Genomic DNA, 56258 nt, shown 5'->3' with positions numbered 1-56258 from the left:
TGCCCCAGGGCGCCTTCATCCCAATGGGCTTGTAGCTGGAAAAGACAATATTGCGCCGAAAGACATCCTGGCTGTTGCCGTACCACACATGCGGATGGAACGAGTTGTTCACCATCACATTGTTCTCGCAGACCCGGTAGAAGCCCTCGCGCAGCTTGATTCCCCCGTGGAGACAGAGGTTGTTGCGGAGCTCGTAGTGGGACGAGCCATCATCGAGGTCGATGTCCCAGCCGTGGTCGCAGCGCCAGCGGTTGTTGCGCAGGATATTGGGCTCGACCACATCGAGCAGGGGCAGGTTTCGGTTCTCGCCCAGGGTGACGGTATTGAGGTCGACATCCTTGAGGCCCCAGTAGCGGTCCCGCCCCCAGGAGTTGAACGAGCCGTGGTCGCCGGTCTCCAGGACGGTGTTGAAGATATCGCAGTGCTCGACCACGTGGCCGCCAAAGCAGCCATCGCCGATATTGAGCCCGGCGCGCGGCACATCGTAGAGGGAGCAGTGACGAACCGTGATCCGGCGGGCGATCTCGATCTGTACAGGCGCGGTCTGCTTCTCCACCCGGCCCGTCTCGTGGATCAGGCAGTCCTCCACCAAGCAGTCGGTGGGGAAATCGTCGGTCTTGGGGCCGGGGGTGCGGTCGAGCGCCGCGAGGGTCTGGCGCTCGCCGTACTCAAAGAGCGGGCTGCGGACAGCCGCCGCCTCGCCGATAAACGCGACCCCGTTGGCACCTGCCTTGACAATATGGCAACCACGGACCGTGACCCTGCGGTTCTTCCCACTGACAAAGATCGCATTGCCCCCGAGCTGGTCGAGCAGGCAGTCCTCGATCGTGCAGCTCTCGGTGCCGGTGAGATAGAGCGCGCCGCCGCGGTAGCAGGTCCAGTCGCTCCGCTGGAGCGGCTCCTTGTTGTCCATAAAGGTCCGCGCCGCATGACGAAAGGTCAGGCCACGAAGCGCAACGCGGGAGGTTCCCCGCAGCTCCACCAAGTGGCGCAGGCGCACGGCCTCCACCACTGCGGTTTTCAGCGCCAGCCCCTCAGGCGGGTAGAAGTAGAGCAGATTTGCTTTTTCGTCGTGGAACCACTCGCCGGGCGCGTCCAGCTCCTCGAAGACATTCTCCACCATCCGAAAGGTCTCGTGCATCCCAAGGCGACGGTTGTTCTGCCAGCCGCCCTCGTAGGCTAGGGTGCCATCGGCGTTCTTCCCCGTGACCCGGTAGTGAAAATCGCCCCACTCATGGCGGTGCATGGCATGGAGAAATGCGCCGGTCGGGTTGGCCCAGCGGCTGGCGCGCTCTTTGGAGAAGGCATCGGCGGCGTAGCCGTTGAAGTGGCGCACACTGGGGTCAAAGTTCGGGTAGCGGGCCATGTGCTGGCGCTCGCCATTGACAAAGAGCTGGTCGAGCGTCAGCCCCGCGGGGGTTGCCGCCTTCCAGATCCCTCCCCGAGACGGCTCCCAGGCGAGGTCTAGCTTCGTCCCGCCGCTCACCACCGCCTCCTCGCCCCTCGCCGCCCGCCAGGTCGTCCCCGAGTCCCGCTCCGTAAGCACAAGGGTCTCGGGCAGGTAGTACGTTCCCGCACGCAACGTCACTGTCCCGCCGCCCGCCTTGCGCGCCGCCTCCTGCGCCCGTGCGAGGGTTGCAAACGGGCGCGCCTTGGTCCCTGCATTACTATCGACGCCACCCGGTGCCACAAAAAACTCCGCCATGCCTAGCTCTCCTTCTGCAGATTGCGCCGCCGCGCGGTGTAGAGCCCCTGGTGCCGGTCGGATGCCTCCGCCCAGGTGCGCGGAAAGTGCCCCTCCCCGAGCAGCACCTCCCCAAGCGCCTGGCGCATTTGGTGGGCACAGGTCGCCGCGCCCACCCGCCCGACTCCCGTCCCCAGCCCCGGAAACGCCACACTCTCCAGCCCCGCCTCAAGCGCCACTCTTAACGCCGCCCGCGCCGCCAGAAACGGGTTCACGGAGTCGGTGAGGATCATGGGGACACGCATGGTCGGGGCGGCGATCAGCCAGGGAATCTGCGCGTGCTCGGTCGCCACCAGCTCTGCCTGCCCCACCAGGAGCTCGCCGTGGTGCTTCTCCCGAATCGCCTTTTGCAGCCGCGCCTCCACCTCCCAGCCAAAGAACTGCGAGTAGAGAAAGTCGATGCCACCGTCCATGAACCCGTAGCTATTGGCCGGCGAGACCACGGCGTCCACGGCGAGGTCCAGGATAGAGCCAAACTTTACGGAAACGAACTCTAGATCCCCACAGTGGGACAGAAACGCCTCGTACAGCGGTGCTTCCACCGCCACCAGATAGATTTTCATACTGCCTCTTCTCGCGAAAACATCCAGAGATCGCTACTTGTCGCGATAATAAAGCTCTTGCCCGTCTCAGAGAAGCCTGTCGCTCGGAAATCAAAAGACTGGTAGAGCAGGCAGGTTTTCAGATGGCGTCCTTCGCGGCCAACCCAGGAGCGCCCGTCAATCAGCCGAATCTGCCAGCAGGCCTTTCCGCGATACGGCGCATAGTCCCCAGAATAGATCGCGGGTTCCAGCTCTAGATGCCAGATTCCATCGCCCGCCCCGAGTGGAAGACCGCCACCATGAAGCCCGGCCGTTCGAATCCTCTGTCCCGCCAGCAGCCCAATTCCCTCCAGAAGTAAAGTGCTCTCGTCCGGATAGCCCTCTGCCTCACGCTCCCGAGCGATTCGCTCACCTTTGAGGACGTCAAAAACCCCAAGCCCATCGTGAGAGCCTACCAAAAGTAAGTCCGTTCCCGGCGCGTAGCCCACCCCGAGTAGCCCACCGACGCCCCAAGTTTGGACAAGTTTCCACGGCGGGAGCAAAGATTCAATGAGAATGGGCATAAAATATCTCATACAGTGGCACCTCCACTGCTACCAGATAGATTTTCATCCTGTCGACCTCAGTACGCAGCTCACGGTTGAAATCCCCAAACGGAATAGGCAATGAGGAAATTGTAGAGTACAGGAAAGGCAAGCAATGCGACCAGGTTGGCTTTACGGTTCTCGGCGAGAAACCAGTTCGCCACTGAGAGAATGATCAAGGGCGCGAAGTTCGTACCGAGGGCTTGCCAATAAAGAGGGCGCATCAGACCGGGTGCTCCCCCCGTTCCCATTCCCACGGGAAACCAGGCAATCCAGGTACAGACCACTCCGATGCAAAAGAGAAGCATCAGTCGTAGTACTGCTGGAATTGCCTTTTTCAAGCGCCCTTACATTCCCTTGGTGAAGGTTTCCGCCTCTTTTAGGTAGGTATCGAAGGGGTTCTTGAGGTCGAGGTGGCGGTTTTTCGCCAGGTAGACGAGGTCCCAGTCGATGACGTAGTCCTTGGACTTTTTATCGAGGAGCTTCTTGATGATATCGGCGCGGGCGGCGGCGCGGGTGTTCTGTGGCGCGGCGACCGTCGCTTCGGCGATCTCGGCATCGGTGACCAGGCGCTCCATCTCCCCGAGCTCCTCTAGGCCGTAGAAGAGGCTCTGGCTGCGGTTGGCGTTGTGGTACTCGATATCCAGGCTCTGCATCACATCGTCGTGCCAGCCGACCCCCTCTTCCTTCATGAACTCGGTGTAGATCTTGTGCTTGGCGACCCAGTCCAGCTTGTTGGCAAGGGTGAGCGGGTTGGTCTCCAGGGCATCGAGGGTGGCCTCCCACTCGCGGAGCACCCAGTCGGTCTGGGTATCGACACCGGCGAGGCGCTTCTTGGCCGCCTCCAGATAGATGCGCTGCAGGTCGACCGCCTTGATCGTCCCGCCGCTCTTGCGCTTGACCAGCCACTTCCAGCTCGGGTCCCGGCTCACCGAGCGCAGGGTCTCCAGCGGGTCGCGGATCTCGACCTCGGTGCCCAGTAGGCCGTCCTCGACCAGCGAGAGCACGACACACGTGGTGCCCACTTTCAGCGCCGTGGCGTAGTCGGACATATTGCCCTCGCCGTAGAGAATGTGCAGGCGGTGGAGGTTGGAGAAGTTGTAGTAGCTGTCCCACTTGGGGTTGATGATCGCGCGGTTGAAGCGCACGCGGCTGGAGATGGTCTTGACAATGTGGTCGGCGCGCTGGGAGAGCTGGAAGTCGACTGTCGGGTCGATCTCGACTCCGTAGAAGTTGCTCACCCACTGGTAGTCCACATCGTAGTCCGAGATGGTCATCACGGAGTTTTTCATCGACGAAAAATTCAGCCGGTGGCCGCCCACGCGCCCGACTCCCGCGAAGATCTGGCGGGTCACCAGAAACGGCAGGAGGTAGTTGAAGCTCGCACGGAAGAAGTCTTCATCGTGCATCTCCACCAGGTAGTTCTCGTGGCAACCAAACGTATGGCCGCCGAAGTGATCCACGGAGTTGTTGTGAAACGAGGCGATCTCCGAGAGGCCGAGGTCGTTGAGCAGGCTCTGGACAATCCACTGCCCTGCCTTGTTGTAGCGGCAGACATCGAAGATATCGGTGCACTCGGGGGTCGCGTACTCCTCGTGGTCCCCGACCGCGTCGATATAGAGCCGCCCCCCGTTAAGAAGAAACCCGCCGCTTCGGGCGGGTTCAAAAGAGTAGTCACGGGCATGGAGGTCGATGAGCCCCCAGCGTTTCTGGTAAAAACAGTGGTTCTTAACCGCTTCTACAACCTGCTCCGGGGTTCCGGCTGCATCGTCGCGCACCATGCACCCAAACTCGGTCTCGATCCCAAAGATACGTCGCTCCATGCCCTAGATTGTATCCGATTTTCAGGCAGTTCTGTTTCGCCGCGTGAGCAGCAATCCGGCAAATCCCCCCAGCGCCACGAGGGCAAGAGTCCCAGGCTCAGGAGTCGCGGTGGGAATGAGCGTGTAGCCGATCACATCCATGGACTGAATCCCCACGGCGGTCAAGGGATTGACCACCCCAGAGCTACTGAAGGCATTGAAGGCATCGTTGGAGCCACTGGCCCAGTCGCGGGTATCGCCGCCGGGGACACTATTGAACTCCTTGAGGTTTGTGGTTCCCCGATCGATCGAGAAGTAGTTGCCCGCAGGGTTACCCAGTGCCTTAACACCCGCCGACGAGTAGCTAAAGTTATCCAGCAAGGTCACGGAGTTCGTAGCAGCACCAACCGCCCCGAGGGAGATTCCAATACGCCCCATGACCTCGGAGATCTCGTGCATCATCACCCCGACAAGGTCATACTGCCCCGCCGTAATTCCATTACTGGGATCGAAGTCGTAGGTGAAGCCCTCCCCAAACGTGCAGATTCCATCGTTGTTCGTGTCATCGACAGCCAGCCCAAGGGCCTTACGCTGCGCCTTGGTTACCCACCAGGCACCGCCGACATTGGGATCCGCCGCCACTAGAGAGCCCGTCGCCCCAATCGCAAGAGAGTCGTCCGCAGACGTTGCATCTGCCACGACAGCGTTTCGTAGGTCTGTGTAGCTCACCTGGAAGATAGAGGTCTCGCTCTGCCCTAGGATAGAGGTCCCCGCAGCGGCGGACATCGTGATATTGACATTGATCGGGTCGTTGAAGACACTTGTAAAGGCGAGTGCGGCTTTGTTGGCCGCGGACTGGAAGTTCGCGAAGGTGTTGTTGGGACGAGCCACAGACCCATTAAAGTTCGCGGCGACCGAGGCATCGTAGGTGAAGTTGATCGTCAGTGCGTGGCTTGGTGTGGAGAGTGAGCAAAGTGCAACAATGCCTGCAAGCGAAACAATAGGTCTCAGAGTCTTCATGCCGGCATTATTACATGGATTTATTGCGACGGATGCGTAGGATTCTAAATAATTCCGAGCACTGTTTTCACTAAGTTCTGGGCATAGCGCTGGGTGGAAAAGTCCTGGGCGCGACGCTGGGCCGCCTCGCCAAGCTCCCGAGCCATTACGGGATCATCAAGGAGCGAGACCGCCGCGCTTGCGAGGGCCGGGGCATCGTCGAAGGGCGTGAGGAGCCCATGAACACCGGGGGTGATGATCTCGGTCGGCCCGCCCTCGTTGGCGGCGATCACCGGCTTTCCCAGGGCCATCGCCTCCACGATGACGATCCCAAAGGGCTCACGCTGCGACGCGTGGACAAAGATATCAAAGGCCTGCATCCAGAGCGGAACCTCGCGCTGGAAGCCGGCCATCTGCACAGAGTTTTCCAGCCCCAGCTGCTGGATCTGGTGCTTGAGCTGGCCCTCGTACTCCGGCTCAAAGGCGTGCTGGCCTCCGACAATCACCGCGAGGGCGTTGGGATGGCGCTCCAGAATCTTCGGCATGGCTCCAATGAGCGTGTGCATTCCCTTCCAGTGCTGGAGCCGCCCCACAATCCCAATCACCGGGCGGTCCAGTGGCAGGCCAAGCTGGGTACGTGCCTCCGCGACCGTCGGGAGAGCCGTGGTGTCGAAGCGATTGAGCTCCGCACCGGGATAGACAAGGTGCACCGTGGCCGAACCTGCGAGCTTCTTCTGTGCCTCGAAGCCATCTTTGCAGAGCGTGAGGATAAAGCGGGCGGGAATGCGGGCCGCGACCTTATCGATCCCGCCGGGGTTGCGCGGGACATCGAGCTGGTACCACGCCGCGGGGATACCGGCGAGCCGTGCGGCCGGCCCCCCGTAGAGATGGGCTGTCCCCATCCAGCCCAGGATCAGGTCGGCCTTCTCGCGGCGGGCGACCCGGGCGATCTTCTGAGCGGTGAGGAGGAGCTTGTGCACCTCGCGCATGCGCCCCGCCTCGAAGACATCGACTCCGACACCTAGGGCACGGATCATCTCCGGCATCTCGCCCTCTTCGAGGAAGACGACATGCCAGCGAATGCCGAGGCCACGTCCCTCGCGCACCAGGTGCAGGAGCATCTGCTCGCCGCCACCGCGTGCATTGCCCAGCGGCATCACCAGGACGACAGTCTTGCTCATAGCCCGCCCTGACGTCGCGCAAGGATCGCGACCCACTCTCCCTCCGTCGCCACCGACAAGACCGTCAACCCGAGCGCGCTCAGCCCCGCTTTCACATCGTCGGTGCGGCTCTCGATGATGCCGGAGACAATGAGCAGGCCACCGGGTTTCGTGGCCGCGACCAGCTCCTCGGCCATGCCGAGGATCACATCGGGGAGGATATTGGCCACGACAATCTCAAACTCGCCGGGAGGTGGCAGGGTCGCCTCCACAGCCTCCACTCTTCCCTCCATCTGGTTACGCTCGATATTCTCCCGCGCAATTCGCACAGCCAGCGGGTCGATATCGGTACAGATCGCCTTCTGTGCTCCCAGCAGCACCGCCGCGATCCCCAGAATCCCCGAGCCCGTCCCTACATCCGCGACCGTCTCGCCGCCCGTGACATGGCTCTCCAGCGCCCGCAGGCAGAGCCGAGTCGTCGCGTGCAGACCGGTTCCAAACGCCATGCCGGGGTCCATCTCCACCACCAAATCGCCTGGCTCGGGAGCGAACTCCTCCCAGCTGGGCTTGATGATAATGTGCTCCCCAATCCGCTGGGGCTTGAAGTACTGCTTCCAGGCGTTGGCCCAGTCCTCTTCCTGCACAAAGCGGATCGTCACCTCGCGCCCCGCCGCCTCGCGTAGCGCCAAGAGCGAGCCCTCCAAGCGCTCGTCCACGGGCAGGTAGCCCCGCACCGCGCTGGAGTCGCCGCTCCAGCCCTGACAGCCCGCAATCTCGGTGAGCAGCGCCGCATAGTGCTCCTGCTCATCGCCCACCACCGCAATCTCAATCTCTGCCCAGCGCATTAGTTGGTAAATAACCCTTCTGGTGTAGGCGCTGTAAGAACCCGCTCCAGCACCCCGTTTAGCTCCGTGTCGCTCGTCATGCCAAGAATCCGCTGCTGGATAGGCTCCGAGAGGCTCCCAAAACGCAGCGTGGCGAGCCGCAGCACAGCGGCCTTCAAGCCTTCCTGTACCCCCTGCTCCCGTCCCTGCACAAGTCCTTGCTCAAGCCCTTGTTCAAGTCCCTTTTCCAAACCCCAGCGTTCAAAGATCGTTGTCATTTCTGATACCTCTGGTTCTTGATCTGTTTGTTGTTGTAGTTCCATCTGCTCCTCTTTTGTGAGAGGAAGTCCAAGCTCCACCACACTCGCGGCGAGCGCCTGCTGGGCGGGATTCAGTGGCAACGCCACTAACCGTCGTAGTACCCGAAGCCAGCGCACGACCTTGCGCGTCTCGGTTGAGCGCATCCAAGCCGAGAGCACGGCCCCCAAAGGATTGGGCTTGGCCTCGTAGTCCTGTGCTTCCAAGTCGGGGAGCCCCACGGCAAGGTAGTGAAAGGTAAGTATATCCAGGCCAAAGAGCGATTCCCGAACTGTCTCCACCACCAATCCACCCGCTCCAGGAGAAAGATACAGCACGATGGGCAGGATCGGTAGCGAATAGCGGCGGCGCAGAAGAAAATAATAGTCGCGCATTCGCTCTGGAAAGCTAACGGGGCGGCGGCGGCTCTCGATCTCAACGTGTACTAGGATGAGCTCCGGTGTCCCCTCGTGGGTCTTTACCTCGGTAACAATATCGGCTTCGTGTTGCTCGCCACGTGGGAAGTCGGTGAAGGTCTCCTTGTCGAGAAATCGTAGGGTGCTCCAGTCAAGCTGTGCCGCAATCTGTGGATAAAACAGCTCGATAAAGTCAGGGAAGAACTCCTTCAAAAGCTCTTTAAAAACCTGATCTTTTTGTCCCGCCATCAGCCTATTCTACCGCAGGCACTCTCAATCGCAGTAGAGCTGGATTGCCTCCAGGCGATTCGCACGAAACGAGACGATGACTGCCTCAGGGGGACAGATGAGGGACTGAAAGCCCTCCTCCACCCGCTGGTGAAGCTGGGCACAGCCACTCCCGTCTGGCCCAAGCGGAACCTGGCTCTCGTGCACCCAAGGCTTCAGGCGAGCCACGACTTCAGCGCGTGGCGTGCCAGGCTTGAGGCTCTCCACAGCGGTCACCAAGGGAAGCCACGGTGCCGAGACGCGGGTGATGAGAAGCGTGCAGAGCCAGAAGAGGGCGTTGAAGGCGATCAAGGCACGCTGGCGAAAGGCCACCCACCCCACGCAGAAGGTGAGCAGGAGCCCAAGCAAGAGCTGGGTCTGGGTGAAGGCCGCGCAAAAGGCAGCCCCGACACCAATCAGCAGCATCCCACCGGCAAAGACGCCACAGACCACACGCGTGACCGTGGCTAGAATTGCTTTATTAGACAAACTCTCCCCCTAGTCCCAGACCACGTACCAGTGGTCTACTAGCTTATACCCCGACGGCCACGAGCGGCGAAACTGCCCCGTTTTCCATTCTTCCGCATCTTCTAGGTAGACCAGGACATCGTGCTTTACGGGAAAGCCTCCGCCCCACAAGAAAAGAATCTCAACCTTGCCTGGCTGGTCTTCGTCCACCCGAATCCCCGAGCCGCGCCAGAACGACAGATCATAGGGCTGTTTCTTCCGAACCGCGTCCACCACGTTTTGACACTGCGGTAGGATCGAAAGAAAGTAGCGCTCGCGCTGGTCGTGGCCCAAGCGCCCTGCAAAGACGAGTCCAAAGAGCCCAATCGCCAGCGGGGCGAGGAGCGCAGGGGAAATTTCTCTTCGTTTCCAGCGACGGACAAGAGAGACCACCGCGAACAGAAAGTAGCACACCAGCGCGGGAAAGAGCAGCATGAGCCAGAGCTGAAGAACAACTCCCGGCTGGAAGCCAAACAAAAACATCACGATGGTATAGCCCACGGTAACGACATAGGCGAGAACGAATTTGCTTACCTGGCGCGGGGTCATGCAGGCTTTGTTCGTGATTGGTAGGTACAATCCCTTTCTAATGCAGTACCAAACTCCCGGTGACGAGCTCGTCGCCCTGCTCGATGCACCGCTCACCCCTCTCTCAACGCTCTCACCGGACCGCTCGCACCTGCTCCTCATTGGCTACGAGGCCTATCCGCCCATCGCCGATCTGGCTCGTCCCTACGAGAAGCTGGCGGGGGTGCGCTTTGACCCGACTCGCCCGGGGACGCAGCGGCACACACGCTACTCCACCCTGACTCTCCTGAGCACGGCAGATGGTAGCGAGCGCACGGTGACGGGAGTGCCCGCGGGGACAATTCCGGGGAGCCCGGTCTGGAGCGACGACGGCAGCCGCTTTGCGCTGTTTCTGGAGCGTGAGGGCGGCGGACTTGGGCTGGGAATCGGGACAGTCTCGACCGCGACGGTAACGGTCGTCCCTGAACTCGCGCTGACGGACATGCTCTCCGCGCCGATCCAGTGGATCGATAACGACACGCTTCTGCTCACGCTTGTAGCGGACTTGGGCGAGATGCCTCAGCCATTGGCCGCACCCGAGGGGCCGATTGTCCAGGAGGCGAGCGGCAAGCAGACCCGCGCCGCCACCTACCAGGACCTGCTCACCAGCCCCCACGACGAGGCGCTGTTCACCTACCTCACGACGGTTCAGCTCGCAACCTACTCGCTTAGCACCGCCAACGTGGAGCTGGTTGGGGAGCCGGTGCTCGCCACCAGCGCCCGGCCCTCGCCCGATGGCCGCTTCCTTCTGGTCACACGCCTCGTGCCGCCGTTCTCCTACCGCGTCCCCTACAATCTCTTCGCCCGCCGCGTGGAGGTCTGGGACGCCACAACAGGAGCGATCCTGCACACAATCGCCGACCTACCGATCTCCGACGAGGTGCCACAGCAGGGCGTCCCCACCGGCCCCCGTGGGATCGGCTGGCAGCCCAACCTCCCGGCGACCCTGCGCTGGGTGGAGGCGCTCGATGGCGGCAACCCGCTCGCCAAAGTCGAACACCGTGACCGCGTAATGACCGCCACTATACTGCCCCCGAAGGCATCGCCCCCGTTGGAGGGGGGCGTCTTGCTGTCGTCGCAGGCTCCGACACAAAGGCCTTCGGCCATCCCAAATATGGCCGAAGGCCTTCATGTCGCGCAGCGACAGCAAGACGCTCCCGTTCATGAGAGCGAGCTAAATGGGAGTGAGTCGTTCCGCCTGACGCATCGGTTTGCGGGGTGGGAGTGGCCCGACGATCCCGCCAAAGCCATCGTGACCGAGTACGACCGCGACCGGCGCTGGCGCACGACCTACTACTTCACGTGGGGAGCCTGGGAGGAGCGCACCACCCTCTTTGATCTCTCGGTCAACGATGCCTACGGCGACCCCGGAAGCTTTATCACGACCCAGAAGCCCACCGGAGAGCGTGTCCTCGATACCCGCAACGGCAAGGTCTTTCTGGCGGGGCGCGGCGCTACCCCCGACGGTGACCGGCCGTTCTTGGATTCGTTCGACCTCGAGACTGGGGAGAAAGAGCGGCTCTTCCAGTGCGGGGACACGGGCTTTGAGAGCTTCCTCGCCTTTATCGGAGACAAGCTGCTCACCAGCCGCCAGAGCCGCACGGAGCCGACGAACTTCTTTGTGGACGGGGTCGCGCTGACCCACTTTACCGATCCTCACCCCGCAGTCACGGGCCTGCACAAAGAGCTTGTGCGCTACCAGCGCCCCGATGGTGTGCCGCTCTCGGGGACGCTCTACCTACCGCCGAATATCGCGCCCGACTCGCGCCCCAACCTGCCGCTCTTGCTCTGGGCCTACCCGGAGGAGTACAGCGATGCGGCCACGGCGGGGCAGGTGCGCGGCTCGGACAAGACCTTCACACGGCTCATGGGAACGAGCCCACTCTGGTTCCTGCTGCGCGGCTGGGCAGTCTTGATGGATGCATCGATGCCCATTGTCGGCGACCCCGAGACCATGAACGATACGTTTGCGGAGCAGATTGTCGGAGCGGCGAAGGCTGCCATCGACACCCTCGCTGAGCGTGGGATCGCCGATCCGGGCAGGGTCGTGGTCGGGGGGCACAGCTACGGTGCCTTCATGACCGCCAACCTGCTCGCCCATGCACCGGGACTGTTTCGTGCCGGGATCGCCCGCTCCGGAGCCTACAACCGCACCCTCACGCCCTTTGGGTTCCAGAGCGAGCGCCGCTCGTACTGGGAGGCCGCCGAGACCTACCACCGCCTCTCGCCGTTTACGCACGCGGATAAGCTCAAGGACCCCCTTCTCTTGATCCACGGCCAAGCCGACAACAACCCCGGGACCCACACGGTGCAGTCCGAGCGGTTCTACCAGGCGCTCCAAGCCCACGGCGCGACCGCGCGCCTCGTGCTGCTCCCCCACGAGAGCCACGGCTACCGCGCCCGCGAGAGCGTCCTGCACACCCTCTGGGAGATGCTCACCTGGGCGGAGCGCTTCGCCGGGCCAATCGGGTAAACTGACTGCCGTGAAAGCTGTAGCCCTGATTCCCGCGCGTCTGGCGGCGACGCGCCTCCCCGATAAGCCGCTCGCTCTGATCGCGGGGAAGCCGATGATCCAGCATGTCTGGGAGCGCGCCCGGAGCGCGTCGAAGATCGACGAGGTCTTTATCGCGACCCCGGACCAGGCCATCGCCGATGCCGTCCGCGCCTTTGGCGGCAGTGTCCTCATGACCCGCGCCGACCACCAGACCGGCACGGACCGGCTCGCGGAGGCGGCGCAGCAGCTCGCGCCCGATGTCAAGGTGATTGTCAATGTGCAGGGCGACGAGCCCCTGATCGACCCGGAGATCATCGATGCCGCCGCGGAGCCGCTTCTTGCCGACGACGGCCTCACGATGTCGAGCCTCTGCTGCCCGCTGCCGACGGGCCGGGAGGACGATCCCAATGTGGTGAAAGTGGTGCTGACGCAGGCGGGCTACGCGCTCTACTTCTCCCGCTCGCCGCTGCCGTATCGCCGCAATGCCGATGCGCCGGGCTACCAGCCGCTCCAGCACATCGGGCTCTATGCCTACCGGCGGGACTTTCTAGAGACCTTCCCCACCCTGCCTCGGACGCCGCTGGAGCAGATCGAGTCCCTGGAGCAGCTCCGCGCACTGGAGCACGGCTACCGTATCAAGATGGTCTTCACCGACCGTGTCCCTGAGTCGGTGGATACCCCCGACGACCTGGAGCGCGTCCGCGCGCTATTTGCAAACTAAGGAATCCCCAACACCATGATCACCACCCTCACCGTCACGCTTCTTCTCTTGACTGCGCAACCACCCGTCACGCCCTACCCTACCGGCGATGCACTCACCAAGCAGGCCTACCACCTGGCCTCTGCCAAGTCCGTCCCAACGCCAAAGGTAACCGTGGACACGACAGTCGCGCCCGATCTTGCCGAGTGGGGCAAGCATGCGGGCGAGCTGATGGAGCAGTGGTACCCGGTTGTCTGGAACCTGCTGGGAACACAGGACGCCAAGCCGATGAGCGCGATCAAGGTGACCTTCCAGCTCAAGCAAGACGCCCCCGCCTACGCCACGGGCGGCGGGATCTTTGTGAGTGTGCCTTGGGTGCGCGCCCACCCCGACGACTTTGGGATGATGATCCACGAGATGACCCACCTGGTGCAAGCCTACCCCGGTAGCCGCAACACCCCCGGCTGGCTGGTTGAGGGGATCGCCGACTACATCCGCTGGTGGCGCTACGAGCCCGAGGCACCGCGTCCCAAGATCACGGAGAAGAACAAGTACACCGATGCCTACCGGGTGACGGCCTACTTCCTCGCCTACCTCACCCACAAGTACGACCACGGCCTCGTGCAGAAGCTCGACAAGGCCATGAAGACCCGCGCCTACAGCGACAGCCTCTTCGAGACCTCCACCGGCAAGAAGCTCGACGACCTCTGGGCCGAGTTTGTGGCCTACCAGACGCGGTAGAAGCCATCCCCGGATAACGTAGGCCCGGACAGATTTGCCCGGCCAACGAGTGTCCGGGCTTAAGAGGGCGACGGCTGCCTTCGCAGCCAACCGAGTACCAGACGCAGCCACCAAAATCTGTTGGGCACGGAGGTGCCCGTAGCCCTCTTAAGCCGGAACCCTTGTGGTTCCGGCCAGACTCGTTCCTCGGGAAAAATAGCTCTAGCTCTGGCCTATCCGTTTCTGGCACTCGGCAAGAATCTCTTCGGCTTGGTCGGGGGGGACGACGAGCGCCAGGCGGAGGAAGCCTTTTTTGCGGGTCACCCGGAGCCAGGTGTAGGTGTAGTTCCGCTCGATCCGGACCCGCTTGATCTCGTCCCAGGCCAGGTTGACCGTGCGGGTTCCAAACGCGTTTTGGTAGGCCAAGCCATTCTCGGTGAGCGTAAGGTACTGGGTGCCCTTGCGGTAGAGCCCGACACAGACAATCGCCAAACAGCTACTGAAGACACTCAGCAACGAGGCCATGGGCTTACCTGTATCGAGCTTCCAGAACAGGACGGCCAGGGTCGCGTTGAGGAGCAGAGCAAAGAAGTTTGCCCAGAGAACAAAGCGCGTTTGTTTCCGCTGCTGAGGGTTCAGCCGCACGACATAGACCTGCTCAAGAGGCTGTTGTGTTTGTTGCATCGGGTAGACTGACACCGCTATGACCCGAAAAGTTGCTATTTCCGATGCCGTCGCCGTGGGTGGCGGCCTGCCCTTTGCCCTGATCGCGGGGCCGTGTGTGATCGAGAGCGAGAGCCTCTGCCGTGAGATCGCCCAGAGCGTCAAAGCCACCTGCGAGGCCCTAGGAATCGCCTATGTCTTCAAGGCGAGCTTCGATAAAGCCAACCGGACATCGGGGGCGGCGTTTCGTGGACAGGGGCCGGTGAAGGGGCTGGAGATCCTCGCGGGGATTCGCCAGGACTTTGGGATGCCCGTCCTCACCGATGTCCATGAGCCCGACCACTGCAAGCTGGCGGCAGAGTATGTCGATATTCTTCAGATTCCTGCGTTTCTCTCGCGCCAGACCGATCTGTTGGTGGCGGCGGGCGAGACGGGCAAGGCGATCAATGTCAAGAAGGGCCAGTTCATGGCGCCGCTGGACATTGTCAATGCGGTCAAGAAGATCGAGGCCACGGGCAACGAGCGCATCTTGGTGTGCGAGCGGGGGGTTAGCTTTGGCTACAACACCCTGATCGTGGACTTCCGCAGCCTGCCGCAGATGGCGACCGCGACAAACTGCCCCGTGGTCTTCGATGCGACCCACTCGGTGCAGCAGCCGGGCGGACTTGGCACCGCATCGGGGGGGACGCGGGAGTTCGTGCCGCACCTCGCCCGCGCCGCCGCTGCGGTTGGGGTCGATGCCTTCTTCCTCGAAGTCCACCCCGAGCCCGAGAAAGCCCTCTCCGATGCCGCGACCATGCTCCCCCTCGCCAGCCTAGCAGGCCTACTGGAGACGCTCCAAGCAATCGAGCGCGCCGTGAAGCAGTAGCCCCACACAATCCGTTGGCTACGAAGGTAGCCGTCGCCCTCTCAAGCCCGGACACTCGTTGGCCGGGCTTCTGCGTTGTCCGGGCCTACATTATCCGGGGATGGAATCTGTCATAGTGCCTATTGATTAGGACAGTCCCAATATGCTACGATAGGGTATGGATCAATCACTCACCTCCCACGCCGGGCTTCTCGCCTGGGTGGAGCAAAGCGCGCACCTCTGCAAACCGGAGCGGGTTCACTGGTGCACGGGCTCCGACGACGAAGCTCAGTGGCTTATCGCGACCATGGTCGCCGCCAAGGACTTAATCCCCTTCAATAACGACGACTGGCCCAACTGCTACCTGCACCGCTCGAATCCCAACGATGTGGCGCGTGTGGAAGACCGGACCTTTATCTGCTCGCAGAGCAAGGAGGACGCCGGCCCGACCAATAACTGGATGGCCCCCGACGAGGCCAAAAAGCTGCTCTATGGGCTCTTCGAGGGCTGCATGGAAGGCCGGACGATGTATGTCGTGCCCTACCAGATGGGGCCGGTGGGCTCGCCGTTCTCGAAAGTGGGCGTCGAGATCACCGACAGTGCCTATGTGGCCCTCTCGATGCGGATCATGACGCGCATGGGGACGGTGGCGCTGGAGACACTGGGCACCGATGGCGCTTTTGTCCCGGGCCTGCACTCCACCGCGGAGCTCGACCCGGAGAAGCGCTACATCTGCCACTTCCCCGAGGAGCGGCTGATTCTCTCGATCAACTCGGGCTACGGTGGCAATGCGCTGCTCGGGAAGAAGTGCTTCGCGCTCCGTATCGCCTCCGCGATCGCCCGCGACGAAGGCTGGCTGGCGGAGCACATGCTGATCCTGGAGCTGGAAGACCCGCAAGGCGAGAAGCTCTACTTCACCGGCGCGTTTCCGTCGGCGTGTGGCAAGACCAACCTGGCAATGCTGGAGTCGATTCTTCCTGGATGGACGGTTCGCACGGTCGGTGATGATATCGCGTGGCTACGGATCGGCGACGATGGCCGGCTCTGGGCGGTGAACCCGGAGGCGGGCTTCTTTGGAGTCGCCCCCGGCACGAGCGAGAAGACCAACCCGTCGGCGATGGAGACGATTCGCTCCAACACGCTCTTCACCAATGTCGCCCGCACCGACGGCGGCCGACCGTGGTGGGAGGGAATGGGCCCCGCATCGAAGTGGATGACCGACTGGCGCGGCAACCACCGCCCCGGCCAGGACCTCGAAGGCGGCAAGTTCGCCCAGCCCAACTCGCGCTTCACCGCTCCCGCCAAGCAGTGCCCGACCATCTCCCCGCACTGGGAAGACCCACAGGGCGTCCCGATCAGCGGGATTCTCTTCGGCGGCCGCCGCAACGACACGATGCCATTGGTTTTAGAGGCCAACTCCTGGGAGCACGGCGTCTTTCTAGGCGCGACCATGGCGTCCCAGACCACGGCGGCGGCGGGCGGCGCACAAGGCGTCCTACGCCGCGACCCGATGGCGATGCTCCCCTTCTGCGGCTACCACATGGGCGACTACTTCGCGCACTGGCTGGAGCTGGGCAAGCGCATCCCGAACCCGCCCAAGATCTTCCATGTCAACTGGTTCCAGAAAGACGATGACGGTGTCTTCCTCTGGCCCGGCTACGGCGAGAACCTGCGCCCCCTGCTCTGGATGCGCGAGCGGATTCTGGGCGAGGGCAAAGCCATCGAAACTCCCATCGGCACTGTCCCCACGCCCGATGCCCTGAACCTAGACGGCCTCTCCCTGGCCGACGGTGTCATGGAGCGCCTCTTGGAGGTCAACCACGACCGCTGGGCGCAGGAGTGCGATGCTATCGCTGAGCACTTCGAAAAATTCGGCGACAAGCTCCCCACTGCACTCAGCGACGAGCTCGCCGCGCTCCGAAAACGCGTCGGGTAGAGCGTTATGTTGAGCAAGCGGTGGTGGCTTGAGCTCGGCTGCGTCGTGGGAATAATCTCCCTCTCCGGAGCCCTGCTCTTCCCAAAGTACTATGATGCCGTGGTCGTCAAGCATAACCGCTTGCCTCCGATTCCGCCACCAAAAGGTAGACCTCTCTACTCCCTCAAGGATGCTGGGGAAGGCGACGATGGCTGGCTCGATGCACAGGGCAAGGTCATCGCAAAGACTTTTCGGCGCCTTGCCTGGCACGAGGAAGGTGCCACTCTAGTTGAAGTCGGTCAGGGGAAGTCAGAGCGCTGGGAAGTCACCTGGCGCGGCAAGACCTACGACCTGGGCAACCGATGGCAACAAGACCTCCGCAATCCCGTGGCCAATGCCAAAGGACAGCTTGCCTTGACCGTTTTCGGGCGCCCGCTACTCTGGTTTGAGGGCAAGTGGACACCCCTGCTCCCCGGCGATCAACGAGGCACCGTCACGGGCCTCAACGCACAGGGACAGGCCGTGGGCGTTGTCGCGCGACAAGCCTATCTTTGGAGTGGCACAACGGGAAAGCCACTGCTCAACCGCCCCTCGACAGCCGCAGCGATCAACGACCGCGGCGACATTATCGGAGCTCTCGGGGAAAGCCATGCAACGGGCTACTTTTGGCAAAAAGGCACCGTCAAGGAGTTCACTGCCCCCCTCTATTCAGGAGAAATCGCGTACCTGAACCCCGTCGCGCTCAATGAACGTGCGGACGTCGTCGGCAATGCGGGCCTCGTTCCCCCAACGGACGCCAAGCACCAAAGCACTGCGCCTTGGAGCTCGCCTTTTGTCTGGCAGCAGGGACGAACCACGCTTCTGGAGGGGCGTATCGAGCAACAAGGCAAGTGGGTCCTTGATGCAGCCCTGGCAATCAATGACCGTGGCGAGATTCTTGTTCGCGGTCATGAGCAAGGAAAAACCTATCCCTCCCATCTGCTCCTCCTAACCCCACGGGTTGGGATAGCTCCCTAAAAGCGCCTCACTCCTCGAACACGGTACACTCAGACCGTGCCGACCTATAAGACCGCCGCCCTTGTCCTGCGCCGAATCCCCCTCGGGGAGAAGGATAAGATCGTCACGCTGTTCTCCCGTGACAAGGGGAAGCTACGCGCGGTTGCCAAGGGGGCGCGCAAGCCGACCTCCAAGCTCGCCGGGGCTACCGAGCCGCTGGTGCTCCTGCGGGCTTCCATTGCGGAAGGGAGCAGCCTAGATGTGCTCTCCGAGGCGGAGGTGCGAGAGTCGTTCCCCAAGCTCAAGGCGGACTACGGGCTAATCTTGCGGGCGTCGTATGCCTGCGAGCTGCTGGAGAAAGTGATGGAGGAGCGCGACCCGCACCCCGAGAGCTTCGACCTGCTCCTCTCCACTCTCTACATTCTCCAGCGTGCCGCCCAGCCCGACACCGCGCTCCACGCCTACGAGCTCCAGCTCCTCGCCCAGATCGGCTACGAGCCCCAGCTCTCGGCGTGCATCCGCTGTGACAACCCGTTTGACACCGATTACCCCCCGGTCGGCTACTCGCCCTCGCGCGGCGGAGCACTCTGCATCCCCTGCACCGAGTTTCTGCACGCCGAGGCCATGCCCTGCAACGCCACGACTATATTGCTTTTGGAGCGCCTCACCCTCCTCACCGATGCCAAGTCCCTCGCGGCCCTAGAGCTCCCCACCGAGGCCCTCACCGAGATCAACCGCATCCTCCGCGCCCACCTGCGCTACCGGGTCGAGCGGGAGATCAAGTCCCTCGGAATGCTCGATGCCCACCGACTGGGAGAATCGCAACCGGAGAAAGTCGCGAATGTTCCTTGAAGATCAGACTGACTGGAGTGCTTACCCAGCCCCTGAGTGGAGCTCTCCAAGCCTTGTCCCACAGCTCCTGAAAGAGATTCGAGATCTAAAGGGTAATGGTAGCTTTAGTAGTGCGTCACTCCCCGAACGGTTTCGAAATGCGGTTGGTAATGATCATGGCGGCACTGTCTTTCCCATTGCCCTCCCGGCCATCACGTGTCTTATAAGCCTTCTTATTCAAACAGAGAACCCCTTCACGCAAAAATGCATCCTCGGTCTTTTTTTGGACTTACCCTGCTTTTTTGTCGAAACGGAGATACTCACTTTGCCCACTGGGCAACAGGTCGAGCTGGAGACAGCTATCACAAGCGAGTTTAGATCCGCGATCCCAAGAATCCAAGACCTCCAGAACAGCAATCATCCAAACGTTTCTGAGCTCGCCCATGCGGTCCTCAGCGTATTGGCAGAGCGGGAAGAAGCCCCTAGATAGAAAGAAACTCTGGCCCTTTCGGAGTAAGCCGGAAGCGCTTGGCGCGGACGTGGCTGCCCTCGCCCTCGGTGTAGTAGACGACCAAGATGCTGCCGTCGTTGAGCTCCACAGTAGACGGGTAGGCACCGATGACATTGTCGATCTCGAGGGGCCCTTCCCAGGTGCGGGCATCGTCGCGGCTGACGTGGAGCGCGGTGTTGGGGAGCCGGTGGGTGAGGAGAATCTCTCCCGTTTTGAGCCGGGTGAAGTGCGGGGCGTGGCCCTTGAAGCCGCTGTCGCAGGCGGGGCCCCAGCTCTTGCCGCTATCGTGGCTCGTGGCGAAGTGGAGGTTGATCTTGCTAGAGCGTAGGGCTGCGAGGAGGACACCGTCACGGAGACGGATCACGTCGGTCTCGGCGTCCAGCGGGAGTTTCTGGCTCTCGGCGATGGGGATCGGTGCGCTCCACGTGCGCCCGGAGTCGGTGGAGCGGATCACGCCGCCGTACTCGTTGCCCGCGCCGCCGAAGAAGTAGAGCCCCAGCAGGCAGGTCTTGTCGGGGAGCTGGCGCACGGGCGCAGAGACATACCAGCCGGGCGGCGCGACAACCTTGGCCTCTTTCTCCCAGGTCTTGCCGCCGTCGGTGGAGCGAATCAGCTGCGTCCCGACCCCATCGTAGGGACGCCCCCCCGTCCCCGGCTTGAGCGAGAAGAACGAGCACACCAGGGAGCCGTCCTTGAGCTGCGCGACATGCGGATCCCGGTTGTCGAGGGCATCGTCGAAGATCGTCACCGGAGCGCTCCAGGTCTTGCCCTCGTCGCGGCTCCGAACGGCACAGATGCGTCCTCCTTGCGGCCACCCCTTGCCCGAGTCCGGGAGTGAGACATGGCCATAGCCCGCATAGAAGACGCAGTAGAGCTCACCGTTTCGCAGGCGACATAGATCGGGAAACGCCTGGTACGGTCCGGCATCACCGCCGCGTGAGAGAATCAGGAACGGGTTCATAAAACGACTCCCTGCCGCCGGTTGGAAACCGGCGTCTGCAGTGACCTCCGGCCACAAAGCCCGTGCCGGGCTGGAAAATTCGCTCGGTAGCCCGGCACGGGCTTTGCGGCGGAGGAACGACGCCATTGCAGACGCCAATTTCCAATCGGCGATTACAGGGTAATGACGTTGGGTTTCCAGTCAAGCTTTTGGAGCATCGCGAGGTACTCCTCGGACTGCATCTCCTTGCCGCCATTGATCGCCACCAGCATCGCCTCCATCACGTTGGTGCCAAACGAGCGGCCGTCGAAGATCGGAGTCGTGGTGATGAGCTGCTTGACGCCGCGCTCCTTGAGCTCCTTCTGGTTCTCCTCGGTGGTCGTGTTGGTCAGGATGGTCTTCCCCTTGAGATCGTCGGGCATGTGGCGGCGGATGTAGAGGAAGTCCCCCGCGATCACGTCGGCCCAGGCGTACCACTTGCCCCACTTGGGGACGATATGGTTCTGCTTGTCGCCGGTCGGGTAGAGCATGGAGAGCGGCATCTGCACGACAATGGGCAGCAGTGTCCGGGCCACGACCTTAAAGACCTTGGGATTGGTGATACCGACTGGCAGATCGAGGCCGAACATCAGATCCCCGAAGCAGATCTGCCCGCCGCAGGCGATCAGCGCCTCGCTCATGCCAAAGCGGTCCACGGCGGAGACTATCAGAGTTTTCTTATTCTTGAAGTCCACGACATTGTTTGCTTGCAACCACTCCACAGCGGCGCGCTCCAGCGTGTTCTTCAGCCCCGAGCCGTCGAGAACGGGGGTCTTTTTTGCGCCTGCGAGCAGCTTTCGGGAGACCGCGAACTCATAGCGCTTGCCCTCGCTCCAGAGGTAGCGGTCCATCCCCCCGTAGCCAATCGCATCGACCGTTCCATCCAGCTCCGCGAGGCGCTCCACGAATTTTTTCTCGTCGCCATCGACACCCTGGCGGCTAATCTCGAAGGTCTCGCCGAAAAACTCCGCCGTGACCGTCTTATCGCGCTTGGACGAGCCCAAGGAGAGGGAAATAACACGCTTCATGCGGACACTATACCAAAGCTTTTTGGTACACTGGACATACCATGAATATTTCCGTCCTCCTTCTCTCCCTACTGACAGCGCCGCCGCAGACCGTCCCGGCAACCGCGCTCAAGCCCGCACCCAAGGCGGCGGTTGCCAGTAACCTTCCCGCTGCCCCGCCGCTGCTCAAGGCCGGCGACTCGGTCCCGGACTTCACGGTCGATGCGCCGGGCGGCGTGAAGAAAGTCGCGTTCAGTGCGCTCCGGGGGAAAGTCGTGGTGCTGGACTTCTGGGCGACCTGGTGCGGCCCCTGCAAGGCATCGTTTCCCCACTTGGAGGAGGTCTGGAAGCGCTTAAAGACCCGCGACGATGCCACCGTACTGGCGCTGTGCACGTCGGATGAGCGCGAGAAGTTTGAGAAGTGGGTGACCGAGTACAAGGACAAGTACACCTTCCCCTACGGCTACGATCCCGCGGGCCGCGACAACGCCACCAAGCTCTCGCGCAATCTCTTTGGAGTGACGGGCATCCCCACGACCTTTGTGATCGGGAAGGACGGCAAGGTAGTGGATGCGATCGTCGGCTACAGCACCGGCGACCACCGCCTGGAGGCCGCGCTCAAGAAAGCGGGGATTGAGATCGAAAATGTCGGAGGGGAGGCACCGCCGCCCGCGGCACCGCGGCCCGTCGATCCCAACGCGCCCAAGCGGCCGTCGGTCCCGATGCGTGCTATCAACATGCCGGGAATGGTCACGGCCAACCTGACACTCGATCCCGTAGCGTTCTCGGAGACCTACAAGGGCAAGCTGGGAATCAAGTACTCCCCGACTCCCGTGGCACTGAGCGCCGAGAAGCCCGCAAGTCTTGTCAAAGAGCCAACCTACAGCGCAACGCCCCGTTACGGCACCTTTACCCTGGGCAATGGCCCCAAGTCGCAGATTGCCTTAGTCGTTGCCGGCGACAAGCTCTATGTCGATGACAACAACAACGGGGACCTCACCGACGATGCCCCGCCCGCGACCTGGCCGAGCGAGCGGACGCGTAGTGTCCGCGCCTCTTATGGGACCGCAACCCGTGAGGTCTCCACCAGCAACTATCCGGTCATGCTCTACGGAAGCGGGGAGCGGGTCTTTGTCGGACGCGTGGCGGCGACGGTCGGGGAGGTGACGCTTGGTGAGAAGAAGGTCAAGGCACTGCTTGCCGACACCAACGGCGATGGGGTCTACACTCCCACCCCCACCTCACCGGTCTACCTCGTGCTCGATCTGAAGGGGACGGGCAAGCTAGACTTCTCCTGCCCGACATTTGATATCTCCAAGCCCGTGGAGCTCGAGGGCAAGCTCTACCGGGTTATCGCGACGCCCGATGGCACGCGCATCACGCTCATACCCAGCAACGACACCCCGGCGGCCAAAGCGCCTGCAGCCCCCACACTCCTCAAGGTCGGCGACACCGCCCCTAATAGCCAATTCCAAGCCCCCGACGGCTCGACCGTGAGCCTTGCCTCTCTCAAGGGGAAAGTAGTGGTCTTGGACTTCTGGGCGACCTGGTGTGGCCCGTGTCTCGCATCGTTCCCGCACCTCGAGAAAGTCTGGAGCGGGCTCAAGAGCCGCAGCGATGTCACGGTGCTGGCTGCCAATGTCTTTGACGAGAAGGCCAAGTACGATACCTGGCGCGCCGAGACCAAGTACACCTTCCCGCTCGTCCTCGATCCCGCCGGCCGCGATAGCGCCAAGAGTATCGCCCGCAACCAGTTTGGGGTCACGGGAATCCCGACCACGTTTGTGATCGGCAAAGACGGCAAGATCGCCGCGGTGATTGTTGGAAACGGCGGCCCAAGCGACCACCGCCTGGAAGACGCGCTCAAAGCGGCGGGAATCGAGTAGAATAGCAGTCATGTTCTTTCACGCTGTTTATTTCTACCCCCGCGAGGATGCTCAGCCCGGCGATGCCGAGGCTCTGGCAGAAGGCTGCCGCACGCTCGCTTCAATCCCGGGGCTGACGTTTTTCTCGGTCGGGCATGCGGCGGGGACGCCGCGCGAGGTCGTGGACAATAGCTACGCGGTCGCGTTGCTGACCGCCTTTGCCGATACCGCCGGACACGATGTGTACCAGGACCACCCGGTTCACCTCGCGTTTATCGCCGCCAACAAGCACCTCTGGAGCCGCGTCCAGGTCTACGACTCGATTGTCGAGTAGCGCCGCGCCCCGGGTCTTTGCGCTGGCAGACACCCACCTCGGTTTCGGGGTGAATAAGACCATGCACCGCTTCGGCAGTGAGTGGTGGCATCACCCCGAGAAGATTCTCAAGCGCGCCTGGCAGACCCTCAGCGACGACGACATTCTGCTGCTGCCGGGTGATCTCTCCTGGGCGACCAAGCCGCGTCAAGCGACTCCCGACCTGGAGTTTCTGACCAAGCTCCCCGGCACCAAGGTCTGTATCAAGGGCAACCATGACTACTGGTGGGAGTCCGACAAGCGCCTGCACTTCCCCGGCCTGCTCGACCCACCCCAGCGCTTTGGGGACCTTGGGATCGCCGGCACGCGCGGGTGGGACCTCAGCGACGAGCGCATTCTAGGGCGAGAGCGCAAGCGCCTGGAGAAGAGCCTCGCCGCCATCGCCGATGCCCCGGTCAAGATCGCGCTACTCCACTACCCCCCCCAGCCCTTTCTGGATATCCTCAGCGCCGCCAACGTAACTGTCTGTGTCTACGGCCATGTCCACCTGCGCTCCTTCCCCGAGGACGAAGCCCTGGTCTGTCATGGTGAGGTGCTTGCGGGGGTGCAGTGCTTCTGTGTTGCCTGTGACCGCATCCACTTCACCCCCATCGAGCTCCTAGCCGAACGGATACCGCTCCCCGTTTAGAACCGTCCCTGCCAGAAGCCGCCGTAGCGCAATCGTATCGGTTGTCGAGTCGGGCTGGAGCTCGGCTAAGACGCTCGCGGTTGTGGCCGGATCAGCGTGGCAGCGGGTGAGGACCAGCGACGCTAGCGCGAGGGCGGCGGTCTGGGACTCATGGAGGTAGAGCGCGGTGCAGAGGCGCGCGTTCTCTTGCGGCGTCCCCTTGAGTTTCTCCGTGCGCAGCGCGGCGCTCTCGTAGCAGTAGGCAGCGGAGATGATATCCGAGACCGCCCCCAGTGCCTCTTGCTCCTCGGCCAGGGCCGCGCCGAATGTCTCCACAAGAAGCTGGAGGAGCTGGAGCCCCGCCCGCTTGAGGCCGCAGGTCGAGAGCTGCGCGGAGAGGTCGAGTCGGCCCTGCTTGGCCCGGCGCAGGAGCGTGTTGACAATGATCGGGCGGACAATCTCATTGGCCCCCTCCCCGATCCGCAGGAGACGCTGGTCCCGCCACGCCCGCGCGACCGGGAACTCCTCCGTGTAGCCGTAGCCCCCATGGATCTGGATGGCTTCGTCGGTGGCCCACGAGTACAGCTCACTGCCGACTACCTTCACGATAGAGCACTCAATCGCATACTCCTCCGCGGCGTGGTGGTAGCGCTGCGGAGCATCGTCGGCGGTAGGGTCGATCCCCTCAAACACCGAGTCCAGCGCCCCTGCAAGCCGATAGACCGCCGACTCCAGGGCAAAGAGCCGTGCACAGATCGAGCCGAGCTTGGCCTGGATCATCCCAAAGCTCCCCAGGGTGCGGTTGAACTGCTTGCGCTGGTTGGCGTAGGTCGCGCACACGGCGAGGGTCTCCTTGATCCCGCCCACCGCGCCTGCCTCGAGCTTGAAGCGGCCCATGTTTAGCGCACAGAACGCGGCATAGTGCCCCTTCCCCACCTCGCCCACGAGGTTCTCTACGGGAATCTGAACATTCTCCAAGATCAGGCGGCGGGTGGAGGTCCCCTTCATCCCGAGCTTGTGCTCCTCCTTGCCGTAGGAGAGCCCGGGGGTTCCCGCCTCCACCATGAAGCAGGAGAACTTCTCGCCGTCCACTTTCGCAAAGACCGTAAAGAGCTGCGCAAAGGCCGTGTTGGTGATCCACATCTTGCCGCCGTTGAGCACCCAGTGCTGGCCGTCGGGGCTGAGCTCCGCGCGGGTCTGTGCGCCCAGTGCATCGGAGCCCGAGCCGGCCTCGCTCAGCCCAAAGCTGCCGATCCACTCCCCGCTGGCGAGCTTGGGAAGGTACTTGGCCTTGAGGGCATGGCTCCCAAAGTACTGGAGCGGGAGGGTCGCGATCACGGTGTGCGCCTCGTGCGAGAGGGCAAACGACTGCTGCCAGTTGAGCTTCTCCGCGATCAGGGCACCCGTGCAGTTGTCGATCCCAAAGCCACCGTAGGCCACAGGGACCTCCGCACCGAGCAGTCCCAGGTCGCCGGCTTGGTGCATGAGCTCCGCCATGAGCTCGATATCGTGTGCCTCGATCCGCTCGACATGCGGCAAGACCGCCTTCTTGAGAAACTCCTCCGCGGTTCGTCCCATGAGCCGTGCCTCCGAGCTAAGGCCCTCGGGCGTAAAAATCGCGTTTGCGCTCTCATCGCGCTGTAAAAACTCTCCACCGAGCATTACTTACTCCTATTTCTAACCTCTCCCCTACCCCTCTCCCGGACGCTCATTCTTCGCTGGGAAAGGGGATTCGGACTGTACGGCTCCCCTCTCTTCCCCAACGAGGGACGAGTGCCTGGGGGAGGGAGGGGCTGGGGGAGGGAGAGGTCTCAGCCCCCGTACCATCAGCTCCGCCACATCCACGACCTCAGGGGGGCTCTCACCGCCCACTGCAGCCACGGAATCGGAGACCATGACCTTGCAGAACGGACAGCCCACCGCGACTGTTGTGGCTCCTGTGGCGATCAGCTCCTCGGCGCGATTGCGGCCTGGACGCTGGATCGGGGGCTCCTCCATCCACATCCTCCCCCCACCCGCCCCGCAACAAAATGTCTTCTCTTTCGTGCGCTCCGGCTCCAGCATCGGAAGCGGAAGCGCAGCCTTTAGGGATTTTCGTGGTGCCTCGGTCTCCCCATTGACCCGTGCGAGAAAACACGGATCGTGGTAGGTCACCGAGCCCTCGCCCTGTGGATCAAGCTTAAGGCGCCCACTCTCTATGAGCTCGCTAAGAAGCTGCGTGTGGTGCAGCACTTCGTAGTGGCCCCCGAGCTGCCCGTACTCGTTTTTAAGCGTGTGCAGGCAGTGCGGGCACTGCGTGACAATGCGCTTGGCCCCGATCCCATCAAGCGTCGCGATATTGGCCTCGGCGAGCTGCTGGAAGAGAAACTCATCGCCCAGCCGGCGTGCGGCATCTCCTGTGCAGCGCTCCTTGGGACCAAGCACGGTGAACTTTACGCCCGCCGCGTGAAGAAGCTGTGCAATGGCCTGGACCGTGTTTTGTGCGCGCGGCTCAAACGCCCCCGAGCAGCCCACCCAGAACAGCACCTCACGGTTATCGTCTTTACTGGCTCGCTCAATGGGAGGCTCGATATTCTTTGCCCAGTCCAGCCGCTGAGAGGCGGGCAGGCCCCACGGGTTCTCACGGCTCCCCAGCTGGCGGAGCATCCCCGCCCCCGAGCCCGTCAGCCGGCCGTCGGCCACCCGAGAGCGCCGGACACCGTCGATCAGGTCTACGTGGCGGATCAGCGCGGGGCACTCCTGGACACAGGCATGGCAGTTCGTACAGGCCCAGAGCGCTTCGTCGGTGATGAAGTCCAGCGGAACACTCTTCTCCCCATTGGCGTGGCGACGGATATCCAGAACAATCAGCTTCGGGTTGAGCTCTTTTCCCACCGCATGGGCCGGGCAGACATCGGTGCAGCGCCCACACTCCATACAGCCATCGAGGCTCAGTCGCTGCCAGAAGTCTAGGTCACCGAGCGTCGCAAGCCCGAGCGTTCCTGTCTCCTCCACCTCCGCCAGAGAGACCGGCGCAAGGACCCCCATCGGACGCTCGGGCTGGAGCGCGACGGTCGCCGGGATCACAAAGAGATGGTAGCGGCGGCCGTAGGGCAGGGCGGCGATCACCGCAAGCACCAGCACGATATGCCCCCACCAGATCAGGCTGTAGGTGCCCACCGAGAGCCCAACAAAGCCCTGGGCAACGGCAAGCCCCACAGGAGTGAACGCGGCAAAGCCCAGGCGAGCCGGGTCGGCGGCGATCCCTGCGCCTTCCAGCAGAAACCCCGTGATGGTCGCCGCAAGACAAAGCGTGAGAAAGCCGATATCGTAGGGGGAGCTTCCCAGGCTCGCGGGCTTAGTGACGAGGCGTCGCCAGAGCGCCACACACAAGGCCAGAGCAAGGCCGAGGCCGAAGAGGTCCAGCGCGGCCTTGACAAGCAGATAGAACGTGCCTTTGTAGAACCAGTGCTCCCCAAAAAGTAGCGCGCCGTAGTGCTCGATGGCGACAATCACGGTCCCGATAAAGAGCACCAAAAAGCCGTAGAAGATCCCCGCGTGCATCCCACCTGCCAGCCTGCGCCGCCGCACGCGCCGCTGGGCGAGTGTCTGATCAAGCACGTGCCGGAGCCGCTGGGGCCAGTCGGTGATCGGCGGCAGGGGCTTGCCCGCTCGCCAGACCTTGAGGCGGCGGAAGACTCCGTAGGTGCAGACGGCCAGTGCGACCAGTGCCAGCAGATAGAACGCTACCTGCTGGCTGGTTGAGATATGAAGGAGGATTTTTCGTGTCGGCATCGTCGCTGACTCTTCTAATTGTCTCTCTAGAGCTTGGCGATCAGCTCGGGGATTGCCTGGTGCAGGTCGGCGACCAGGCCGTAGTCGGCGACCTCGAAGATCGGGGCATCGGGGTCGGTGTTGATGGCGACAATGACCTTGGAGTCCTTCATCCCCGCGAGGTGCTGGATGCTCCCCGATATCCCGGCAGCGATATAGAGCTCCGGCGCGACCACCTTCCCGGTCTGCCCGACTTGCAGCTCATTGGGCGCGATCTCCGCATCCACAGCGGCGCGGGTCGCCCCCGCCGCCCCGCCCAGCTTGTCCGCAAGACCACCAATCAGCGCCTCAAAGGTCGCCGCGTCGCGCGTAGGCCGCCCGCCGGAGACCACAACCCGTGCCTGTGTCAGCTCGGGCCGCGTCTGCGCAGGAGCATCCAGGGAGAGCACGGTTGGCAGGGTAGGAGCGTCCCCCTTTACCAGCGCCACGGTTGGGGCGCTGTCGGAGGCGGGCGGGCCAAAGGCCGCCGTTCGGACCGAGTAGACCGCGCGGTCGTCGCGCGTTCGGACTCGGGCTAGGACATTGCCGGCGTACAGTGGGCGCGTGAGGGTCAGTCGCCCGTCGTGGCTCTCTACCGCTAGCACGTCGGAGAGCATGGGGAGGTCCAGGAGCCCGGCGGTGTAGGCGAGGATATCGCGCCCGAAGCTCGTTGCCGCGCCGGCGAGGCTCGTACAGCCAAGCGCTTGCATTGTCGCGACCAGGTCCCAGGGCGTGGCACCGTCGCCGGAGACCGTCACATAGTCCCCACCGGTCGCGGCGGCCCACTGCTGGGCGAAGGTCACGGCCTGGGGCACCTCCCCCAGTACAAGTAGTTTCATAGAACCTTAGCCTCGTCTTTCAGGGCAGCGACCAGTGCATCGACACTCGCCACCCTTCGTCCCGGCTTGCGCGCCGGCGGTGCCACAAGCTCCACAAGCTCAATCTCGGGCATGCTCGGCCAGCCCGACGGGCCACTGAGCTCCTCGGGAGCTGTACGTACGAGCGGCTTGCTGCGTGCCTTGAGGATGGCCGGGAGCGCGACATAGCGTGGCTCGTTGAGGCGCAGATCGGCGGTGATGACAGCGGGGAGCGCGACACGCACGGTCTCGCGTCCGGCATCCACCTCACGCACCACCCGCGCGGCAGACTCCCCTTCCAGCACAATCTCACTGGCAAACGAGGCGATGGGCCACTGAAGCTTCGCCGCGAGCATCTGCCCCGTCGTGCCGTAGTCGTCATCGATTGCCTGCTTGCCCATCAGCACCAGCCGAGCGCCCTCACCCTCGGCGACATGCTGGAGCAGACACGCCACTTGCCGGGGCTCCAGCGGGCCGTCGTGCTCGACCAAGATCGCGCGGTCGGCTCCCATGGCCAGCGCCGCGCGCAGGGTCGCCTCGCACTCGGGCACACCGATACTCACGGCGACAATCTCGAGCGCGGCACCGCCCTCGCGTAGCCGCACCGCCTCCTCCAGCGCGATCTCATCAAACGGGTTGATCACCCACTTGACATCGTCTAGGCAGACCGCTCCGCCGCTGACTTGAATCCGCTCGTAGGGGTCGGGGACACGCTTGACGGGCACAACGACGATCATTCGAGGCTCTCCACGTTGCGGGCGATGGTGCGCAGAAACTCCGCCGCCTCGACTCCGTGCACGAGGCGATGGTCGAAGGTCAGGACGATGTTGACGACTTGCTTGCCCCCTTGCTCAAACGGCGAGCCGATAAAGAGCACGGCGGCGGCCGGAGCGACCAAAACGGGTACCGCGTCGATGATCTCATACGGCCCCATGTAGGTCAGCAGGAGCTGGGTCGCCTCGGTCGCCTGGTCGCGGCCGTCACGGGCCAGCGCGATATTGCCCTTGGAAGCGGCGACAAAGTCCTCGAAGCTCAGGGAGTCCGCCGCACTGACTACGGCGACTACCAGCTCCCCGCTCGGACGCGCGACCGCGATTCCGAGGTTGACATGGGCGTGCTCGCGGATCACTTCCTCCCGGAGCAGGGTAGAGCGGAACTTCGGGTGCTCCGCCGTGGCCTTGGCGATGGCGTAGGCGACACAGTTAAACGCCGACGGCGGGTTCTCAGAGAGCTCTGCTTTTTTCTTGTCGGCGTAGGCGCGCACCGGTCCCCAGTCGAGCTGGCGCTTGGCAGTGGCGGGGATCACCTGCTCCGCGCTGCGCTTCAGCCGGTAGATAAAGGTCTTGTCCTGCGGTGAGACCGGCCGCTCCGTGTAGGCTGTCTCGGTCGGCGTGGCGGCCTTGAGATACGCATCGATATCGGCGGGCATCAGCTTCCCGCTCGCGGCGGGGATGGTGGCAAGCACGCTCTCGTCGATGCCTTTTTCCTTGGCGTAGGCACGGGTGCGGGGGGGAACCCACCCGCCTCGTTCCTCGGGAACTTCTGCCGGGGCCAGGGAGGGCTGGGATGGAGCCGCCGTGGGCTCTGGGGCGGCAACCGACACCTCCATCCGGCAGACAGGCGCGCCAATGGCCAGCGTATCGCCCTCAGCGGCGAGCCACTCCACCAGCACCCCCTCGTGCGGGCACTCGACATCCATCGTCGCCTTGTCTGTCTCCATGGAGTAGAACGGCTCGTCGCGCGTGATCCGCTCGCCGGGCTTCTTGAAAAACTCAACCAGGAGCACTTCCTGCAAGCCTTCGCCCATCTGTGGGACTAGGACATCAATTACCGACATCTAAAAAACTCCTCAAGTCCGCCTCGGAGACACCAGGCTCACCGGGCGCGACATTACTTAGTTTACCCAAGCGCATCCACTTTTCGAGCGTGTCCACTAGCTCAAACAGATGATCAAAACTAGCAACAATAAAGAGTAACGGCTGATAGTGATCAATCTCAAACCCCTGGTTAATTACCCATTCGAGCTGGAGTGGGTAGCGCTGCACGTGCGGCGAGACAATCGCGTGCTCAATCTCGCCACGAGAGCTGAGCAGCCCCGAGCCGTAGACCTTGAGCGCGTCGCCCTCGCGCATGAGCCCAAACTCAATCGTGAACCAGAAGAAGCGCGCCATCGCGCGGATGATGCTGGAGAGCTGCTGGACCTGCTGGTCTTTGTCCTTGATTCCCGCCGCCAGCTCCGCCGCCGTGTGGGCGCAGTCCCCAAAGCGCACGAGGGCATCGGCGAAGGCGGGATCGGTGTGCATGGGGACATGACCGGCGATGTCGTGGAAGATATCGGGCTCGGGGAGGTAGTCGAGGCGGTTGGCATCGCGGATCGTGATGGTGGTTGGGAAGGCGCGCTGGCGCAGGCAGTCGAAGAAGGCAAACGCCGGGACATACCCCGAGACCGGCCGCGCCACAAACCCCGTGCGCGGCGAGAGGAACTTATTCACGTCATCGAGGTCCGGCACCTGTCCCCGATCCAGGTGCAGCGACTCCAGGCCGCGGAGGAAGTGTCGGTTGGCAAAGCGCGCCCACGAGTCCTCCTGGCGCGCATAGAGCCGCCGCCAGGCCTCGTGGTTACTCTCACTGTAGAGCTCGTAGGGCTGCTGGATAAACCGCTGCCCCGCCTCCCGCGCCTGCTCGATAAACGGTGCCTCCCCCGTGGTGAGGCCTTCCCCCCCCTGCCCCCGTCCGACGGGGGGGAGAGAAGGAGTTTCCATTTTGTCCCCCCGCGGGGCGGGGGTTAGGGGGGGAGCATTTTTCACTTGCGAAACTCCGCATCGCGCCAGGCGGCGAAGAGCGGCTTGAGCTTGCCGCGCTGGTACTTGCCCGTGCTCGTGACCGGGAAGTCGTCGCCAAAGACAACCACCTTGGGGGCCTTGTTGAAGGGAAGGGTCTCCAAGCACGCGGCGAGAATCTCGGCCTCGGCCAGGGCGGCACCGGGCTCGCGCTGGACATAGGCACCGATCTCCTCGCCGTAGAAGTTGTTCTCAAAGCCAACCGCCATCGCGGCCTTGACTCCGGGAATCGCGTTGAGTACTTCGTCGATCTCCAGCGGCGAGTAGTTGACCCCGCCCCGGATAATCAGCTCCTTCAGGCGCCCGGTGATAAAGAAGTAAGGCTGGCTATCGGGGCCAGGACGCCAGAAGCCCTCGTCGCCGGAGCGGAACCAGCCGTGGGTGAAGGCGGCGGCGTTGGCCTCGGGGCGGCGGTAGTAGGCGCGCATGACATTGACCCCACGCGCGACAATCTCCCCGCGCGTGTCGGCGGGCAGCGCGTTGCCGCTCTCGTCGTGAACCGCCATCTCGTTCTCGGGCAGGGGGATGCCAATCGACGGAAACCCGCACTCCCACATCCAGTGCGCGTAGGTTTCTTGGTCGAGGTCGGTGGGCAGGAAGCACGAGTAGCAGGTCGTCTCCGAGAGGCCGTAGCCGTGCACGACGCGCGCCCCAAAGACCCGGTCGAAGCGCTTGGCGAGGTCGGTGGTCAGCGGGCCGGCACCGCAGATAAAGTGGCGGAAGTCCGGCGGGATCGGGACACCATCGGGGTGGGTCTCGCAGAGAAACGCCAGGATGGTCGGGACCACGCTGCTCCAGGTGCACGTTTCGTCGGCGACTGTCTTCCAAAAGCGGCTGGCGGAGAACTTCTTATTGAGGACGATGCTCCCCCCGGTGACAAGCGGGGTCATCAGGGTCACGACGATCCCATTGACATGGTGGAGCGGCAGGACCAGCATCGCCCGGTCGGTCTCGGTGAAGCCGTGCCACGCCGCGATTCCCTGCGCATCGGCGATCAGGTTCTGGTGCTCGAGAACCACTCCCTTGGGCGGCCCCGTGGTCCCCGAGGTGTAGACAATCAGCGCCTCGGTGTCGGCGGGCAGGGTGCGGTTGATGACACCGCGGTGGCAGTGGCTCGCGTCCCAGGCAGTCTTGACCCGGCACCCCCGGACCCGGTGCGCCTGCTCGGGGGGAGCGAAGGCCAGAACACACTGAGCGTGCTCCAGAATATAGGCGATCCGCTCGTCGTCCTCGGTCAGGTTGATCGGCACCACGGTCACTCCCAGAAACCAACAGGCGACATACAGCAGCACGGTATCGGGCGAGTTCCCCGTGAGAGTCGCCACCCGGTCGCCGGGCCGCAAGCCCGTGTCTTTTTCCAGGTGCTCCGCCAAGAACGCCGCCTTGTACCAGAGGTCTTTGTAGCTCCAGGTCTGGCGCGTGCCGTCGTCGTCAAAGTACGTCAGAAACGGCGAGTCGCTGAGGGCGCGGGCAAAGACCACATCGGTGAGGTTCTTGAAGCGGTAGGTATAGGGAGCCGCCAGGCTCCGGGCATGCTGAATCTGGGGAGCGAGCTCCGGGCTAAAGTTCTCGTCGGTCATTGTCGAGGTTCTACCCGATTATAGCACGCTGCCCCAAGGGTTTCCAGCCAATAGTCAGGATCGCTGAAGAAGGGCACTCAGGGACAAACTTTCGTCTGGGGTCTGTACAGAAGCGACAGGAGAAGAGGCTTTTATCTTTACATACTCCTGAATTCATTAATTTCAATTATCAATCCATTTCGAGTAAAGCTCAACTTAGGTACAAACGTTGCAACAATCTCGCACTCCACATAGTGCAATGCCTCCTTCCTTATTTTCACTAATTGTTCATTATTTTTGATTTCTACATCATAAACTCTATGTTTATTTTTCACAGACATAAAAATCTTAACTTTATTTTTTAAATTCCTAAAAATATTATCAGATGCGTCATGAAGTATAAAAACATCTTCTAAATTATCTACAAAAATAAACCTATACACATTATCAATACCTGATTGCATCTTTTTATTGAAGTAATTAACAGACCTCTCTCTGAAATCAATTTCATTTTCAAATATGGTTTTCTTCATGCGAATTTTATAAAGAATAACAATATATCCATGCAAAGTATTATTTTCCATAACTAAGATTATCCTTGATTTGGCGCTTTGTTTTCGCGAATGTCAACTCGCAGCCCCAAGCGTCGGGGTATCCAGGAAAACCGCAAAATACCCTCCGGGTAAGAGAAACGGTCCAGCAAAACCTTGAGTCCGAAGGGCATTTCGTTATACCGATTTTACCCGGTGTAGGGGCGATCCAGAGGCAGATCGAACTCGCCGCGGGTGCCTTGGTGCTCGGGGTCGTCGTAGGGGTAGAGCGCATCGGCGGCGAACTGAATCTGGCGGCGGCGCTCGGTGATGCTCTTGAGGTGCGCGTCACGGGTGCCACGCCGGTTGGTCGAGCCGCTCTGCTGGACACTCTGCTCCTGATGGGCCGCGGTCCAGCTTGCCAGAGCCTCCTGGAGCGCGTCCATGTCCCCATCATCGACCCCAGGGAGGATATCGCCAGGGAGCCGTGCCAGGATCGCCTCCACACGGGAGATCAGACTCGCGCGGGGCAGGCGCTCCAGCTTCTCCCCGATCCCGTAGACCGCCAGCGCCGCCGGGTTGGTCACGGCCAGCTTCTGCCGTGCGGCGGCTTGCAGGCCGCGCACCCGGCGCAGGAGGGCGGTCTTTGCCGCGGCCTCGACTTGGGTGGCCTGCTTCTTGGCTGCGGTATGGTCCACAGCGGCGCTGATATCGCCCCGACACGCCACCGTGTCTTGGGCCAGGGTCGCCACAAACGCCGCCGAGATTCCCTGCCCCGCAAGGGCGGTCTTGTAGGGCGTGCGCTGCGCGGCGGCAAGCACCTGCTCGGCGCGCGCTAGCTCGCGGTCCACGCGGGCACTGGTCGCCCCCGGACTGCGTCGCGTGGGCGCTGCCTTCACGGCGACTGCTGTGTCCGTGTCTGCTAAAGCCTTGTCTCTATCTGCTAATGCCTTGTCTGTCGATTCTAGAGCTTTGTCCATGGTAGATTCGTTCCTTGTCCTCTCGCCTTTCTTCGTGTCTGTTTCGCGGAAAGGGACATCCCTATTAAACCCAATCCGTGCCGTCTCTGCCGCAAAGATGTCTGTGTATGCTGTCACAAATGCCCCCCCGGCGACGTTACTTCCCCCCATGAACAGAACAGGCATTTTCTTGACAGCGACTCTTGCTCTGGGCGCGGCCTCGGCGGCCCAGGCACAGCTCAACAGCGGCTTTGGCCGGGAGGAGCTCTCCTACCAGGCGTTCTATCCGTCGGACAAGATCAAGGGCTACCTGGGCGACGGCCCCCTCAGTGGTATCTCCTGGACCCACCGCCTCACCGAGCCGCCGAGTGTCGGGCTGGGGCGGACGCTCTTTGTCGATTGGGCGAGCACGGGCGGGCAGTCGTCGCGCAACTTCCTGGCGGGCGGCCTCGGGGTGCAGTCGCAGGCCAAGCTCGGCACCGAGGGCACGACCCTCAATCTCGGCGGCGGGATCGGCTGGTACAGCACCTATGGCAACCAGACCTTCGATCCGGGTCGCAAGAACGGCCCCCTCGCGCGGGTGACCGCGGGCTTGCGGGTAACGGGCAACATCATCCTCGAAGGGGCGTACTTCCGCTCCCTGCGCGCCGGCGACGGGGTTGAGGGCACCGGCCTGCGGGTTGGGGTGAAGTTCTAAGATCCCCCCATACTCTGCCTCCCCCTCGGCGACAGCGCCGTTTCCCCCTCCGGCTCCGCGAAGGGGGAGGAGTCACGGGGTCAGCGGCGCGTTTTGGCCCTAAACCCTTCGCGAAGCCGGAGGGTGGCGAGCGGTGCGAGCCGGGAGGTAAATAAAGGAATCTTAACTTCCCTCGTCGAAATGCCGGGCTATGACACAGCTCGGCATTCAACTTATTATCTTCGGCAAGCGCGGCGGCGAGGACCTGCCCGGTGTCTTGGCCGATGTCAAGGCGGCTGGCTACGACGGCGCAGAGGTCGGCAACCCCACCACGAGCATCGCGGCCTACGATTACAAGCAGCTTTTCGACGACGCGGGCTTGGCGTGTGCGGGCTACCACACCGGAGTCAGCGCCCTCACCGACCTCGACCATGTCCGCGAGACTGCGGCCCACATGAATATTGTCGGGGCACGGCACCTGATGGCGGGTGGGAAGTGGCCGGATGCGGCGGGCTACGAAGACGCGGCGCGCACCCTCAACGCGGCGGGCGAGGTCTTGGAGAGCGAGGGGATTCGCCTCTGCTACCACAACCACAACTGGGAGCTCTTTGCCCTGCCGGAGGGCGGCACCGGGATGGAGATTCTCCTGCACCAGACCGATCCCGGCTACGTCAACTTCTGCTTTGATCTGTTCTGGGTCGCCTGCGGCGGCGAGGACCTGGTGAGCTTTCTCCAGACCTACGGCCACCGCGCGGACTACCTGCACTACAAAGACGGCACCTTCGACCCCGAGACCCACCAGCCCCTGACCTTTACCGAGCTCGGCAACGGGCAAGTGAAGCTAGTCGAGGCCCACCGGGTGGTGCAGACCCTCTCCCCCACCTGGATCACCACCGAACAAGACCGGGTCGCCGAGGGCGGCAGCCCCGCCGCCTCCGCCAAGCTCAGCGCCGACTACGCCCGGGGTGTGCTGGGAGTGTAGAGGCCCCCTGCCCCCCGCCTGCCCCCTGCCCCCCGCAAGCGGGGGAAATAAGAGGAATCGGATTCCTTTGATCTCCCCCGTTGGACGGGGGTCGGGGGGCGGTGTGCCGTGGTACCATAGGCGCGTTATGCCGAAAGTTGCTGTTCTGCCCGGTGATGGAATCGGGCCTGAGATTGTGGCGGAGGCCGTCCGTGTCCTCCGCGTGGTCGCCCCCGATATCGAGCTGACCGAGGCGCTGGTCGGAGGCGCGGCCTACGACGCGACCGGCCATCCGCTGCCCCCGGAGACCCTGGAGCTCTGCAAGGCGAGCGATGCCGTGCTGCTGGGAGCCGTGGGCGGCCCCAAGTGGGACGTCATCCCCGACCCCAACCTGCGCCCCGAGCGCGGTGCCCTCCTGCCACTACGCAAGCACCTGGGGCTCTACGCCAACCTGCGCCCCGCGATCTGCTACCCCGCCCTCGCCGCCGCTTCCAGCCTCAAGCCCGAGCTGCTGGAAGGGGGCCTCGATGTGCTGGTGGTGCGGGAGCTGACCGGCGGGATGTACTTCGGGCTCCCCAAGGAGAACGACGGCAATCGCGCGGTGGATACCTGTGTCTACACCAAGGACGAGATCGTGCGGATCGCCCACGTGGGCTTCCAGGCGGCGCAGAAGCGCGGCAAGAAGCTTTGCTCGGTCGATAAGCAGAACGTCCTGATGACCAGTGTCCTGTGGCGCGCGACGGTCGAGGAGGTGGCAAAGGAGTACCCCGATGTCCAACTCTCCCATCTTCTTGTAGACAACGCGGCCATGCAGCTCGTGCGCTGGCCCAAGCAGTTCGATGTGATTGTCACTGAGAACCTCTTTGGCGATATCCTCTCCGACCAGGCCGCGATGCTGACGGGTTCGCTGGGAATGCTACCGTCGGCGAGCCTGGGGACTGGCACCTTCGGCCTCTACGAGCCCTGCCACGGCTCCGCGCCGGATATCGCGGGCAAGGGGATCGCCAACCCGCTGGCGACCATTCTCTCCGTGGCGATGCTCCTGCGCTACAGCTTTGGGCGTGAGACCGAGGCCAAGCGCATCGAGACCGCGGTCGAGGCCGTGCTGGGAGCGGGCCTGCGCACCCCGGATATCGCCCAGAGCGGCGAGGCGACCGTCGGGACGATCGCGATGGCCGATGCGGTCCTTGCCCAGCTGTAGGCTCGCCACACGCAACGACGCCAGCGCACTGGCCGCGCTGGCGTCCGAGACCTTTCTCCACACCTGGCGCGAGCTCGTCCCCGATGCGGACCGCGCCGCCTACGCCGCCGCTACCTTCACCACAACAGCCCTCCAAGCCGATCTAGAGCGCCCCACGGTGTCCTATCTCGTCTTGGAGAGCGAGACCGGTGAGCTAGGCGGCTACGCCCGCCTCTCGGTCGGTGCCGCGCCGCCGGCGTCGCTCACGCTTCCCCAGCCCGCCCTCCTCGACCGCTTCTACCTCCGCGCCTCCTGGCACGGCACCGGCGCGGCCCAGCAGCTCCTAGAAGCAGTGATCGCCCACGCCCTGCGCCACGAGGTCGCGACCCTCTGGCTGTGCCACCACCCCAGCAACCTCCGCGCCGGGCGCTTCTACGCCCGCCAAGGCTTCACCGAGACAGGAGTCGGGCTCCCCTTTGTGCTGGCTGAGCACACCTACCACGATGTCATTCTCGTGCGCGCGATTTTCGGCTAGAATAACCAAGAATAGCATAGTGCGCCTATGAAAACACTCTCTCGCAAGTGGCTTGGGTGGATCGTCCTTGTTGCCGTCGTTGGTGCAAGTGCGGGAGGGTACCTCTGGCTCATGTCCCCGGTCGAGCCACAGGATCAGCTCACTGTTGCGCCTCTCCAAAATACTGCGATCACCGCGCTTACGGTCGAGCCGGGCTTGCGCCTGGACGCAGCTCCCACTCCCCCGCCCAATATTCCCCCCACTCCCAGTCCGGCCCCACGGCCTGGCAGGAAGCTCGCAGCGGCGATCCGCTTCACCCCAGACGACGTTCCACGAGAGACCATTGGCCCCAAGCCGTCGCTGATGGCAGAGCTAGAACGAGCGGGAGTCCCGACAACGGAGAGTACAAACCGGGCTCCCATCAAGCTCCGCGGCCTCTACCGTCTTGAGGATAGCTCGCACTGGTACTGGAACCCGAGTGAAAAGCGCTATCAGTTCCTGCCTCAGCTCCGGTACGCTGTCGCCATTACCCGGCAGGTTCGCACAGCTCCCTGGAAGACGCAGGAGCGCACCGATACGGTCGTGCTGGGTTTCTTTACGCTCCCCACGGACCTGAACCGCGTCCGAGACTCCTTGGTAGAGGGAGCCCCCCTTGATGCGTACCGCCTGCTGCAGGACCACCCCGATACTGTCCATGACATGATGCAGCGGCTTATCGTCTCAGGCATCATCGCACGCTGGAAAAAGGACAACGCCCCTCCCACTCCCCTGCCGCCCTTGCTCGGTAGTAAGCTCAAAGGACGGTAGGCTTTATGGTATAAGGGACGGAACTTGCCATGAATAAAAAGCTCTCTCTCCCGCAGCTCCTTGTCACCCTTGGTCTCCTTCTGGGTGTTGGGGGCTTTGTGCTCTTCCGCTACTTCACCGCGCCCGCGTTCACCGCCGACGATCCCCGGGACAAGGTGCTCCACAATATCGCGGTCACGGAGATTGCGGTGGTGCTGGGCGAGCTTGCGCCCGCCCATGTCTCCGCCGATGCAGCACCGCGGCGCGGCGGGGGTGGTGAGGGCGGCGGGGGGAGCATGCTCGCTCCCAAGGGCGAGGCGGCCAAGATCGAGGCGGCGCGCTTCGCCAAGGAAGTGGCTCCCAAGGTCCAGAAGATTATCGACAGCCTGCGCGGGGCCGGAATCCCCGTCGCGCAGGACGACATCGCCCAAAAGGCCGCGGTCGGGCATGTCCCCCTCTCGGTCACCGTCACCCTGGAAGGCACGGGAACCGTCGTGGAGAACCAGCCCACCATGGGGGTCCTCGGCTACAAGGTCGAGCTCAAGCGCGATCTTTTCACCTCGACCACGGCCACGAACCCGGTCCATCTCAATGTCGCGGGAAACATGACCGGCAGCGTAGGCGTGACCTCTCCCGAGACCCTCGCGCAGAAGCAAGACGAGGCCCTGACCCGTGCGATCTCCGCGATCATCACCCGCTGGAAGGAAGACAACCCCGCCGCGGCAAAACCCTAGACGAGAGCCCGCTATGAAACAATCCCTCAGTAGAAAACAGCTTGTGATCGCCCTCATTACCTTGATGGGGGTGGTCACCTTCCTCGTCCTCCGTTACTTCCAGGCCCCCGCCTTTTCCCCTGACTCCCAGACCCATGGCACGCTCTACAAGGTCACAGTCGCGGATATCAAGGTCGATCTCCAGGGAGAGTTCCCCTGTCTCGCCTATGAGCTCCGCCCCAGCCCGGCCCCGATCCCACCCGAGCACGCGATCCAAGCAGTCATCGACCCCTTTTTTCTCAACGCCGACGCTGTCTCGGCACGGAGCGCACAATTTAAAGAGAAGGCCATTGCCTACCTACGTCAGGCAGGGGTGCCACTGAGCCTGGAGCCTGCGCATCCCCTCACCCCCGACGATCGCCCGCTCTACCTCACCGTCCAGATCAGCGGGGATGGCAAGGTGGACACACGAAAGCCACATTCCGGTGTTCTGATCTCTCACCTCCGAATGGATCGGGAGTTCTATGTCGATGTCCAGCGCACGCAAGTCCTGCGAGTCGGTCTCTTACCCCGGCTCGCCCCTATCTCCGATTGCGCTACCCCCATCTCACCGACCGACAGCCTCGAAAAGAAACAAGCAGAGCTCCTGGGACGAACGTTGGAGGCGTTTGTCACGGCGTGGAAAGAAGACAATCCCACAACACCTCAATAGTGAAGGGACGTAGATTCGTAGGAGTCTGAGCAAGTACGATGAACCAAGCGCTGAAACCCCGACAGGTCGCTCTCGTAGCCGCCGTCTTGTTGATCCTCGCGTTGCTCGTCGGCTACCGCTACTTCACCGCGCCAGGAAACAACACGGCACCTGAGGCGACGCGGGAGCTCCAAGGAGCCAGTGTCGCCTCGCTCAAGATCGTCCTTGGGCCTCTTGCCCCGCCGCACCTTAAGGTCGAAAATCCCGAGGAGCTCCTCACGCACCCGGAGCCTGGTCCAGAGCAATCTGGCGGTGCGATTGGTGGCGGCGGCATGGCTCCCAGCCCACTGACCGACGAGCAACGCAAGCGCCAGGAGGAGCAAACGGCACGAGAAAAGCGAGCCGCGCAACGGAAGCACAAGCTCTTCACAGACGCCATTGCCTACCTGCGTCGAGCCGGAATCACGGTCACCGCGGACAAGGACGCCTATGTGCCTGAGGAGAGTGAGAACCCGGTACACCTCACGCTACTCATCCAGGGTAATGGGACGGTTATCGACGGCAGGCCATCCTGGGGAAAGCTTGGCTACCAGGTCGAGCTAGAGCGTCTTGCCTATCTCTCCCGTCGAGCGACCACGCCCACAACAGTCCAGCTCCAGACAGGAATTTCCCCCGGAAGTGTCGGGGTTGTCAGCCAAGAGCTTCTCCCACGGCGCCAGGAAGAGGCAATCGGGAAGGCGCTTGAGGCCTTTGCACAGGCATGGAAACAGGATAATCCTGCTTCTCCCCACTAGCTCCCATACGAAGTAGGTTCCCTCCTCTATGAATCAGTCACTCAACAAAAAGCAAGTTATCGCCGTCATTCTGGTCCTCTTGGCCTTGGCCTCTCTTACCCTCTACCGCTACTTTAAAGAGCCCGTCCCGAGCTCACCGGATCTTACCGAACGCCCACTACAAGGCACCACCGTCGCGTCGCTGAACATCATCCGGGGCGCACTCGCACCGCCACGGCTTGTCGCCAAGAACCCAAATGACCTCCTCGCGACGCCGTCCCCGCAACGAGCGGGAGAGATGGTTGGCGGGGTTGGTGACAGAATGGTAACTCCCGAGGAACAGAAGAAGCGAGACCATGCCTCGAAACAACACGCCGATGCTCTCACCTACCTCAAGCAGGCAGGTGTTTCCCTTACCGCCGATGAGCCCCTGCACCTGTCCAAGCCCGACGAGAACCCCATCGAGGTCTTTATCTGGCTCAAGGGAACGGGAACGGCTATCGGGGGCCGGCCAAGCTGGGGCACGTTTGGGTACAAGGTTGAGGCGCAGCGCACGGTCTATCTGTCCCGAAACTCCGACGATAGCACCCATGTCACCCTTGAGGTTGCCTCCGGAGAGCTCGGGATCGCCACGCCCGAGACACTCGCGCAAAAACAAGACGAGGCTCTGGGGAAGGCACTGGAGGCGCTGACCGAGGCGTGGAAGCGAGACAATCCCGCGCCAAAGACGCCACGTTAGGCATCGTTTTCAGGTACCCTGACCACAATCATGAAGAACAAGAAACTGACAACCGCGCAAGCACTTATTATTCTCCTCGTCGTGCTCGGGGGAGGCGGAATCGCCGCATGGCGCTTCTTTAGCGCTCCTGCCTTCCCAGAAGCCGACCTCAGCAAGGAGCCCCTCTACGAGACCGCGATCACGGAGTTCAAGGTCACCGGCCCGGACACTCTCCCAACGGCGCCGGAGAAACCGACCGCGCCGCCGCCCACTCCCGTGCCCGGGCTGCCGGTGAGTGCACGTGGTCCCGCCGTGATGGCCCCGCCGCTCGACTCCACGATCAAGGTCACCGACGATCTGGTCGCGACGCTGGAGTCGGCGGGGGTGGCGACCAAGGGCAAGCCCTACCCGGTGAAGGTGGCGGGGAGCTGGAGTGTTCCCCCGCGCTCGGTTCGATGGGACTGGGACGACAAGGCCAAGGTCTACCGCCTCAAGGCGATGGTGCGCTTTGAGCTCAAGCTCACCCCCGACGATGGCGCGAAGCAGCGGACACTCTCCCTCAACGGCGGGGCCGCTCCGCTGGAGCCCGACTTCGACCTCACCGAGCACCTCAAGCCCGGGGACAAGACCCTGGAGACCCTCGCCGTCCGCCAGATGCTCGCGGAGGTGATTCGGACGTGGAAAGCCGGGAATGTCCCGTTCCGGCGCTAGCGCCCCTCTGACACGCAAGCAGCTCCTGGCGACGGGGGTGGGTCTGGTGGCGCTCGTGGTGTGCCTCGCTTGGGGGTACTACAGCGCACCGGTCACCCCCGATGACCCTATCGCGGCGGTTCCGCTGGCAAACACGACTATCGCCGAGGTGGTACTGGTCCCCAAGGCCGGCTTCGCACTCCCCGCCCCCCCCGAATCGCCGCCCTCGGGTGCACCAACTCCCCCTCCCACCCCGGAGCCCACTCCCTTTGTCGGCCGGCGCACCGGCGGACATGGCCCCATCCCCCTCCCTCTCAAGCACCTCCCCTTCACGCCCGGCATCACGCCCGAGGCGGCGCTCCACCAGGCCGCCATTGCGATGAAGCCCATCCCTGGGAAGACTCCCGTGCGGGTTCGGGTGCTCTACAGTGCCCCCAGCGCCCACTGGTACTGGAACCCTGCCCAGAGTAGGTATGCGTTTACGGGCTTTCCCGAGTACTCGATCTTGATCTCCCGTGACATCAGGGCCCACCTCTTCGCCCCACAGACCACCCGCACCGACGAAGCCAAGCGCAGTGGGATCGACCTGGTCTTTGACTGGCGCGCGATCCAAGACTCCCTGCCGCCCGAGTTCCAGCGCCAGAAGCAAGACCTCGATGTCTACCAGCTCTGGAAAGAGCACCCGGAGGTGGTCGAGGATATTCTTCGCAGGCTGGTGCTGGAGGACATTATCCAGCGCTGGCGCGCCGACAACGCGCCAGGCGCGATCCGGCCGTGATATAACAAGCACAGATGAACTTCTTCCACCGCAGCGGCGGCATCGCACAGATTACCCCGCGTCCCCACCGATAGGGATGCTGGGCGGGCGCAAGGTCGCGTCCGCAGCGGGCTTAGCAGGCGTCCCTTCCTTGCGTGGGGGCGCTTTTGTTTTGGTGCCTAAGCCCGATAACACATTGGAGAACCATGAAAGTACTGATCTACGACACGACCCTGCGCGACGGCTCCCAGATGGAGGGGGTCTCGTTTTCCGTTGAGGACAAGCTGCGAATCGCACGGCGGCTGGATGCCTTTGGGATCGACTATATCGAGGGCGGCTGGCCCGGCGCGGTCCCCAAGGACACCGAGTTCTTTGCCCGCCTCAAGGCCGAGCCGCTCCAGCACGCCCGGCTCGCCGCGTTTGGCATGACCCGCAAGGCTGGTGAGACGGTCGAGGAGAGCGCTCTCCTGCGCTACCTACTGGAGGCCGAGACCCCCGTGGTGACCATTGTTGGCAAGACCCACAGCCGCCATGTCTCCGAGACCCTGCGCATCCCGCTCGACGAGAACCTCGCGATGATCCGTGAGTCCGTGGCCTACCTCAAGGCACATGGCAAGGAGGTGGTCTTCGATGGGGAGCACTTCTTCGATGGCTTCAAAGACGACGAGACCTACGCAAGGGCCTGTCTGAGCGCCGCGGTCGAGGGGGGCGCGGACTGGCTCTGCCCCTGTGACACCAACGGCGGTGCCCTTCCCCATGAGATTGGGGAGACGATCGCGGCCCTGGTCGCGGCCTACCCCCAGACCCGGATCGCGATGCACCCCCACAACGACGGCGACTGTGGGACGGCCAATGCGCTGGCGGCCGTGCGTGCTGGCGCGACCCAGGTTCAGGGGACGGTCAATGGCTTTGGGGAGCGCACGGGCAACGCCAATCTGGTACCCGTGATCGCCAACCTGCGCCTCAAGCTCGGCTACGACTGCCTCCCCGAGGGCGCGCTGGAGGAGCTGACCGCACTCTCGCACTTTGTGGACGAGGTCGCCAACTTCTCGCCCAACCCCAAGGCGGCCTTTGTCGGGCGCAATGCCTTCACCCACAAGGCGGGCCTCCACGCCGATGCGATCTCCAAGTGGCCGCGCGCCTACGACCATATCGAGCCGAGTGCCGTGGGCAACCAGCGCCGCATCCTGGTGAGCGAGCAGGCCGGGAGCGCCAGTATCGCGCAGAAGGCCAACGAGCTGGGCTACGCGCTGGATAAGAAGTCGCCAGTCGCCAAGGAGCTCCTGCTAACAGTCACGAGCATGGAGCACGAGGGCTACTCCTTTGAGGCCGCGGAGGCGAGCTTCGAGCTGCTCCTGAAGAAGGCCACCGGCACCTACCGCCGCTTCTTCGAGCTGGTCACCTTCCGGGTCTTTATCGGCAAGCGCGCCTGCGACACGGTCCCGGTCACCGAGGCGACCATCAAGATCCTGGTCAATGGCGAGGAGGTCAACGCGGTCGCGGAGGGCGATGGCCCGGTCAACGCGCTTGATCTGGCGCTCCGCAAGGCCCTAGAGCCCGCCTACCCACAGCTCAAGGACATCGCCCTCACCGACTACAAGGTGCGCGTCGTGACCACCGGCGAGGGCACCGCCGCCAAGGTCCGCACGATTGTCGAGTCCACCGACCACCACGGCCACATGTGGGCGACCGTCGGGGTAAGCCCCAACTTGATCGAGGCTAGCTGGCAAGCGATTGTCGACTCGATTGAGTACGGCCTGCTCAAGGCGTAGCGAAGAGCCCGAGGATCAGCCCGGACAACGAGTGTCCGGGCTTCTTTCGTTGTCCGGGCAATGGTTTTCAAACCAGGTACAATCCTCGTAATGTCATCCGATATTGGTGCCGACCTCCCCGACCAGATTGTTCGCCAGATTCTAGGAAAAGCCGCCGAGGTCGCCGGCGGCGTCCGGGAGCTCTTTGAGAGCGTTGACTCCCGCCGTGAGGCGCTCCGCATGCAGCTCCAGCTCGCGGGCCGTATCCGCCACACCGACGATCTTCCCTGTGTCGAGCCCCAGCCTTGCTGCGCCATCGACGGCGGAGCCGCTGTGGAAAAAGGCCTGGGCATGGACACCGCGCTCGCCGTTGCGGTGGGGGTCGAGGGGCTGGGGGGCCAGGGCATCTGGGCCGATATTCCCTTTGCCGCCTGGCAGAAAACCCTCCAGCACGAGGGCGAGGCGACCGGGAGCACCTGCCGCGCGGTAATGACAACCCTAGAGCTCTCCCTGCTCCACACCGCGCCCCACCGGATTGTCCTGCTGGATGGCTCGCACCTCACCCCCGTGATCTCCCTCAACGCCGCGCTGAGTATCGGCAACGACGGCCTGCGCCAGGAGCTCGCGCACAACTTCGAGCACTACGCCACCGCCGATGCGCTCCACACCGCGATGTTCAAGCCGGAGATTGTCGCCGTGGTCAAGTACGATGGCACGCGCGACCTCGGCGAGACCTGGCTCGGGGGGCAGCTCAAGCTCGACGACCGCACGGCCATGACCCTGCTGCTCAAAGAGGACGAGTTCACCGAGCCCGTTCCGCTGGGGCTGACCCAAAAGAGCAAGCGCAACTGGATCGCCAAGGAGATTCAGAAGCTCACCCCCTCCGATGCGGTCCGGGAGCAGGTGCGCGAGGCGGTCAACGAGGCGGTCTCCCAGGTCCGCACCGATGGCCTCTTTGCCACCTACTACAAGCCGCAGCCCTGGAGCCATGCCTTCCGCCTGGAGATCAAAAAAGAAATCACCCAGAGCCCCGAGCGCCTCGCCGAGGTCTTTGCCACGGTCAAGGCGCAGGTGGTCAGCCCCGAGATTCGCGAGCCCTACCCGCAGTGGGTCGCGGACCGGATGGCCAAGTCGGTTGGGGATGCACTAGTCGCGCTCCGCACCGCGGTCAACTACGACCTTGCCGATGCAGGACTTTCGGAGTATGTTGCACTAGTGGCCCACTCCTACCGGACGGAGGCGCTGTAAAACACCATGAGCCTTGACCTACCCGAGTTCGATCCGCCGCAGGACGATCCCCCGCTCCCGCACCATACCAATGTCGAGCGTGTCGAGCGCCGTATCTTTGAGATCCATGTCCACTGGCGCCACAATGTGGGCTTGATCGTCGCCGGGGCCACTGTCTTTCTGGTCGCCAACCTGGTCGCGGCGCTCTGGGCGGCGGGAGCGCTGGCAAGCACCGACACCCGCGTGCACTACTTTGCCTGTGTCGTGGCGTCTCTCTTTGTTTGTTCTGCGCTGATCGGGACGCAAGCGCTCAAGGTCGCCTCGGAGAGCATCAAGCGCTCCGACCGCAACATCAACGCCCTGGAGGAAGAGATCCAGCGCATCACCAGCAGCTCGGGCTACACGCTCAACAATGAGGTCATGCCGGTCGAGTTCTACCTCAAGACCCTCGGGCTGCTGCGCTCGCTCTTGCTCCTGCTCCTGCCCCTCTGGCTCGCGGTTCCGGCGCTGTTGTTTTTGGTCAGCCCCCCCGAACCCACGGCCAATCACGCCACTCCCAAGCCCGCTCCCGGGCGCTCCCTGAGAAAGTGAACCATGGAAAAGATTCGCCTTGTGATCGCAGAAGACCAGACCATGACCCGCGAGACCCTCGCGCAGATCCTCGGGCTGGAAGAGGACATCCAGGTGGTCGGGACCGCCTCCGATGGGGAGCGTGCCCTCTCGGTCTGCCGCGCCCAGAAGCCCGATGTGCTCCTCACCGATATCGGGATGCCCAAGCTGACGGGAATTGAGGTGACGGAGACCATCCGCAAGGAGCTCCCCGAGACCCAAGTCGTGATCCTGACGATCTACGGCGACGACGACAAGGTCTTTGCGGCGATCAAGGCGGGTGCCCGGGGCTATGTCCTCAAAGACTCCCCGCCCGAGGACGCGCTCGCCGCCATTCGCGCGGTCGCCCGGGGGGAGTCTCTGCTTAACCCCGTTCTCATCACCCGCATCCTCGCCGAGTTTGGCCGTCTCACGGTGCAGAAAGCCGCCGATAACGCTGTCTTCGCCCAGCTCACCGACCGGGAGCGCGAAGTTCTGAGCTTTATCGGCAAGGGCATGCGCAACAAAGAGATCGCCGACTCCCTGTTTATCTCGGAGAAGACTGTCAAGAACCACATCTCCAAGATCTTCGAGAAGCTCGAAGTAAACTCCCGCGCCGAGGCCGCGCTACTGGCTGCCCGGCAGGGGCTTGTCTAGTTAGGATCGCTCCCAAACGAGGTCGCCCCGATGGACCGGGGCGTCTTGCTGTCGTCGCAGGCTCCGACACGAAGGCCTTCGGCCATATTCGGGATGGGCGGAGCCCTTTGTGTCCGAGGCACGAGGACAGCAAGACGCTCCCGTTCATGGGAGCGATAGAAAAAGGAAAACGCACGTTCGCTGTGGAATAGTGCGGCGTGCAGACCATTCGCATCACCAAAGCCGACGCGCGGGCGTTTCTGATCCGTGCCTTTGCCCTGGAGAGCTGGCAGAGCCTCCCCGATTCCGAGAGCGCGATTCGTGCGCTAGAGTTTGTGCAGGAGGACTCGATCCCCATCTGCGGACGCATGCACGACCTGATCTTATGGCCTCGGGTGGCGGGCTACACGCCCCAGAGCCTCGCCGACACGCTCTATGGCCCGACAGCGACTGCTTTTGAGATCCACTTTCCCAACCTCGCGGCGCTCCCTCGGGAAGACTACCCCTACTTTGTGCGGCGAATGCAGGCGCGCCAGGCGGAGCCGGGGCGCTGGCAGGGCTTGTTTCCCGAGGAAGAGCCGGTCGCAGCGGCGTTTCTGGAGGCGCTCGACAGCCTTGGGCCGCTCTCAACCCGCCGGCATGGCAACGAGTTTGGCCACATGCTCTCGGGCTGGGGGACGCGCTCGACCGTGATCTCGCAAGTGGCGGAGAAGCTCTGGCTCCACGGCAAGCTGGGGATCGCCCACCGCAAGAACTTCGAGCGCTACTTCGACCGGCTGGAGCGGGTCGCCCCGGAGCTCGCCGCCTGGCACGCCCCGAGCGTAGCGCTCCCTGATCCCGACGAAGCACGGCGCTATCTGGTGCGAAAGCGCCTCAAGGCAAAGGCACTCTTCCGGCCCAAGCGCGACGAGCTCGCGACACTGGGGGAGGCAGCGTTCTGCAAAGTGGAGATCGAGGGTCTCGTCAAGCCCTGGTACACGCTAAACCCGTTCAACCCACCCCCTACTCCCCCTCCCTTCCCCCCACGGAACGTGGGTTTCAGGGGAAGGGAGGGGGCCGGGGGGAGGGATGTCTGGAGGGATAACGGGAGGGATGCCGATGCCATCCTCCTCGCCCCGCTCGACCCGCTGGTCTACGACCGTCAGCGCAACCGGGAGCTCTTTGACTTTGACTACACCTGGGAGGTCTACGTGCCGGCAGAGAAGCGCAAGTGGGGCTACTACGTCCTACCCATCCTCCACGACAGCAAGCTGGTCGGGCGGGTCGATCTCAAGCGCGATACCAAAGCGGGTTCGCTTCAGGTTCTCTCGCTCATGGTAGAGGAGAATGTGGTACTTGAGGCAGTCGCCGAGCCTATTGCCATGCGCCTGAGAGAGCTCGCAGAGTTTCTAGGCGTGAGCCGGGTAGAGGTGACAGGGTTCTGCCCCGCCGATATTTGCAAGTCAATTGCATTATAGCTTGACAATATACTAAATTAGGGCTAAACTTTTGCGTCCTCCCCGGGAACAAAGGGAAGGACTTAACCGTACTAATTCGGGGGCACGAATCTTGCGTAGCCCCCTGGTATCGTTTTTACAAAACTAATCCCTAACGCACTCGCGGAGCGGCGCGGCCCCGACGTTCGGACGACCCGCTTTGCACAAGGAGCTTTCGTATGGCGGCAGCCATAGAAATCAAAAACCTGACTAAACAGTACCCTGTCCCGATGAAGCGCGAGGTCGTCAATGCAGTGGACAATCTCTCGGTTACAGTCGGTGAAGGCGAAGTATTCGGCTTTCTGGGCGCCAACGGCGCCGGAAAGACCACGACCATTAAGATCCTGCTCGGGCTCATCTATGCCACCCAGGGAGACGCTCAGGTTCTGGGCAAGCCCGCCGGGGATATCGAGGCCAAGCACAAGATCGCCTACCTCCCGGAGTCTCCTTACTTCTACGAGCACATGACCGCCCGCGAGATCGTCACGTTCTATGCCCAGCTCTTTGGCATGAAACTCGAGGATGCCCGCAAGAAGGCCGATGAGCTCGTGGACTTTGTGGGGCTTGGCGGCAAGAGCGATGTCAACAAGCGTGTTGCGGAGTTCTCCAAGGGAATGCGCCAGCGCGTCGGGATCGCCCAGAGCCTCATCAACGACCCCAGCCTGCTGTTCTACGACGAGCCCACATCGGGTCTGGACGCCATCGCGCGCCGCGATATCCGCGACCTAATGTTCGAGCTCAAGCGCCAGGGCAAGACCATGTTCCTCTCCAGCCACCAGCTGGAGGATGTCGAGATGGTCTGTGGCCGCGCCTCGATTATCCACAAGGGCAAGCTCCAGGTGATCGGTACCATGGACGAGCTCCTGGGTGGGGAGCGCGTGGAGGTGACCATCTCCAAGCCCTCCGCTGAGCTCTCGGGCAAGCTCGCCGAGCTCGAAGGTAGCCTTGTTGGGGACAAGCTCACGGTGACCGTCGCCAACTCCAATGTCGGTGAGCTCCTGGATGCCGTCCGCGGTGCCAAGGGCGATGTCTTCTCCGTCGTGCCCAAGAAGCGCCGCCTGGAAGATCTCTTTGTCGAGATTGTTGGTGAGCGTATCGATGCCGCCACGGGTAGCCTGGCCTCCACCGGCGACCGCCCGCTGGACTCCGCCGATGCAAAGCCGACGGCGAACAAGTACAAGGACTTGATGGACAAATAAATGAATACCGCCATTGTTATAGCGCGCAACACGATTAGTGAAGCGATGCGCAAAAAAATTCTAAATGCGTTTCTTATGGTGGGCTTCGCGATGCTCGTGCTCACCTTCGCCTTCCAGCAGTTCGCCCCCCGCCAAGAGCTCACCCTTGTCAAGGGAATGGGACTTGGGATTATCTCGATGGCCGCCCTGCTCATCACGGTGATCCTCTCGATCAACCTGATCCCCACCGAGATCGAGCGCCGCACGATCTACACGATCCTCTCCAAGCCCGTGCGCCGGCACGAGTTCCTGCTCGGCAAGTACTTCGGAGCCGCCAGCACGATCTTTGTGAATGTCGGGCTGATGGGGATCGCGTTTGTCTTTGCGATCATCCTCAAGCAGCGTGGGCTAGATGTCGGGGCGCTAAACATGCTCAAGGGCGTCTGGATGATCTACTGCCAGATGGCGCTCCTGAGTGCGGTCGCGATCTTCTTCTCGACCTTCCTCTCGCCCCTGGTGAACTTCTTCCTGACCTTCTCGCTGTTTATCATCGGCAACCTCTCCAGCTTCACGATGGACCTTGCCAAGAACACCCAGAACGTCCTCGCCAAGGGGTTCTTCACCATTGTCCACTACGTCGTTCCCAACTTCGGTAACTTTAACTACACCAACCCGCTCGTGCAGGTCAATGTGCAGGTAAAGTCCGAGGCGGCGCTGCTGACCCAAAACACGATCTACGCCGTGGTCTATGCCACCGTGCTGCTGATTCTCTCTATCCTGGTCTTTGATCGACGCGAGGTGTGATGATGAAAAACTTCCTAGATGCGGTTCGGGGCAATCCCAAGCTGGCAGCCGGGGCGGCAGCGCTCCTGGTGATCCAGGGGCTGCTCCAGAGCCAGATCGACCCCCTGCGCCGGCAGCCCGCGGTCGAGCCACCGTCGATGTTCAAGACCACGGGAGGCCTGCCCTTTGAGTATGCCCTCGCCGCGGTCTCGGGCTTCCGGCAGGTGATCGCAGGCCTGCTGTGGGTGCGTGCGGACTCGTTCTTCCACTCGGGGAACTACGATGCCATCCTGCCCCTGCTGCGCCTGATTACCTGGCTCGACCCCAACTGGCTCGATGTCTACTCCACGGGTGCCTGGCACCTGATGTACAACTTCACCGATACCGACCAGCGCTCGGACCGACGCTACCTTCCGGTGGGGCTTGCGCTCCTCAACGAGGGTATCGCCAACAACTCGGAGATCTACGACCTCTACAAAGAGAAGGGCTGGAACCTCTACGACAAGGTCCGCGACTACGACGCCGCCGCGGAGGCGTACCGTCAGGGCCGCGATGTCGATCCCAAGCACGATATCAACCAGGTGGAGCACATGTATGCCCACTGTGTGGAGCGCAGCGGCGACCCCAAGGCAGCGATTGCAGCCTGGCAGGACGCGATGGCAAAGCACAAGAAGCTCATCGACGAAGCCAAGGGGAAGGCGGGTCAAGAGGATGTGGTCAGCCGCAATGAGCAGGGCTACAAGAATGCTCAGAAGAACTGCCGCATCATGCAGGTCCGCGAGTACTGCCGCACCCGTGATATCGCCCGGCTCGGTCAGGTCGATACCAACCTCGGGGTCAAGGTCACCCGCATCAGCCCGCGTGTGATCCAGATCCAGGGCACGTGGAACCTGATTGGCTGTCTGAAGGACCAGTACGACGATCTCAACTTCGATGAGAACGGCATCCCCAAGGGCACCAACATCTCCAGTGGGATCGTCCTCGATGGCCCGGTGGACGGTGCCCGTATCGATGTCCGCCTCCAGAACGCGGGCTACAAGATGCCCGACTCCAAGGAGTTTAGCTTCGAGGTTCCGGAAGATCTGACGATCATGCAGGACGCGCTCAGTAGCCGCGGGGGACGCCGCACGCTCAAGGGAAGTGTCTACACGATCTCGGCAAACCTGACCGCAGACCCGAACATGGAGCGCGCCGGAATCTACGCCTACAAGGACGCGAGCAAGGGGCCCAAGGGCATCCCTGCCGCCCAAGCGCTAGCGTCGGGCCAGCTCTCGCCGCTGGGTCAGCTCCAGCTCGTGACCTATGTCTTCCCGCCCAACACCCGCAAGCGCAAGTTCTACACCCAGGCCGATGTTCCCGCGCTCCTGAGCGAGATCCGTGGCAACTCGGCCAAGCTCGATGAGCTCGGAAAGCGCCAGGTCATGGTCGCACTGGAGGACAAGATCCTGCCCAGCGAGTTTGGGGCAAGCCGCCAGATCGACATGAGCAAGGACCCCAAGATGTACTCCTTTAAGGCCGACGAGTACGACTTGATTATCTCCTTCGACCCCCGCAAGTCCCCGGACTTTGTCCAGGACCGGATGGGCTGGAGCGGTGAGGGAATGACCGACAAGCGCTACCTGCGCGACGATGTCACGAAGGGTCTTCGCCAGCTCTATCTCAAGCTCAAGCTGACCAAGGACGACATCCTGGGAACCGACAAGAAGGTTCTCTTCGATGATAGCGCTGGGATCGGGCTGGACAAGCTCCAGAAGTAGCCCCGCGCACCAACCAACCCACTGCCTCAGAGCTTGCTCTGGGGCAGTTTTTTATTGCAGATGCTTCTGGAGCTTCGCCAAGAACAGCGGCGCACTCTCCCCCAAGACCCGTACCGTAATCGACTCCTTGCCCTGTGTCAGTGCCTCGGGGAGCGGGTAGGTCTCGTGGAGGTGCCGGTGCCGCTCGACCGTGAGCTGTGGACGAGCGACCGGCACTCCCTCCACCTCAACCGTGAAGGCAACGTCGCTTTCTTGAGGCGGTCCCCACGTGCAGACAAGCTCCATCGGGCTGTCCGGGAGGGTGCGTAGAGTGAAGACAAACCAGCCACCGCGGCCTGCCTGCCGGAACTTCCAGGCACTGCGTTCGCCGCCAAGATAGCCCTCGCCGGTGAAGTTATGGTCGCGCTCGGGCTGCATCTGGTTGGGCCAGAAGGTATCGAGGAGCTTCGTGCGCTGGGCGTGTTCCCCAGCCTCGGTAGCGCGGTAGGTAGCCTCTTGCTCGGCCCAAGCGCTCTCCGAAAAGCGATCGAAGTAGACCGCCTGCCGCCGCCCATGGAGCTGGTAGAACGGGACCAGGGCCACCTCGCGCTCGAACTTGCAGGTCTCAGGATCGAGGAGCACGGGGGCGGGAGGGATTTGGGCGTTGAACGGCTCCCCACCGTCGGCATCTCCGGGTGGCGGTGCAGCCCCCAGATCAGCGGCCAGCACGACCGGGCCATGGAGCAGCGCGAGCTTGTCGGGTGCCCCCAGGAGAGCCTCGTGGCGCGCGGGTAGCGGAATCTCAAACGTAATCCGATCGTCTTCTCGCCAAGTCCGGGTGAGTGTCAAGAAGCCATCAGGCGTCTGCTCCGCCGAAACCGGGCTCCCATTGAGCGAGAGTGCCAGCGGCGTGGAGAGCCAGCCGGGCTGACGAAGCTTCAGCGTAAAGGGAACAGAGAGCTCGTGGGTAGCAATCTGAAGCGTGACGGCGCTCCCCTGGGGAAACGCGGTCGCGAGAGTCAGCCCAACCATCTGCTCCGGGGCGACACAGGAGCAGGACAGGAACTGAGTGACATAGAGTGTCGTGTTTGCCGCGTCCTCAAAGAAAACCCCGTCGCCGTAGCGCGTGTGGTTCTCCCAGCCCGTCCCAACACAGCACCAGAACGAGTCCTCGGGGGTGGAGTAGTGCTTGAAGTGCCCCGAGAGCAGCGAGACAAAGTAGCAGACCATGCCCGTCTCGGGGTTCTGGCTGGCGAGGATATGGTTGATGCGGACGCGCTCGGCAAAGTCGGCGTACTCGGCCTTGGGCTCCCAGCAGAAGAGGTGCTCGGTGAGCTTGTGCATGTTGTAGCTATTGCAGGTCTCGCAGGTCGAGTGTGTCAGGCGCTGCGCCAGCTCGCCCGCGGGGCCAAAGTGCTCGTTGCTCCCGTGCCCACCGATCACGTAGCTATGGCTCTCGACCACAAAGCGCCAGAAGTTCTCCGCAATTTTTTTGTATTTTTCGTCGCCGGTCACCTCGTAGAGCCGCGCACAGCCGATGATCTTGGGGATCTGCGTGTTGCCATGGAGTCCTGGCAGGCAGTCGATGCCCGCTGCGAGGGGGTCTAGAACAACGCGGTGGTAGAATTTCTCCGCCAGCTCCAAAAACGGCTCTTCGTCCGTGCGTGCATACAGCTCGGCAAACGACTCGCTCATCCCCCCAAACTCACAGCTCAGCATCGCCTGCCAGCTTGCGTCGTCGAGGTTCGCCGTCACCTCCGCCGTCCAGTGTCCCAGTTTGTAGACAAGGTCGAAGGCTAGCGGGCTCTCCAGTAGCTTGGCTGCATCAAGCAGTCCAGCAAAGAGCTTATGGAGGTTGTACCAGGGTACCCAGCAGTCATTCAGATCGAAGTTCCGGGCACGGACGATCCCCTCACGTAGCTCACCAAAGACCCGATCTGCCTCGGGCATACCGCCTATAAAGTAATCCTGGCGTGCATCCTGGCAGCGCTTGAGCTCGCTGAGAATCAGCGCCACAATCTCGGTAAAGCGCACGTCGCCCTCCGCAGCAAGGCGCACACAGGCCGAGAGGTAGTGCCCCAGCGAGTGCCCCGCGAGGCTCTGCTGCTCCCAGCCTCCGTAGATATCTCCCTCGGTAGGAAGTCCGGCGTTTTTGTAGAAGCCGTGCAGGAGTCGCTTGGGATCGAGGGCGAGAAGCCAGTCGGCATTGCGGTCACGGGCGGCGGCAAAGGGGCTAGGAGCAAGACGGACGTGTCGGGGATCGAGGGCGGTCAGCATAACGAGGCATTTTACGGGTAAAATCGGCGCATGACACGACGAATGTTTCTTGGCACCGTTGCCGCCCTTGCGGTCTCCTCGCTCACGCCCGCGTTTGCCCAGCAGCGCCACGAGGAGGTGGTCTACGGCCATAAGCTAGGTGTGGCGCTCTCGATGGACGTCACCCTCCCCGAGAAGTCGAAGTCCAACGGCATTGGGATTCTCTGGATGGTCAGCGGCGGCTGGAAGTCCGACCATGGTAGCGTTAGCCCCGAGCTCGGCAAGGCCTTCGCCGACCGTGGCTACACCTTCTTCCAGGTGGTCCATGGCACCGCCCCCCGGTTCATCCTCCCCGAGATCATGCAGGACATCCACCGCTCCGTGCGCTTTGTCCGCACCAACGCCAGCCGCTGGGGGATCGACCCGAATAGGCTAGGGATCAGCGGCGGGAGCGCGGGCGGGCACCTGACCTGCATGATGGCGGCCTACGGTGGCCCCGGCGATCCCAAGGCAAAAGACCCCGTGGACCGGGCGTCCAGCGCGGTCCAGTGCGCCGCCTGCTTCTACCCCCCCACGGACTTCCTGAACTACGGCAAGGACGGTGCCAAGGCGATGCTCAACCCGTTCTTGAAGGGTTACTGGCCCGCCTTTGGGATCACGGACAAGACCTCGCCCGACGAGATCGAGACGCTCAGCAAGACCCTCTCCCCGATCTACGGCATCAACAAGAGCACCTGCCCCCTCTTCCTCATCCACGGCGAGGCCGATATTCTCGTCCCCATCCAACAGTCGGAGAGACTAATCGCCAAGCTCAAGGAAGAAGGGGTTCCCTGCGACCTTGTGCGGCGCCCCGGCAAGGGCCACGGCTGGCCGGGTATTGAGAAAGACGCGGCGCTCTTGATGGACTGGTTCGACAAGTACCTGCTCAAGAAGTAGCCCATGCCGACAATCCACTCGGGCCCTGTCTGTCGACTCTTTGTGCTCCTTGCACGCGACGCCCCCCTTGGCGTGGTCTTCCGACAGGGTCCGAGGCAGCTCACCCAGCTTTTCCTCTGGCACACCAACACCGATACATTCGAGCCCGGGGATCGCTTCGTGGGCAACCTCTCCCCCGAACGCGGCGATCTCTCCCCCGATGGGAAGCTGCTGATCTACGTGGCAGCCAACTACACGATGGGGCACCACAACAAAGGCTTGCCGCCGCGCTGGACCGCCCTCAGTAAGCCTCCCTACCTCACTCCCCTGGCGCTCTGGCCCAACGACGAGCCGTACTATCTCGGGGGGCTCTTCGCCGCTCGTGGGTCTATTGAGATCAACCTCGCCCCCTATGCGCTCGAAGACTGGCGGGAACACAAGCCCAGCTTTCCTGCCGGTGCGCCACCCGAAGGGCTCGTATTCGAGTACGAGAACCTGCC

56 protein-coding genes (2 of these 56 only partly in view) are annotated in these 56258 nt (G+C 62.8%); 32 read left to right on the top strand and 24 right to left on the bottom strand.

Annotation, left to right across the window (positions count from 1 at the left end; genetic code table 11):
- The 11 genes from HNQ39_RS26905 to HNQ39_RS26855 form a co-directional block, all read right to left on the bottom strand.
- Window positions 1-1705, bottom strand: the 5' portion of a protein-coding gene (locus HNQ39_RS26905; RefSeq protein WP_184203693.1) for a PDZ domain-containing protein. It extends 566 nt beyond the left edge of the window; the window shows 1705 of its 2271 coding nt (coding positions 1-1705); the start codon lies at window positions 1703-1705; its stop codon lies off the left edge, out of view.
- Window positions 1706-1707: 2 nt separating this feature from the next.
- Window positions 1708-2307, bottom strand: a complete 600-nt coding sequence (locus tag HNQ39_RS26900) for a macro domain-containing protein (protein WP_184203692.1) — start codon at window positions 2305-2307, stop codon at window positions 1708-1710.
- Window positions 2304-2849, bottom strand: coding sequence for a hypothetical protein (locus HNQ39_RS26895; RefSeq protein WP_184203691.1), 546 nt, complete (start codon window positions 2847-2849; stop codon window positions 2304-2306). Before HNQ39_RS26895 ends, HNQ39_RS26900 begins: the two co-directional genes overlap by 4 nt.
- A 71-nt stretch (window positions 2850-2920) precedes the next feature.
- Entirely contained in the window at window positions 2921-3211 is a 291-nt protein-coding gene (locus HNQ39_RS26890) for a hypothetical protein (RefSeq protein WP_184203690.1), read from the bottom strand.
- A 6-nt stretch (window positions 3212-3217) separates the two neighbouring features.
- Window positions 3218-4693, bottom strand: a complete 1476-nt coding sequence (locus tag HNQ39_RS26885; RefSeq protein ID WP_184203689.1) for a proteasome accessory factor PafA2 family protein — start codon at window positions 4691-4693, stop codon at window positions 3218-3220.
- Window positions 4694-4714: 21 nt separating this feature from the next.
- The gene (locus HNQ39_RS26880) at window positions 4715-5692 is read right to left on the bottom strand and encodes an NF038122 family metalloprotease (RefSeq protein WP_184203688.1); all 978 of its coding nucleotides are present in this window, start codon (window positions 5690-5692) and stop codon (window positions 4715-4717) included.
- Window positions 5693-5736: 44 nt separating this feature from the next.
- A complete protein-coding gene (locus tag HNQ39_RS26875; RefSeq protein WP_221290373.1) occupies window positions 5737-6852 on the bottom strand; it encodes a glycosyltransferase family 4 protein in 1116 nt (371 codons plus the stop codon).
- Window positions 6849-7676 (bottom strand): 50S ribosomal protein L11 methyltransferase, encoded by an 828-nt coding sequence (gene prmA / locus HNQ39_RS26870; protein WP_184203687.1) that lies wholly within the window; start codon window positions 7674-7676, stop codon window positions 6849-6851. The genes HNQ39_RS26875 and prmA overlap by 4 nt, the downstream gene beginning before the upstream one ends.
- On the bottom strand, window positions 7676-8617 hold the full coding sequence (locus tag HNQ39_RS26865) for an RpnC/YadD family protein (protein WP_184203686.1): 942 nt from the start codon (window positions 8615-8617) through the stop codon (window positions 7676-7678). The genes prmA and HNQ39_RS26865 overlap by 1 nt, the downstream gene beginning before the upstream one ends.
- Window positions 8618-8641: 24 nt before the next feature.
- On the bottom strand, window positions 8642-9124 hold the full coding sequence (locus HNQ39_RS26860) for a hypothetical protein (RefSeq protein ID WP_184203685.1): 483 nt from the start codon (window positions 9122-9124) through the stop codon (window positions 8642-8644).
- A 9-nt stretch (window positions 9125-9133) separates the two neighbouring features.
- Window positions 9134-9691 (bottom strand): hypothetical protein, encoded by a 558-nt coding sequence (locus HNQ39_RS26855; RefSeq protein WP_184203684.1) that lies wholly within the window; start codon window positions 9689-9691, stop codon window positions 9134-9136.
- A 40-nt stretch (window positions 9692-9731) separates the two neighbouring features.
- On the opposite strand from HNQ39_RS26855, the gene HNQ39_RS26850 reads away from it, so the two are divergent.
- Genes HNQ39_RS26850 through HNQ39_RS26840 form a run of 3 tightly spaced genes read left to right on the top strand, consistent with a single transcriptional unit; the run spans window position 9732 to window position 13644 of the window.
- Entirely contained in the window at window positions 9732-12182 is a 2451-nt protein-coding gene (locus HNQ39_RS26850; protein ID WP_184203683.1) for an alpha/beta hydrolase family protein, read from the top strand.
- 10 nt (window positions 12183-12192) lie between these two features.
- Window positions 12193-12924 (top strand): 3-deoxy-manno-octulosonate cytidylyltransferase, encoded by a 732-nt coding sequence (kdsB, locus tag HNQ39_RS26845; RefSeq protein WP_184203682.1) that lies wholly within the window; start codon window positions 12193-12195, stop codon window positions 12922-12924.
- A gap of 15 nt (window positions 12925-12939) precedes the next feature.
- Window positions 12940-13644, top strand: a complete 705-nt coding sequence (locus HNQ39_RS26840) for a basic secretory protein-like protein (RefSeq protein WP_184203681.1) — start codon at window positions 12940-12942, stop codon at window positions 13642-13644.
- 201 nt (window positions 13645-13845) lie between these two features.
- Here the strand turns inward: HNQ39_RS26840 and HNQ39_RS26835 are convergent, their stop codons facing one another.
- Window positions 13846-14307 carry a PH domain-containing protein gene (locus HNQ39_RS26835; protein ID WP_184203680.1) on the bottom strand — a complete coding sequence of 154 codons (462 nt, stop codon included), beginning with the start codon at window positions 14305-14307 and terminating at the stop codon, window positions 13846-13848.
- A 19-nt stretch (window positions 14308-14326) separates the two neighbouring features.
- On the opposite strand from HNQ39_RS26835, the gene kdsA reads away from it, so the two are divergent.
- The 5 genes from kdsA (at window position 14327) to HNQ39_RS26810 (ending at window position 19365) form a co-directional block, all read left to right on the top strand.
- Entirely contained in the window at window positions 14327-15154 is an 828-nt protein-coding gene (gene kdsA / locus HNQ39_RS26830; protein ID WP_184203679.1) for a 3-deoxy-8-phosphooctulonate synthase, read from the top strand.
- Between the two features lie 157 nt (window positions 15155-15311).
- Window positions 15312-17069 (top strand): phosphoenolpyruvate carboxykinase (GTP), encoded by a 1758-nt coding sequence (locus tag HNQ39_RS26825; RefSeq protein WP_184203678.1) that lies wholly within the window; start codon window positions 15312-15314, stop codon window positions 17067-17069.
- Between the two features lie 6 nt (window positions 17070-17075).
- A complete protein-coding gene (locus HNQ39_RS26820) occupies window positions 17076-18065 on the top strand; it encodes a hypothetical protein (protein ID WP_184203677.1) in 990 nt (329 codons plus the stop codon).
- 36 nt (window positions 18066-18101) lie between these two features.
- Entirely contained in the window at window positions 18102-18896 is a 795-nt protein-coding gene (gene recO, locus HNQ39_RS26815) for a DNA repair protein RecO (protein WP_184203676.1), read from the top strand.
- Complete coding sequence (locus HNQ39_RS26810) at window positions 18886-19365, top strand: hypothetical protein (RefSeq protein WP_184203675.1); 480 nt, start codon at window positions 18886-18888, stop codon at window positions 19363-19365. Before recO ends, HNQ39_RS26810 begins: the two co-directional genes overlap by 11 nt.
- Here HNQ39_RS26810 and HNQ39_RS26805 read toward each other — a convergent pair.
- Together HNQ39_RS26805 and HNQ39_RS26800 are read right to left on the bottom strand one after the other, a co-directional pair.
- Window positions 19358-20347 carry a sialidase family protein gene (locus tag HNQ39_RS26805; RefSeq protein WP_184203674.1) on the bottom strand — a complete coding sequence of 330 codons (990 nt, stop codon included), beginning with the start codon at window positions 20345-20347 and terminating at the stop codon, window positions 19358-19360. The genes HNQ39_RS26810 and HNQ39_RS26805 overlap by 8 nt on opposite strands.
- 152 nt (window positions 20348-20499) lie before the next feature.
- Complete coding sequence (locus HNQ39_RS26800) at window positions 20500-21393, bottom strand: quinate 5-dehydrogenase (protein WP_184203673.1); 894 nt, start codon at window positions 21391-21393, stop codon at window positions 20500-20502.
- 41 nt (window positions 21394-21434) lie between these two features.
- Here HNQ39_RS26800 and HNQ39_RS26795 point away from each other — a divergent pair, with 41 nt between their 5' ends.
- The 3 genes from HNQ39_RS26795 to HNQ39_RS26785 are packed head-to-tail and all read left to right on the top strand — an operon-like array spanning window position 21435 to window position 24238.
- A complete protein-coding gene (locus HNQ39_RS26795) occupies window positions 21435-23258 on the top strand; it encodes a TlpA family protein disulfide reductase (protein ID WP_184203672.1) in 1824 nt (607 codons plus the stop codon).
- 10 nt (window positions 23259-23268) lie between these two features.
- The gene (locus HNQ39_RS26790; protein ID WP_184203671.1) at window positions 23269-23571 is read left to right on the top strand and encodes a Dabb family protein; all 303 of its coding nucleotides are present in this window, start codon (window positions 23269-23271) and stop codon (window positions 23569-23571) included.
- Window positions 23561-24238 carry a metallophosphoesterase gene (locus HNQ39_RS26785; protein WP_184203670.1) on the top strand — a complete coding sequence of 226 codons (678 nt, stop codon included), beginning with the start codon at window positions 23561-23563 and terminating at the stop codon, window positions 24236-24238. The genes HNQ39_RS26790 and HNQ39_RS26785 overlap by 11 nt, the downstream gene beginning before the upstream one ends.
- Here HNQ39_RS26785 and HNQ39_RS26780 read toward each other — a convergent pair.
- The 9 genes from HNQ39_RS26780 to HNQ39_RS26740 all read right to left on the bottom strand — a co-directional run bounded on the left by HNQ39_RS26780 (window position 24209) and on the right by HNQ39_RS26740 (window position 34775).
- Window positions 24209-25879: an acyl-CoA dehydrogenase family protein gene (locus HNQ39_RS26780; protein ID WP_184203669.1), complete on the bottom strand. Its 1671-nt coding sequence runs from the start codon at window positions 25877-25879 to the stop codon at window positions 24209-24211. The genes HNQ39_RS26785 and HNQ39_RS26780 overlap by 30 nt on opposite strands.
- Window positions 25880-25906: 27 nt before the next feature.
- A complete protein-coding gene (locus HNQ39_RS26775; protein ID WP_184203668.1) occupies window positions 25907-27991 on the bottom strand; it encodes a (Fe-S)-binding protein in 2085 nt (694 codons plus the stop codon).
- Between the two features lie 26 nt (window positions 27992-28017).
- Window positions 28018-28848 (bottom strand): electron transfer flavoprotein subunit alpha/FixB family protein, encoded by an 831-nt coding sequence (locus tag HNQ39_RS26770; RefSeq protein ID WP_184203667.1) that lies wholly within the window; start codon window positions 28846-28848, stop codon window positions 28018-28020.
- Complete coding sequence (locus HNQ39_RS26765) at window positions 28845-29603, bottom strand: electron transfer flavoprotein subunit beta/FixA family protein (protein ID WP_184203666.1); 759 nt, start codon at window positions 29601-29603, stop codon at window positions 28845-28847. Before HNQ39_RS26765 ends, HNQ39_RS26770 begins: the two co-directional genes overlap by 4 nt.
- Entirely contained in the window at window positions 29600-30703 is a 1104-nt protein-coding gene (locus HNQ39_RS26760) for a 2-oxo acid dehydrogenase subunit E2 (protein WP_184203665.1), read from the bottom strand. The genes HNQ39_RS26765 and HNQ39_RS26760 overlap by 4 nt, the downstream gene beginning before the upstream one ends.
- Window positions 30690-31628, bottom strand: coding sequence for a phenylalanine 4-monooxygenase (locus HNQ39_RS26755; protein ID WP_184203664.1), 939 nt, complete (start codon window positions 31626-31628; stop codon window positions 30690-30692). The genes HNQ39_RS26760 and HNQ39_RS26755 overlap by 14 nt, the downstream gene beginning before the upstream one ends.
- Window positions 31629-31669: 41 nt before the next feature.
- Window positions 31670-33286, bottom strand: a complete 1617-nt coding sequence (locus HNQ39_RS26750; RefSeq protein WP_184203663.1) for a class I adenylate-forming enzyme family protein — start codon at window positions 33284-33286, stop codon at window positions 31670-31672.
- A gap of 137 nt (window positions 33287-33423) precedes the next feature.
- Window positions 33424-33798, bottom strand: a complete 375-nt coding sequence (locus HNQ39_RS26745; RefSeq protein WP_184203662.1) for a hypothetical protein — start codon at window positions 33796-33798, stop codon at window positions 33424-33426.
- A gap of 206 nt (window positions 33799-34004) precedes the next feature.
- Window positions 34005-34775 (bottom strand): hypothetical protein, encoded by a 771-nt coding sequence (locus HNQ39_RS26740; RefSeq protein WP_184203661.1) that lies wholly within the window; start codon window positions 34773-34775, stop codon window positions 34005-34007.
- A gap of 169 nt (window positions 34776-34944) precedes the next feature.
- Here HNQ39_RS26740 and HNQ39_RS26735 point away from each other — a divergent pair, with 169 nt between their 5' ends.
- From HNQ39_RS26735 to HNQ39_RS26645, 19 genes are all read left to right on the top strand, one after another.
- Window positions 34945-35451: a hypothetical protein gene (locus HNQ39_RS26735; RefSeq protein ID WP_184203660.1), complete on the top strand. Its 507-nt coding sequence runs from the start codon at window positions 34945-34947 to the stop codon at window positions 35449-35451.
- Between the two features lie 190 nt (window positions 35452-35641).
- Complete coding sequence (locus tag HNQ39_RS26730) at window positions 35642-36412, top strand: sugar phosphate isomerase/epimerase family protein (RefSeq protein WP_184203659.1); 771 nt, start codon at window positions 35642-35644, stop codon at window positions 36410-36412.
- 127 nt (window positions 36413-36539) lie between these two features.
- Window positions 36540-37592 (top strand): 3-isopropylmalate dehydrogenase, encoded by a 1053-nt coding sequence (gene leuB, locus HNQ39_RS26725; RefSeq protein ID WP_184203658.1) that lies wholly within the window; start codon window positions 36540-36542, stop codon window positions 37590-37592.
- A complete protein-coding gene (locus tag HNQ39_RS26720) occupies window positions 37570-38106 on the top strand; it encodes a GNAT family N-acetyltransferase (protein WP_184203657.1) in 537 nt (178 codons plus the stop codon). The genes leuB and HNQ39_RS26720 overlap by 23 nt, the downstream gene beginning before the upstream one ends.
- Window positions 38107-38133: 27 nt before the next feature.
- On the top strand, window positions 38134-38892 hold the full coding sequence (locus HNQ39_RS26715; protein WP_184203656.1) for a hypothetical protein: 759 nt from the start codon (window positions 38134-38136) through the stop codon (window positions 38890-38892).
- Window positions 38893-38921: 29 nt separating this feature from the next.
- The gene (locus HNQ39_RS26710) at window positions 38922-39605 is read left to right on the top strand and encodes a hypothetical protein (RefSeq protein WP_184203655.1); all 684 of its coding nucleotides are present in this window, start codon (window positions 38922-38924) and stop codon (window positions 39603-39605) included.
- 13 nt (window positions 39606-39618) lie between these two features.
- Complete coding sequence (locus tag HNQ39_RS26705; RefSeq protein WP_184203654.1) at window positions 39619-40296, top strand: hypothetical protein; 678 nt, start codon at window positions 39619-39621, stop codon at window positions 40294-40296.
- A gap of 38 nt (window positions 40297-40334) precedes the next feature.
- Window positions 40335-41069, top strand: coding sequence for a hypothetical protein (locus tag HNQ39_RS26700; RefSeq protein ID WP_184203653.1), 735 nt, complete (start codon window positions 40335-40337; stop codon window positions 41067-41069).
- A gap of 28 nt (window positions 41070-41097) precedes the next feature.
- A complete protein-coding gene (locus HNQ39_RS26695) occupies window positions 41098-41787 on the top strand; it encodes a hypothetical protein (RefSeq protein WP_184203652.1) in 690 nt (229 codons plus the stop codon).
- A gap of 30 nt (window positions 41788-41817) precedes the next feature.
- Window positions 41818-42477: a hypothetical protein gene (locus HNQ39_RS26690; RefSeq protein ID WP_184203651.1), complete on the top strand. Its 660-nt coding sequence runs from the start codon at window positions 41818-41820 to the stop codon at window positions 42475-42477.
- Complete coding sequence (locus tag HNQ39_RS26685; RefSeq protein WP_184203650.1) at window positions 42458-43234, top strand: hypothetical protein; 777 nt, start codon at window positions 42458-42460, stop codon at window positions 43232-43234. The genes HNQ39_RS26690 and HNQ39_RS26685 overlap by 20 nt, the downstream gene beginning before the upstream one ends.
- 185 nt (window positions 43235-43419) lie before the next feature.
- A complete protein-coding gene (gene cimA / locus HNQ39_RS26680; RefSeq protein WP_184203649.1) occupies window positions 43420-44985 on the top strand; it encodes a citramalate synthase in 1566 nt (521 codons plus the stop codon).
- A gap of 90 nt (window positions 44986-45075) precedes the next feature.
- Entirely contained in the window at window positions 45076-46212 is a 1137-nt protein-coding gene (locus HNQ39_RS26675) for a DNA double-strand break repair nuclease NurA (protein WP_184203648.1), read from the top strand.
- A 6-nt stretch (window positions 46213-46218) separates the two neighbouring features.
- Window positions 46219-46782: a hypothetical protein gene (locus tag HNQ39_RS26670; RefSeq protein WP_184203647.1), complete on the top strand. Its 564-nt coding sequence runs from the start codon at window positions 46219-46221 to the stop codon at window positions 46780-46782.
- A gap of 3 nt (window positions 46783-46785) precedes the next feature.
- Complete coding sequence (locus HNQ39_RS26665; RefSeq protein WP_184203646.1) at window positions 46786-47436, top strand: response regulator; 651 nt, start codon at window positions 46786-46788, stop codon at window positions 47434-47436.
- A 197-nt stretch (window positions 47437-47633) separates the two neighbouring features.
- Window positions 47634-48872, top strand: coding sequence for a DNA glycosylase AlkZ-like family protein (locus HNQ39_RS26660; RefSeq protein WP_184203645.1), 1239 nt, complete (start codon window positions 47634-47636; stop codon window positions 48870-48872).
- A gap of 248 nt (window positions 48873-49120) precedes the next feature.
- Complete coding sequence (locus tag HNQ39_RS26655) at window positions 49121-50089, top strand: ABC transporter ATP-binding protein (RefSeq protein ID WP_184203644.1); 969 nt, start codon at window positions 49121-49123, stop codon at window positions 50087-50089.
- A 45-nt stretch (window positions 50090-50134) separates the two neighbouring features.
- Window positions 50135-50872 (top strand): ABC transporter permease, encoded by a 738-nt coding sequence (locus HNQ39_RS26650; RefSeq protein ID WP_184203643.1) that lies wholly within the window; start codon window positions 50135-50137, stop codon window positions 50870-50872.
- Window positions 50872-52608: a tetratricopeptide repeat protein gene (locus tag HNQ39_RS26645; protein WP_184203642.1), complete on the top strand. Its 1737-nt coding sequence runs from the start codon at window positions 50872-50874 to the stop codon at window positions 52606-52608. The genes HNQ39_RS26650 and HNQ39_RS26645 overlap by 1 nt, the downstream gene beginning before the upstream one ends.
- Window positions 52609-52659: 51 nt before the next feature.
- On the opposite strand, the gene HNQ39_RS26640 is transcribed toward HNQ39_RS26645, so the two are convergent.
- A complete protein-coding gene (locus tag HNQ39_RS26640) occupies window positions 52660-54864 on the bottom strand; it encodes a beta-L-arabinofuranosidase domain-containing protein (protein WP_184203641.1) in 2205 nt (734 codons plus the stop codon).
- Window positions 54865-54894: 30 nt separating this feature from the next.
- On the opposite strand from HNQ39_RS26640, the gene HNQ39_RS26635 reads away from it, so the two are divergent.
- Both HNQ39_RS26635 and HNQ39_RS26630 read left to right on the top strand, forming a co-directional pair.
- Window positions 54895-55779 carry an alpha/beta hydrolase gene (locus tag HNQ39_RS26635; RefSeq protein ID WP_184203640.1) on the top strand — a complete coding sequence of 295 codons (885 nt, stop codon included), beginning with the start codon at window positions 54895-54897 and terminating at the stop codon, window positions 55777-55779.
- A 3-nt stretch (window positions 55780-55782) separates the two neighbouring features.
- On the top strand, window positions 55783-56258 hold the 5' portion of the coding sequence (locus tag HNQ39_RS26630) for a hypothetical protein (protein ID WP_184203639.1). It continues 382 nt past the right edge of the window; only the first 476 of its 858 coding nucleotides appear in the window; the start codon lies at window positions 55783-55785; its stop codon lies beyond the right edge, outside the window.

Source organism: Armatimonas rosea, assembly GCF_014202505.1.
Classification (GTDB): domain Bacteria; phylum Armatimonadota; class Armatimonadia; order Armatimonadales; family Armatimonadaceae; genus Armatimonas; species Armatimonas rosea.
This window is presented reverse-complemented; position numbering and strand designations above follow the sequence as displayed.

Excerpts from the sequence above, each read along its gene's own strand:
- HNQ39_RS26900 (WP_184203692.1), bottom strand. The coding sequence starts at position 2,307 with ATGAAAATCTATCTGGTGGCGGTGGAAGCACCGCTGTACGAGGCGTTT.
- HNQ39_RS26895 (WP_184203691.1), bottom strand. The coding sequence starts at position 2,849 with ATGCCCATTCTCATTGAATCTTTGCTCCCGCCGTGGAAACTTGTCCAA.
- HNQ39_RS26885 (WP_184203689.1), bottom strand. The coding sequence starts at position 4,693 with ATGGAGCGACGTATCTTTGGGATCGAGACCGAGTTTGGGTGCATGGTG.
- HNQ39_RS26880 (WP_184203688.1), bottom strand. The coding sequence starts at position 5,692 with ATGAAGACTCTGAGACCTATTGTTTCGCTTGCAGGCATTGTTGCACTT.
- HNQ39_RS26875 (WP_221290373.1), bottom strand. The coding sequence starts at position 6,852 with ATGAGCAAGACTGTCGTCCTGGTGATGCCGCTGGGCAATGCACGCGGT.
- prmA (WP_184203687.1), bottom strand. The coding sequence starts at position 7,676 with ATGCGCTGGGCAGAGATTGAGATTGCGGTGGTGGGCGATGAGCAGGAG.
- HNQ39_RS26865 (WP_184203686.1), bottom strand. The coding sequence starts at position 8,617 with ATGGCGGGACAAAAAGATCAGGTTTTTAAAGAGCTTTTGAAGGAGTTC.
- HNQ39_RS26855 (WP_184203684.1), bottom strand. The coding sequence starts at position 9,691 with ATGACCCCGCGCCAGGTAAGCAAATTCGTTCTCGCCTATGTCGTTACC.
- HNQ39_RS26850 (WP_184203683.1), top strand. The coding sequence starts at position 9,732 with ATGCAGTACCAAACTCCCGGTGACGAGCTCGTCGCCCTGCTCGATGCA.
- HNQ39_RS26840 (WP_184203681.1), top strand. The coding sequence starts at position 12,940 with ATGATCACCACCCTCACCGTCACGCTTCTTCTCTTGACTGCGCAACCA.
- HNQ39_RS26835 (WP_184203680.1), bottom strand. The coding sequence starts at position 14,307 with ATGCAACAAACACAACAGCCTCTTGAGCAGGTCTATGTCGTGCGGCTG.
- kdsA (WP_184203679.1), top strand. The coding sequence starts at position 14,327 with ATGACCCGAAAAGTTGCTATTTCCGATGCCGTCGCCGTGGGTGGCGGC.
- HNQ39_RS26825 (WP_184203678.1), top strand. The coding sequence starts at position 15,312 with ATGGATCAATCACTCACCTCCCACGCCGGGCTTCTCGCCTGGGTGGAG.
- HNQ39_RS26820 (WP_184203677.1), top strand. The coding sequence starts at position 17,076 with ATGTTGAGCAAGCGGTGGTGGCTTGAGCTCGGCTGCGTCGTGGGAATA.
- HNQ39_RS26810 (WP_184203675.1), top strand. The coding sequence starts at position 18,886 with ATGTTCCTTGAAGATCAGACTGACTGGAGTGCTTACCCAGCCCCTGAG.
- HNQ39_RS26805 (WP_184203674.1), bottom strand. The coding sequence starts at position 20,347 with ATGAACCCGTTCCTGATTCTCTCACGCGGCGGTGATGCCGGACCGTAC.
- HNQ39_RS26800 (WP_184203673.1), bottom strand. The coding sequence starts at position 21,393 with ATGAAGCGTGTTATTTCCCTCTCCTTGGGCTCGTCCAAGCGCGATAAG.
- HNQ39_RS26795 (WP_184203672.1), top strand. The coding sequence starts at position 21,435 with ATGAATATTTCCGTCCTCCTTCTCTCCCTACTGACAGCGCCGCCGCAG.
- HNQ39_RS26790 (WP_184203671.1), top strand. The coding sequence starts at position 23,269 with ATGTTCTTTCACGCTGTTTATTTCTACCCCCGCGAGGATGCTCAGCCC.
- HNQ39_RS26780 (WP_184203669.1), bottom strand. The coding sequence starts at position 25,879 with ATGCTCGGTGGAGAGTTTTTACAGCGCGATGAGAGCGCAAACGCGATT.
- HNQ39_RS26775 (WP_184203668.1), bottom strand. The coding sequence starts at position 27,991 with ATGCCGACACGAAAAATCCTCCTTCATATCTCAACCAGCCAGCAGGTA.
- HNQ39_RS26770 (WP_184203667.1), bottom strand. The coding sequence starts at position 28,848 with ATGAAACTACTTGTACTGGGGGAGGTGCCCCAGGCCGTGACCTTCGCC.
- HNQ39_RS26765 (WP_184203666.1), bottom strand. The coding sequence starts at position 29,603 with ATGATCGTCGTTGTGCCCGTCAAGCGTGTCCCCGACCCCTACGAGCGG.
- HNQ39_RS26760 (WP_184203665.1), bottom strand. The coding sequence starts at position 30,703 with ATGTCGGTAATTGATGTCCTAGTCCCACAGATGGGCGAAGGCTTGCAG.
- HNQ39_RS26755 (WP_184203664.1), bottom strand. The coding sequence starts at position 31,628 with ATGGAAACTCCTTCTCTCCCCCCCGTCGGACGGGGGCAGGGGGGGGAA.
- HNQ39_RS26750 (WP_184203663.1), bottom strand. The coding sequence starts at position 33,286 with ATGACCGACGAGAACTTTAGCCCGGAGCTCGCTCCCCAGATTCAGCAT.
- HNQ39_RS26745 (WP_184203662.1), bottom strand. The coding sequence starts at position 33,798 with ATGAAGAAAACCATATTTGAAAATGAAATTGATTTCAGAGAGAGGTCT.
- HNQ39_RS26740 (WP_184203661.1), bottom strand. The coding sequence starts at position 34,775 with ATGGACAAAGCTCTAGAATCGACAGACAAGGCATTAGCAGATAGAGAC.
- HNQ39_RS26730 (WP_184203659.1), top strand. The coding sequence starts at position 35,642 with ATGACACAGCTCGGCATTCAACTTATTATCTTCGGCAAGCGCGGCGGC.
- leuB (WP_184203658.1), top strand. The coding sequence starts at position 36,540 with ATGCCGAAAGTTGCTGTTCTGCCCGGTGATGGAATCGGGCCTGAGATT.
- HNQ39_RS26720 (WP_184203657.1), top strand. The coding sequence starts at position 37,570 with ATGCGGTCCTTGCCCAGCTGTAGGCTCGCCACACGCAACGACGCCAGC.
- HNQ39_RS26715 (WP_184203656.1), top strand. The coding sequence starts at position 38,134 with ATGAAAACACTCTCTCGCAAGTGGCTTGGGTGGATCGTCCTTGTTGCC.
- HNQ39_RS26710 (WP_184203655.1), top strand. The coding sequence starts at position 38,922 with ATGAATAAAAAGCTCTCTCTCCCGCAGCTCCTTGTCACCCTTGGTCTC.
- HNQ39_RS26705 (WP_184203654.1), top strand. The coding sequence starts at position 39,619 with ATGAAACAATCCCTCAGTAGAAAACAGCTTGTGATCGCCCTCATTACC.
- HNQ39_RS26700 (WP_184203653.1), top strand. The coding sequence starts at position 40,335 with ATGAACCAAGCGCTGAAACCCCGACAGGTCGCTCTCGTAGCCGCCGTC.
- HNQ39_RS26695 (WP_184203652.1), top strand. The coding sequence starts at position 41,098 with ATGAATCAGTCACTCAACAAAAAGCAAGTTATCGCCGTCATTCTGGTC.
- HNQ39_RS26690 (WP_184203651.1), top strand. The coding sequence starts at position 41,818 with ATGAAGAACAAGAAACTGACAACCGCGCAAGCACTTATTATTCTCCTC.
- HNQ39_RS26685 (WP_184203650.1), top strand. The coding sequence starts at position 42,458 with ATGTCCCGTTCCGGCGCTAGCGCCCCTCTGACACGCAAGCAGCTCCTG.
- cimA (WP_184203649.1), top strand. The coding sequence starts at position 43,420 with ATGAAAGTACTGATCTACGACACGACCCTGCGCGACGGCTCCCAGATG.
- HNQ39_RS26675 (WP_184203648.1), top strand. The coding sequence starts at position 45,076 with ATGTCATCCGATATTGGTGCCGACCTCCCCGACCAGATTGTTCGCCAG.
- HNQ39_RS26670 (WP_184203647.1), top strand. The coding sequence starts at position 46,219 with ATGAGCCTTGACCTACCCGAGTTCGATCCGCCGCAGGACGATCCCCCG.
- HNQ39_RS26665 (WP_184203646.1), top strand. The coding sequence starts at position 46,786 with ATGGAAAAGATTCGCCTTGTGATCGCAGAAGACCAGACCATGACCCGC.
- HNQ39_RS26655 (WP_184203644.1), top strand. The coding sequence starts at position 49,121 with ATGAAGCGCGAGGTCGTCAATGCAGTGGACAATCTCTCGGTTACAGTC.
- HNQ39_RS26650 (WP_184203643.1), top strand. The coding sequence starts at position 50,135 with ATGCGCAAAAAAATTCTAAATGCGTTTCTTATGGTGGGCTTCGCGATG.
- HNQ39_RS26645 (WP_184203642.1), top strand. The coding sequence starts at position 50,872 with ATGATGAAAAACTTCCTAGATGCGGTTCGGGGCAATCCCAAGCTGGCA.
- HNQ39_RS26640 (WP_184203641.1), bottom strand. The coding sequence starts at position 54,864 with ATGCTGACCGCCCTCGATCCCCGACACGTCCGTCTTGCTCCTAGCCCC.
- HNQ39_RS26635 (WP_184203640.1), top strand. The coding sequence starts at position 54,895 with ATGACACGACGAATGTTTCTTGGCACCGTTGCCGCCCTTGCGGTCTCC.